We start from the raw sequence: 55,954 nt of genomic DNA, 5'->3' as shown, positions 1-55,954 counted from the left end.
CGAGCATCTTGGCGGCCTTCTCGATGTTGAATTCCCAGCTCGTGTTCTTGGACACGAACTTCTCGGGGCCGTTGAGGAAGTTCGCGGTGGTGCGGCCGGCCCGGCCGTAGATCGCCTTCTTGACGGACTCGCGATCGACCAGCAGGGACAGCGCCTTGCGTACCACGGGATCCGAGAACAGCGGATGCTTGGTCTTCATCGACGAACGCTCGCCGTCGACCTCGACGTTCGGGTCGGTGAAGTTGAGCGCGATGAACTCGGTGTCGCCGCCCACGGCGTAGACGGTCTTGCCCTTGCCGCCCTTCTCGAGGCGCAACAGCACGTCGTCCTCGACCTGGATGTTCCAGCCGAAATCGTATTCACCGGTCTGAATCACCGCACGCGCGGCCGAGACCGCGTCACCGCCGCCCTTCATCTCGAGCGTGTCGAAATAGGGGCGGTTGGGCATGTGATAGTCGGGATTGATCACGCCGCGGATGAGATCGCCCGGCTTGAACTCGACGAACTTGTAGGGACCGGTGCCTACGGGTGCGAGATTGGTCGGAGCCTCGCGCGATTTGGAGCCGATGAAATCGGCGAACAGATGTTTCGGCAGGATCTGGCCCGCGCCGGCGCCGACGAAAGCGTCGGCCCAGAACGGGGTCGGCTTCGGGAAGGTGATCTTGACCGTGAGATCGTCGATTTTCTCGACGACGATGTCGCGATAGACACCGACGGTGATCGCCGCGGTCGCGGGGTCCTTGGCATACTGCCAGGTAAATACGACGTCGTCGGCGGAGAACGGTTTGCCGTCGTGCCATTTCACGCCGGGCTTCAGCTTCCACGTCACCGACTTGCCGTCGGCGGCAAGCAGGCCGTTCTGGATCGAGGGAATTTCGCTGGCCAGAACCAGCTTCATGTTGCCGTCCGGGTCCCAGCAGCCGAGCGGTTCGTAGAACAGGCGCGAGCCGTCCTGGTCCTTGGTGCCGGTGGCGAAATGCGGATTGAGCAAGGTCGGGCCCTGCCACCACAACAGCTTCAGCGCACCGCCGCCGCCACGCTTGGTCGGCTTGTAGGTCGAGGCGCTCTCGGCCATGGCGACGCCACCGAGCGCGAGGATCTGGTTGGCCAGGGGTGCGGTGAGACCGACGGCCGCCATGTGCTTGATGAAGGCGCGGCGATCCATTCGCCCGTCCTTCACCTGGCCGATCATCGAACGCAGTTCTTTATCCAGCATGGTTGTCCCCGTCTGGTTTCCCATCGTGATGAAGACGGCCGCGAAAAGGCGGCCGCCCATTTGGCTGGCAGTAGATGGCACACCGAATGGGGGGCGCGTCAACTGGGACCGTGTGTATGCAAACGGTCTTCTGGCTGTCCGTTGGGCAAAATCGTGTTCCGCAGCCCATCCGTTCGGCAATCCACCATCAAAACATGCTGGATTGCTCGCTGCACTGCGGAAAATTTGTTCGCCGGATCAGACGAAGTATCGAGGCGAAATTCTACGCCACGGACATGGTGAGCGGCGGCTCGACGTGATCCGGCAGCGGACAGACATATGGCGTCTTGGCGGTCCGCTTCTTGAGGTCGGCCTTGGCCGCCTTGATCAGCTCCGGTTCCGTCAGTGCCTTGATGCCGAGACCGGCCATTGCCTTGGCCGCCTGCACCATGGCCTTGTGCGCGTGCGGGCTCTTGCCTTGCGCGACCACCTGCCAGGTATGGAAGGGCGTGCCGATTGCAACCGTCGGTGCGTGAACCTGAACGGTCGGCACCACCCAGCTGACATCGCCGACATCGGTCGAGCCGACAAGCGGATTGCGCTTGGCATCGAGCGGCACCAGGAAGTCGGCCAGCGGCCGATCGGTCGGCTCCATGCCGATCGCGTAGTAGACGGACGCGATGTCCTTGTCGGTCAGCGTCGCACGGATCTGGCCGGCAAAGCCCTTGTCGGCATCGTCGAAATGCGGCGGTCCGAGCTCTTCCATGACCCGGTGCAGAGCCTGCTCCAGCGGCGCGTTCGGCAGGATGTTGGAGACCGCGGAAATGATCTTCATCTCCACCTTGGTTTCCGTCATCAGCGCCGCGCCCTCTGCGATCTTGCTCACGCGCCCGACCAGCTCGTTCATGCCGGGCAGGTCACGGGCGCGGATCGAATAACGCACGCGCGCATGGGCCTGGACCACGTTGGGGGCGATGCCGCCGGTATCGAGCAGCGCATAATGCACGCGAGCATCGCTCGGCATGTGCTCGCGCATGTAGTTCACGCCGACATTCATCAATTCCACCGCATCGAGCGCGGAACGGCCGAGATGCGGCGAGGCCGCGGCATGCGAGGTGCGGCCGGTGAAGATGAAGTCCGCGCGCGTATTGGCGAGCGACGGCGTCACCGCGACCTCCCAGAAGCTGTGCGGATGCCAGGTGATGGCGATGTCGGCGTCCTCGAACGCGCCGGAGCGCACCATGAAGGCCTTTGCCGCGCCGCCTTCCTCAGCCGGGCAGCCGTAATAGCGCACGCGGCCGGGCACCTTGTTGTCGGCGAGCCAATCCTTCACTGCGGTCGCGGCGAGCAGCGCGGCGGAACCGAGCAGATTGTGACCGCAGCCATGGCCGTGTCCGCCGACTTCGATCGGACGATGCTCGGCGACACCCGCTTCCTGGCTGAGGCCAGGCAGCGCGTCATATTCCCCCATGAACGCGATGACCGGACCGCCCTCGCCCCACTCTCCCATCACCGCGGTCGGAATGCCCGCGACCTTCTCCGTGATGCGGAAACCCTGGTGACGCAGCTCGGCGAGATGCTCGGCGGCGGACCGCGCCTCGGTGTAGCACACTTCGGGCATGCCCCAGACCCTGTCGCTGAGGTCGATGAAACGCGTCTTGATCGTGTCGACGCCACGCCAGATGTCGCTGCGGTTATCCATGCTTCGATCCGTGATCCCTTGGTCAAACGAAGCGGCAATGGTTAGCAGCTTCACCGTGCGACGCCTAGCACCTCGCCGGACACCAGCCATGCGGTGCATGCCGGATTGAGGGGCGCCTGCTGCCCGTGTGTTGGGCGTTCCGATGCCTTTCGAAGATTTCACGCGGCGTTCTCACGAATAGTTGGGAACGAGGCTTTCAAGACGGGCTCCCCCGGCTTAAATTATCCGTGCTTCGCGCGTCGTTCCGCCAGCTCGGCGGAACGACGCTCTCAGCCAGGAGAACTCCATGTCCACGCTGACCGAATGGAGAGTGCCGCCGGCCAATCAGCCACGTGCGAGCGACTACGGTTTCGATCTCGACCGGGCGCTCGCATCGATCGTCGGCCTGCACGCCATTATCCCGCCGGACGCCTTCAGCGCCGAGACGCTGGGCACCGAACGCGCCGGCAACGGCGTCGTGATCGACGACGGGCTGGTGCTTACCATCGGCTATCTCATCACCGAGGCGGAATCGGTGTGGTTGCACCTCGCGGACGGGCGGGGGGTCGAAGGGCACGCGCTAGGCTTCGATTCCGTCACCGGCTTCGGTCTGGTGCAGGCGCTCGGCCATCTCGACGTCGAGCCCTTGCCGCTCGGCAACTCGGCAGACACCCGGATCGGCGATCGCGTCGTGGTCGGCGGCGCCGGCGGTCGCACGCGCTCGGTCGCGAGCCAGATCGTGGCCAAGCAGGAATTCGCCGGCTATTGGGAATATCTGCTCGACGAGGCCATCTTCACCTATCCCGCGCATCCGAATTGGGGCGGCACCGCGATGCTCAACGAGCGCGGCGAGTTGATCGGCATCGGCTCGCTCCAGCTGGAACGCGAGCGCGATGACAAGGCCGAGCACGTCAACATGATCGTGCCGATCGACCTCTTGAAGCCGATCCTGGAGGATCTGCGCAAGTTCGGCCGCGTCAACAAGCCGGCGCGGCCCTGGCTCGGGCTCTTCTCGACCGAGATCGACAACCGCGTGGTGGTGATCGGGATCTCCACCAACGGTCCGGCGGCCCGCGCCGAGCTCAAGACCGGCGACGTCATTCTCGCCGTCAACGGCGACAAGGTGACGAGCCAGACCGCCTTCTACAAGAAGATGTGGGCGCTCGGCGCCGCCGGCGTCGACGTGCCGCTCACAGTGCACCACGAAGGCGTCACTTTCGACGTCGCGGTGACCTCGACCGACCGCTTCAAGCTGTTGAAGGCGCCGAAGCTGCATTGAATCCACGAAGGAATTGGCAATGAGCGAGGCCGTGATCGACGACATCGTGGCCGTGCTCCCGCCGCTGCTCAATGCGCTGGAAGCGCTTGGATACTTCCAGCGGAATCTGCACCCGCCGGCCTTTGCCTCGGTGATGAACGCGATTGGCACACCGGACCGGGCGCTGCAGACGGCGCGCGCGACGCTTGGGGATTGGCCGGAGCAATTCGCCGGACTGCGCGAGCGGCTCGATCGCGCCTGCGACGAGGCACTCGCCGCCTTTGCCGGCATTCGCGAGGTCGAGCGCGGCAATGGCGATCTGGTCGCGGTGTTCCGCGCGCTGCGCCATCTGCCGCGTGCACAAGAGGCGCTCTATCCTCTTGCGGCGCAGTTTCCGCCGGTGAGCAGCTTCTTCCTCAACGCCGCCAATCGCGACAATGCAGACCTGTTGTCGCGACTCGAAGCCGGCGCGAGCGAAGATACCGGCATCCTCCACGATCACAACGAACCCGGCAGCCGCGGCGGCTTCTCGGTCTATGTGCCCGAATATTACACGCCCGATCGCGCCATGCCGCTGGTGATGGCACTGCATGGCGGCAGCGGTAACGGACGTGGCTTTCTGTGGAGCTGGCTGCGCGACGCCCGCAGCCTCGGCGCGATCCTGGTGGCGCCGACCGCGACCGGTCCGACCTGGGCGCTGATGGGCGATGATGCCGATACGCCCAACCTCATGCGCATCCTCGAGACCGTGCGCAGCCGCTGGACCGTTGATGCCTCCCGCATGCTGCTGACCGGCATGAGCGACGGCGGCACCTTCTGTTATGTGAGCGGGCTCGACGGCGCCTCGCCCTTCACCCATCTGGCGCCGGTGTCCGCAACCTTCCATCCGCTGATGGCGGAGATGGCCGACGCCACGCGCCTGCGGCAGTTGCCGATCTTCATCACCCACGGCAAGCTCGACTGGATGTTTCCCGTGCAGACCGCGCGTCAGACGCAGGCGGCGCTCGCGGCCGCCGGCGCGAACGTCACCTATCGCGAGATCGACGACCTCAGCCACACCTATCCGCGCGAGATCAACGCTGAGCTGTTGCAGTGGCTGAATGCGGGATGAACGACCTCTCCTAACATGCGCCGCATGGCCGCGGAACCATTCTCTCCGGGCCGACGTTATCGGCCGTCACCGGAGGTTAGCCATGCGGACTTTTTTCGGAATGATCTTGGGCGCGCTGCTTCTTGCCGGCAGCGTCTATGTCTATGACTCCATGCGGACATCGTCGGTCGCCAACGGTGAGGTCGCGACCAGCAATCGCACCATCGTGAACTGGGATGTCGCGAAGGCCGATTGGGAGGCGCTGCGCGATCGCGCGCACAAGGACTGGGTCCGAATCTCCCAGAAGTAACGCCGGCCTGCCTGAAATGAACGAGGCGCCGTCGCGGATCCGCGGCGGCGCCTTTGTGTTGGCTGCGATCAACGCTGCGCGTTCAGTTCATCTTGGCCTTGCGCGCATCGGCGATGACCTGCTCGAACTCGGTCATGCTGAGCACGCCGGGCACGCGGTACTTGCCGACGATGAAGGACGGCGTGCCGCGGAAGCCGAAGGCTTCGGCCTGCTCATTGTTGCGCTTGAGGAGCGCATCGATGTCGCTGCCACGGCCGGCAAGATCGCGTTTCAGGCGGTCCATATCGACGCCGGCCGCCGCCAGCAATTCGTTGATGCGCGGCTCGGTCAGGCGCGAGCTAACGCCCATCATGGCGTCGTGGGCCTGGTGGTACTTGTCCTGAAATTTCGCTGCGAGAGCCGACCGCGCCGCGGTGACCGAGACGGGCCCGAGGATCGGCCAATCCTTCATCACCAGCCGCACCTTGCCGTCATCCTGGACCACCTGGCGCAGCTCGGGCTCGAGCTTGCGGCAATACGGGCAATTGTAATCGGACCATTCGACGATCGTGATGTTGCCATTGGGATTGCCGGCGACGGGCGTGTCGGGATCGCGCAGCACCTTGGCTTCGGTCAGGACCTCGTCGTCTGCAGCCGCCAGTGCCGAGGTGATACGGCCAGCCGCGAGGACGCCCACCCCGATCAGCGTCAACGCCGCGCGCCGCGTGGGCACAAGGCCCTTATTCCCAAATCCAGCCATATCTCGTCCCGTTTCGGTCCCATCTTCCCGAATACGGTTCGGGACCGGGAATTGTTACAGATCATATAAGGTGTTGCGGCGGCGATGTCATCGCACCAGCAGCGTGACCGCCAAGGGGACCAGGAACGAGGTCACCAAGGCGTTCAGGCTCATGGCGATGCCGGAGAAGACGCCGGCGATCTCGTCGACCTGGAACGCGCGCGCGGTGCCGATGCCATGCGCGGCAAGGCCGGCGGCGAATCCGCGCGCGCGGTAATCGCTGACGCCGGTCCGGTTCATCAGCGGCGTCACGATGATGGCGCCCATGATGCCGGTGAGGATCACCGCAACCGCGGCCAGCGAAGGATCGGCATGCAGGGATTCGGCGATGCCCATGGCAACGCCGGCGGTGACCGATTTCGGCGCCAGCGACAGGACCACCTCGCGGGGAAGGCCGGCGAGCTCGGCCAGCAACACCACCGACACCACGGCCGTGATCGATCCCGCGAGGAGCGCCACCAGCATCGGCACGATCGAGGTGACCACGCGCTTGCGATTCTCGTAGAGCGGCACGGCGAGCGCGACCGTGGCAGGCCCCAGCAGGAAATGAACGAATTGCGCGCCGGCGAAATAGCTGGTGTAGGAGGTGCCGGTCAGCAGCAGGAACGCACCGATGATCCACATCGCATGCAGCACGGGATTGGCCAGCGGGTGGCGCCGCGTCGCCAGCGACACCGCATCGGTCGCCGCATAGACCAGCAGCGTCACGGTCAGCCACAGCAGCGGCGACTGCGAGAGGTAGACCCACAGCGAGAACGGATTGTCCTTCATCGCGCGTCCCGTTGCTTCAGCAGGCGGCTGACGAGGCGAAAGGTCAGCACCGTCGCGAGCAGCGTGACGACCACCGACAGCGCGAGCACTAGGATGATCGCGATGCCGTGGGACGCAAGCAGGTCGAGCTTCTGCACCACGCCGACGCCCGCCGGCACGAACAACAGCGACAGATGCGCCAATAGACCCTTGCTCGCCGTCTCGACGCCGTCGTCGCGCAGCGGTCCGCGCATGAGCAACGCGAAGCGATCGCGAGCGAGGAGCAGCATCAGAAGCAGCAGCAGGCCGAGCACAGGTCCCGGCAGCGGCAGGCCGAGGCCGCGCACGACGACTTCGCCGATCAATTGGCACAGCAGGATGAGACCGAGACTCGCAAGCATGACCTTCGCATCAAGGGATGCGTCGGCAAGCTTGTCAATCGCCGCTATGCGCCGGACGTGCGCGGCGCCAGCGAGGCTGCGTTGCGCGGCAGCATCGCCATCAACGTTCCGGTCATGGTCGCAATCAACGTGGACTTGCCCTCATGCTCGGCAAATGCCTTTGCCTCGCAGAAGGTCAGCGTTCGGCCGGGCTTGACGACCTCGGCCTTGAAAACGAAGCGCTCGCCCCGGGCTGGTGCAAGCAGCGTGGTCTTGAACTCGACGGTGAGGATGTCGGCTTCGCACGGCATCAGCGTGAAGGCGGCAACACCGCAGGCGTTGTCGAGCCCGGCCGTGACGATGCCGGCGTGAATGAAGCCGTTCTGCTGGGTGAATTCCGGCGAATGCAGCATCGCGAGCTCGGCCTCGCCCGGTCCGAAGCGGACGATCACGACGCCGAGCGTGCGCATCGCCGGCTGGCCATCGAACATGGCGACGGCCGCCGCGCGATAGCCCGGATTCCTCGGCTCGAACGCAGCCATGGCTCAGACCTCGGCCGGCTCGGCGAGATGCCTTACGGCGATCTCGCGGATGGCATCCGTGAACGGCGCCGATTTGCGCTGGCTGCGGTCCATGTGCACGCCGGTGATCTCGCACATTGCGGCGATCTCCCCGGTCTCGGCGTTCGTCATGTCATGCCGGAAGCGAATCGACTTGTCGCGGACCTCGAGCAGATGGCTGCGGATCTCGACGATATCGCCGGCGAGCAGCTCGCGCCTGTAGGTGATGTTCTGCTGCACGGCGGCCATGCCGCGGCCGGATGAGCGCAGATAGCTCGGCGTCAGCCCGAGGCGGGCGAACAGATTCCAGTTGGCCTCGTCGAATTTGCCGACGTACCACATGATGTTCATGTGGCCGACGTGGTCGCACTGCCACGGATAGACCGTGCCGCGATAGGTTGCCTCCTGCGCCATCGCCTCCACCCCCTTTGATCTTGATACGGTAGCGTATCAGGCGCGGGACGGGTTAGCAATACGGCACCGTATCAAGAATCGGAGAGCTCGCTTCATGAGCGACGGCAAGGGCGATGTCTGGGTCGAGGCGGGGTTTGCCGAGCTCGCCCGCTCAGGGGTCGAGGGTGTCAGGGTCGAGGTGCTCGCCAAGAATCTCGGCGTCACCAAGGGCGGCTTCTACCGCCGCTTCGCCGACCGCGCCGCGCTGCTCGATGCCATGCTGCAACGCTGGCGCGAGGGGCGCGCGGCGTCGATCGCGCAGCAGACCCGCCTGAACGGTCAAGGGCCCCGCGAACGGCTGAAGGCGGTGATCCAGCTCTATTCGGAGCGTCTCAATCCGGAAGCCATGGCGATCGAGCTCGCGATCCGGCAATGGGCCCGCTCGGACGAGAACGCCGCGGCGGCAGCGGCGGCCGTGGACGCCGTTCGGCTCAAGCACGTGGCTGAGCTCTATCGCGCAACCGGGCTCGAGGCCGAGGAAGCCGACGCGCAGGCCTTCCTGTTCTACTGCTTCATCTTCGGCCAGAGCCTGTTGTTCGTCGAGCGCGGCCCGCGCAAGCGGTCGCAATTGGCGGCGAAGTCGGCCGAGAAGCTGCTCGACTAGGCAAAAGGCCGGAGCATTGCCCCGGCCTTCGCGTCACTTCGAAGCTCAGGCAGCGCCCTTCAGCTTCTTGTTGCATTCGCTGTAATAGCCGCCGCCCTTCTCGATCCACTTCATGCCGCCGTTGCCGTTGGTGGTCTTGTTGGCATTGTACTGGTCGACGCAGGTATGCAGGCGGCCCTTGCCCGGGGTTTCCTTGGCGTATTTCGGATCGATCGCGTTCGGATAGACCGCGGGTCCGGCCGGCAGGGTCGGCGCGGCAGCGGGGGCCGCCTCCTTCTTTGCCTGCTTCGGCTCGGCGGGAGCGGCGGGCGCAGCCGCCGTCGGCGCAGCAGCCGGGGTCGCATCCGCGCCGCACTGGGCCTTGCGGAAGTCATTCCACTTCATGGTGCCGAGCGAGCCGTCCTTCTTGGCCGCCTGGTATTTCGCGCTGCACTCCTGCGTCGTCAGCGCCTGCGCCGGCGCCGACACCGCGAGCGCAGCAAATCCCGATAACGCTATCGCGCACAGCAATTTCGATTGGATGGTCATCCCTAGGTCTCCTCCTTGGTCTTCCCCCGAGGGAAAGTGAAACAAGAGTTGCTATCCTAGCGTGCCGGCCATCTGCGACAAGAAAGTGATGGCTGCTGCCGCCAAAATATAGTGACCGTCTTGTTCAGATTATTCATGTCGCGTTCAGCAACGCGAGCCGACGTTCCTCACACCCTCGTAATTCTCGCAAGATGAGTGCACCACCATGACCCTCGCCTCTCGCCTCGCCGCCGTCGCCCTCGCCTCCCTGCTCGCCACCGGCACCGCCTTCGCGCAGACCACCGCGCCGGCTGCCAAGACCGATACCGCTGCCACCGCCGACAAGAAGGCAACGAAGGAGCGTACGGCCGAGTCGATCGAGTGCTCCAAACAGGCGGATGCCAAGGGGCTGAAGGGCAAGGAGCGCAAGAAATTCCGTCGCGAGTGCAAGAAGGAAGCGAAGGCCGGCACCGCCGCGCCGGCCGCCCCTGCCGCCGACAAGAAGTAATCCCCTCGCGATCCTCGGCGCGTCAGTGAGAGGCGCACGCATTGCGGCATGACGAGCCTGCAATTGTGCGCCCGTCGCCGATTTGCGATAAGGTGGCGTGAAGCAGATCCCCGCCCCCCTGCCGTTCGAATGGCCGAGCCGCGCCAAGCTCTTGAGCACGGCGGAGACGCTCGTCATCGGCACCGCGGGAGGGCTGGTGTTTCTCCTCGCCGGGCTTCCCGGCGGACTGATCTCGGGCTCGATGATTGCGGTTGGGATCGCCGCAATCGCCGGCCGTCAATTGTCGCTGCCGCCGCTCCTGACCCAGACCGTGCTGGTGCTGCTCGGCATTTCGCTAGGCTCGGTCGTCTCGCGCCATCTGCTTCAGCAGGTCAGCGCCTATCCCCTCACCATAGGGCTGCTTGCGCTCGCGACCTTCTGCTCGACCTTCGGCTCCAGCTATTACCTCCAGCGCGTCCATGGCTGGGACCGCACCTCGGCCTTCCTGGCCGGCAGTCCCGGCGCGCTGTCGCAGATCACGATACTGGCGGTCGAGCGCGGCGCCGACCTGCCGGGCATCGCGGTGGTCCAGACAATGCGCGTCATCATCCTCACCGCGGCGCTACCGATGGTGCTCGCGTTCGCAGGCGTGGCCTCCTCCACCGCGGCCTCGCTGACGACGACGATCGCCTCGCCGCTAGACCTCGTGGAGCTGGTCGCGGCCTCGCTGGCCGTGGCGCTGGTCCTGCGGCTGATCAAGTTTCCGGCGAGCTGGATGTTCGGCGCCATGATCGCCTCCAGCGTGCTGCACGGCGCCGGCTGGGTCGAGGGCGGCCTGCCGGACTGGGTGCGCGGCGTGGCGCTGGTCGGGATCGGCGCGCTGATCGGCAGCCGCTTCGCGCGGATGCGGATCAAGACGTTCGCCGGCCACATCAACGCGGCACTGGGATCGTTTACCGTGGCCATCGCCGTCTCCGCCATTTTCGTCGGCATCGTGGCGCTCACCACGCAGGTCAAATTCTCCGACGTCGTCGTCGCCTTCGCGCCGGGTGCCATGGACGCCATGCTGGCGCTGGCGCTGACCTTGCATATCGACCCGATCTTCGTCGGGGCCCATCATTTGTCGCGTTTCGTGTTCGTGACGATCGCAACCCCGGGCATCGTGCATCTGTTCGGACGCACGCAGGACGATGTGGACGATTGAGCTTTAGCGCTTCGCGGTCGCCGCAAAGCCCCATGCGGCGATGGCGGCCATCACCAGCGAGATCAGCACGTTGTAGCCGGCGAGCGACAGGCCGAGGAAACGCCACTGCACCTCATCGCAACGCACGACCTTCACGGTGTCGAGCCTTGAAAACAGATCGCCGGCATTGCCGAGGTTGACGACGGGACCGCTGCAATCGGTCGGCCCCTTCCAGAATCCCCATTCGACACCGGAATGATAGGTGCCGAGACCGGCATTGGCGAGCGTCGCCAACGCGAGGATCGCAAGCCCCGCCAGCAGCAGCGGCCGCGGCGCGCCGCTTCGCGCCGCAATGGCCGTGAGCAGACCGAGCGGAATCGCGAGGTAATAGGCGTAGCGCTGCTCCAGGCAGAGCGGACAGGGCAGGATCTCAAGCACGAGCTGGAAGAACCAGGCGCCCGCGATGGTCGCGGCCGCGATAAGCGTGACGAGCAGCGAGGCCGTCAGCGCGGGGCTTGCGGCTCCCGGCCTGAATGCAGGTATTGCGGCACTCTGGGTGGTCACGGCGGCCTCTTTCGAATGGGTCGTGGTCCTAGCCTCTAGCCCCGGCCCAGGCAGCTGTCGAGAACGGCTGACATCACTTTGGCGCGGGTTGACCCCGCTTTGTCCATGGCTATAGTCCGCCGGCTTCGCGACGCTCCCCTCAAGGGCCGACCGAGGGCCCCTGTGGCGGAACTGGTAGACGCGCTCGACTCAAAATCGAGTTCCGCAAGGAGTGCTGGTTCGATTCCGGCCAGGGGCACCACGGACAAAATCATAATAATAACAATAACTTAAGCTCCTGGTTCGATTCCGGATTTCTCCGGAAAACTTTCGCGATGCATTGAAAATACAAGCAAAAGCCCACTGCAACCGTCCGCTTTGCTGGTATTTTTGCTGGTATCGCCAAGCCAAACGCGCCGCGGCGGATTTCGATATTCCCGACGAGGGAATTAAGCGCCGGCATGCCCCGTTCACCGCTTTACGCGTGACGTTCGGACGTCAATCTCAAATGACCAACCCCGCGTTGGCTGGCCATAGAGGAACGCGAACGCGTTCACGATTGCTTCGATGCTGATCAGGCTTTCTTCCCGGCTGGCTGCATCTAGAAAGCGAATTCCGTCCTCGGCGTATTCATTCGCCCTGGCCTGCGCGAGCGCTCGTGGCCCAGCCTTCGCTGAGTTCAACGTGCATAGTTCGGCCTGCCGCGAAGCGATGCGCTGGCGTGGCTCATCAAGTACTGGCCCGCCTTTCGATTTCCGTCCGGTGCTGGACAGCGGGGTTGTTGGCGTTTGCCCTCCGAAGGCAAAGGTCACACGTTCGAATCGTGTCGGGTGCGCCACGCGTCCACGTCACACCGAACTCGCAGCCTGGCTCCGGCGATGGAATAGGCTTGCATTGATCCACCTACTTTGGTGCTTGGATAGTTCGCGGCCTACCTTAGCGCGCCGTCGGCGCTTTTGGGCCTCCAACCTCGGCGAAGGCTGTAGTCTCCACCCGGCGGACGGAAGAGAATTCGCACTACTCGCCGTCGATGCACGCCTCTGGGCTTGCAACAAGAATGAGCTGAGTTTGATCGCGCCGACCGTCGGACCCATCGCGATCGGCGACAAGGACATGCCGCCTATGCAGGCAAACCGGAAAATATCAGACGCACTTGTAGCAGATGCAGCGCCGGCCTAGGTGCGGTGGTGGCCAGCCGCCTGCCCTCCATCGACATGGAGAATCTCGCCTGTTACAAACCCTGCCCCATCGAGGTATAGCACCGCATCGACAACATCCGATATGTCGCCCATCCGGCCCATGGGGTGGAGTGCGGCCAACACCTGATGCGCCTCTGGTGGATGCATCGGCGTTTTGATGATGCCGGGCGAGACGGCGTTGACGCGGACACCAGTGCTCGCATACTCGATCGCGAGCGCCCTGGTGGCCGCATTCAAGGCGCCTTTGGTGAGCGAGGCCAAGGCGGCCGGCACGCTGTTCATCGGCTGGGCGACGAGACTCGTCGTGATCGTGACGACATGGCCACGCCCTTGCTTGCCCATGATCTCGAGCGCACGTTGGGTCATGTGAAAGAACCCTTCAACGTTCGTCGAGACGTAGGCCCGATAATCGGCCTGCGTGTAAGCGATGAACGGTTTCGCCATGAACATGCCCGCGTTGTTGACCAGGGTGTCGACCCGGCCGAAACGCTCGAGCGCCGCGCTGAACGCCCGCTGCGCCGTTTGGGAATCGCCGACGTCGCCAGGCACGACCAGCACGTCGGCCTCAGCGCCCGACTTGATTGATCGCGAGGTCGCGACGACCGCGTAGTTTCGCTGCCGAAAGGCCTCTGCAATCCCCGCGCCGATCCCCTGGGATGCTCCTGTGACAATGGCGACTTTCCGTTCTGTGCCCATGACCATCTCCCTCAGGCCGCGCCGCTTGCCGCAAGCGGATCGTAGCTGCCTTGCCGAAACATCATGTGCAGTTGCCGTCGCCGTACGCCCATATTGCCGCCATCGAAGATCGGCAGTGCCAGCGCATCCTGGAGCAGACGAGCGAACGGCGCCTCGTGATCATAGCTGTCGACGCCCACCACCCGCATCAGATCGGTGATCACGCGAACCGCCGCTTCCGAACCAAAGATCTTGGCCTCGATGGCAAGCTCATCGGCCCCCGGCGACTGGGTATCGACCGCGTGACACGCCCGCCAGCTGAGATAGCGCGCGGCCTCGATCGTGGTCTTGGCATCTGCCAGCGCGTATCCGACGGCCTGATGCTCGATGATCGGGTGAACGCCGCCGCGCTTTTCGGTCTGGGCAAAATGCAGCGCAAACGCGAAGGCGGCGCGCATCAACGCCACGCCGAAGATGCCGACGAGCGCCGCCGTCCCCGTGAAGGCGGCGGCTGTCAGGGCGAGCCCCGCCCCTTCCTGGCCCAGCAGATTGCGGTGCGGCGCCGCGACATTCTGCAAGCCGAACTGCGGCACCAGATGCCCGCGATGACCGATCGTGTCGATGGCGCGCTCGAACACGAGGCCCTTGACCGGTCCCTCGACAGCAATGATCGAGATCGCTTCACTGGGGGGCGCCGCTGCATCCGTTCGGCACACGACGCATAGGATGTCGGCGCCCTCGCGATCCCAGCCCGTGGCCGAGGAGACCCATTTCTTGCGGCCGTTGATGACCCAATTGTCGCCCTCCCGTCTCGCGGTGGTGCGAACCCCTTCACCCGGCGGAGGCGAGCCGGAATTGGCGCTACCGCCGGGCTCGCTGGAGCAGAATCCGGCGAGCGGCGCGCCACTCGTCCTCAGAAACGGCACGAGTAGGCGCTGGCACTGGTCCGGCGTGCCGCCGAGCAGAATCGGGAGCAAGCCGAGCACGGTGCCGAGCATCGTCAGTGTCACGCTGGCGTTCACGCTGTAGAATTCCTCGGCCAGGATCGCCATGTCGATCAAGCCGGCATTCTCGCCACCTGCGGGCGACGGAATGCATTTGCGCAAATAGCCGGCGGCGACCATGGCTTCATAGGTGGGCCGGGTCGCGAGAAAGCGCTCTTCCGGTGTTGCCAGCAGCTCGGCGCGCCGGGCCTCGCTCAGCACCTCTCTGGCGAACTTGCGCGACGCGCGCTGAAGATCCCGCTGCCGTGTCGTAAGCGTGAAATCGATCGCCATGGCGATGTCCTCTGATCCCAGATGCCAGCCGTCGGGGAATGGCTATCCCGGGATCAGAATTTAGTCTTGGACGGCAGCGCCCGATTTCTTGGCGTGGACCGAACCGGGTCGGTCAGCGTGCGCTGCTCGCACGCCGAAACTCGCGCGGAGCCAATCCGTGGCTGCGCTTGAACAGACGGTTGAAATGCGAGATGTCGCGAAAGCCCGCGGCAAAAGCGATTTCAGCAATGGTCCGGTGAGCGCATTGGGGATCCAGCAGCCGGCGCGTGCAGGCGGCAATCCGCCGGTCATTGACGTGTTCGCCGACCGAGCTGTCCGTCATGGCAAAGAGACGATGGACGTAGCGCTCGGAGCAGCGGAACTTAGCAGCGAGGGCTGCCGCGCCGAGTTCGGGGTCCTCGCTATGCCGCGCGATATGGTCAATCATCATCGACAGCAGGACGGGGATGTGCACGCGCTCGGCGGACAGATCGCTCAGCACGTCGGGCGCGTGTGCGATCAGATCGACAACATGCGCACCGACGGTGGCCGAGGTCATTGAATGCCGATGGTCCGCCAGACAGACTTCGGCATAGCCGGCGAGCGTCTTCGACAGAGCCCGGCCCGTCTCCGTGCGAGACAGGTTGAGCCGCGGACGATCGAGCAGCCCGCTCGGCAGCAGCCGTCGGGGTACCGCAAAGCAGAAGAGCTTGAAATTGTGGCAGTTGGCGATCTCGAACGGCTCCGTCGTATCGGCGACGGCGAGATCGCCGGGCGCACAGGTCTGCTCGTGGTGGCGTTGCGTGGTGCGCCCCAGCCCTTCGATCTGTAGGTTGAAGAAACAAAGATCGTCGGTGCTCCCGGAAATATGTGAGGCAAGTCGACGTACCGTATGCCGCGTCGCCGTCACCAGGGAGACTTGGATTGGCGCAGCGTCAGCTCTGGAAATGGCGCCTTCAAACGGCTCGTCCGCAATCCTGCGCGGCTCAAGACGAACAAATGCCGCGGCAAGGTCGTCCGCCCAGCTTCCAAAGGGTTGGTCCGCGCGTCGCGGCTTGGTCGACCATTCCATGAGCACCCCATACAAATTGCAAGGGTCCCGGTCGGCATAGGATATCGCCAGCGCAATACGCGGTCAAATTCCGGCCAAAATGGCAAGTTCGCGTTCACACCGAAGCGGGGACAAAAAAGCTCCAAGTGCTTGGAGCGCTGGGCACCAGCACCACAATGGCTTTGGTCGCACCGACAGTGCCAGCCACAAACGTCGCGATCCTCGCCACCACCAAGGAGTACGACACCCGGGATGCGCCTCATGGGACGGGACAAGGTGCTGCGGCGACCGTCCCCGGACAGGGCGAAGATCGTCGCGGCGGAGGGAGGAGAAGCCGGAGTTGGCGCCTAGACCCGTTGTGCAACACGTCGAGAAAGCCGAGCAACGCCGGCGGTCTTGTCAACAGCAGATCGATCCTGAGATCAGCGAGGTGGCGGTGAAGCTTCGTCTTGCCAACGTCATGCGGAAGATGCAGGCTGCCTCGATCAGCGGACTCATTCGCATTTTGGGAGACGCTAGCGATCTCCCTGGGCAAGGCCCGAGCGGAGCCGTGATAACTGCGGTTGCACAATAGCGAGCTGACGTTCAAAGGACCGGATTGGCCGACCTCCTCAGGTCCTGGCGCCAGCCCAACTATCGACAGCTGGGCTTGCTTCGCTCACCAACGCGATACACTCTTGAAGCTCAAGCCGCTCCCGTCAACAGTGCAAATCGTAAAAAATCGAAGCTTGGCGCGCAAAATCGTACGATTGGTGGCGGGGAGCGCTACCGCCCTTCCCCACTCCAAACAAACCTACGTTGCGTTATCCGATCTTACGAATGGCAGTTCGTGAGCGCAGGGACGAGCGCAGCTCTACGCTCATAGAGAAACATCGAAAGACCTAGGGTTGCCGATCGGGCGCAAGCGGTCTCGTCGAAACAGCCGGTGTCGCGCGATTCATTAGATCGCTGCCATAGCAAACGGCCGGATACAGCGGATAAGCAGTGCGGCGGAGAGAGTGGGAGTCAAACCCACGATTTTCGATCATTCCGCTCGAACAGCTGAGACTAACCTCGCGGTCGATCCCTCCGGAGGTTCGGTCAGAGTCGGGTTCGATTCCGATCGGCGCGATTGTAGAGTCCGGAACTGCATGGGCGCGCCCGCTACGGGAAGCCTGCTATTATTTTTGTCGGCGAATACCGCGCGTCATCCTGCTGGTATTTGTGCTGGTATCGGCAGCAATCGACGATAAAAGTGACTTCAAATTCAAATTGTTATGGTACTAAGCGATTGTCGGCCAGGGGCACCATTCGGAAAGGTGAAGCAACGCGCGGCTTCGTCGCGCCTGCCGTCGCATTCGATGCGCGGCGCAATTTGGGAGGCCGCCGTCCTCACGCCAGTCTTGTTTTCCCCCCCGGCTTCGGAGCTCAGGCCAAAGGCGGCGCTGCCCGCCGTGTCATCGACGCTACATATGGGACCGCTAGCGTCCGCCGCATCGGGGACGCCAGCTCGCGATCGAACGGTCCCACCTTCAGTCGTTGGGCTGCAAGGTTGCTGGATGGTGTGCTCGAGACGGGGCAACGAACGTTGTCCCTGGCAATCAGCATCCAGTAAGGATCAAGTACCGTGAAGAAATACAGGATCGGCCTAGCGGCCATTGCGTTCGCGGCTGCCGGCATGAATGGTGCCCAGGCTGCAACCATTAATAACGTCGCCAGCGGGAGCGTGGCTGTCGTGGGAGCTGCCTGCTGCAGCACAGGCCAAGTGTTTCCCAACATCATTCTCGATGCCGCAAACAATCGTTCGAATTATCTCGTTTTCGACGTCGGCCCTCTCGCTACCCTGCTTGGCGGCAAAGACGCAAAATCCGTCACGTTGACGCTCAATCAGCCCGGCTTTTACGGCAGCACCGATGCGACAGAGACTTTCTCGCTGTGGGATTTCACTGGGAATGTCAATGCGTTGAAGAATTACAGCTTCGCCAACCCGCCTTCGGCGGCAGACGCGGCATCGATCCGAGACGACCTGCGCAGCGGGATCAGCTACGGAAGCACGGTCATTGCAAAGCCCGTCGGCGCTCTTTCGATCCTGACGATCATGCTGAACGATGACGCAGTTGCCGCGATCAACAGCGCGCTCCACTCTGCGAACCATCTGTTCGCCATCGGCGGCTTTTCGAGCACGTTGACCGGCTCGCAGCTGCTGTTTCAGTCCTCGGGCGGCGGTGCAAGCCTGGATGTCAGCCCTGTGCCGGGCCCCGTTGTCGGCGCGGGTCTTCCTGGCCTGATCGCCGCATGTGCGGGATTGCTCGCCTGGAGGCGACGCCGCTCGGCTGCAAACGCATAGGGGCTTTGAACTATCCACGATCCCGACCTCGTTTCTCCTTCGTGCCGAAATTGCCGGCATGAATGTCGTGACCGGGATGCCCCAAGAGCGGGCACCAGGCCGGAAAGGCCGGTGCCCGTCAGCCGTGCAGTCACCTCAATCCAGCAGCGCGGGCAACTCTGCGGGTGAGGCGGCGATATGCAATCACAGATTGTGTGGTGTTCAATTTCCGCTCGCAGGCAACCGCAAGTGGCGGCATTCGGTTGCATGCTGTACGCGCTGCGTCTAATGGTTTAAATTTCACCCACCCCATTGAAATTAAGTCATTATTCGAAGTTTTTTGTTCCCCGAAGCAACCTCTTGACAAGGGGTGAATTAAAATAAATAATTCAATCTGTTTTTAATGCGATTCAATTGTTTCCGGACAGGAGTATAGTCCATGAAATCCAAAATGTTTTCGGCGGCTGCTTTCGCACTTGGACTTTGCCTCGTCTCAGCGGCACCTGCGGGCGCCATCACGTTGACTCCGGGCACTGCGGTTCTTAGCGGCGGCGCCAGTCTCATCGGCGGTGGAGCGAAGATCAAGTTCGACGCCAACACGGCAGGCGAGAGCGCGACCTGGACTTTTGCATCCGTTCCGGGGCAGACGTACGTGATCTCTGTGACCGGCCATAGCGACAGTTCCGCGTCTTTCTTCCAGTTCTTCATTGACGCCGATGGCCCTGGAGCCGGTACCGGCTTCGTCCAGATTGGTGGTGACCATAATTTCGGCAGCGGGTTCAGCACGTTCATTCTGCCGTCCTACGTTGACCTCGGATCGACCGATTATTTTCGAATCGTCAACGGCACCACGGGCGGCGGTCAGACTGGCAATAGCGCGGGTCAGATCGAGGTTGCCGACGTGACAATCCAGGCGGTCCCGGGACCGATTGTCGGAGCAGGATTGCCCGGCCTGATCATGGCTATTGGCGGCCTGCTCGCCTGGCGCCGCCGACGAATAGCTTGATGTAGGTGCTCAAGCCGATCGATTAAGACCGCCCACGGGCGGTCTTTTCGTTTTGCCTTGCAGATCGCTCTCTTTGGAGGCCGTGCCGCTCGCAGCGGATGGCTGGTGCGCGCGCCCGATCGGGCCGCTTCATCACCGCAAACCTTGACGCACTGACCCCGGGCGTCAGGGCGACACGCTTTTGCCGTACGCGGAACGCACCGGTCGTGTGCGCGTCAGTCAACCGCTCACGGACCAAACTCGCTCTACGATTGCTGGCGCGCCGATGCACTCATTCGACTTCGCTGCACCAATCCCTATATCCTGTGGCAACCGATCCGATGCAGCGGACAGCTGATGGCCAGGACACGCACGACGGACGCCGACGACCTTCCCCGCTATTTCGTCTGGGTCCGGGGCCTCGAAGGCCCGGAGCCGCAGAAATGGATGGCGATGGATTTCGGTATCGGCGACTGGAAGCGGCCGCTCGTGCTGGCCTATCTGGAGCTGCCGCCGGACGAACGTCGCCTGACGTTGTCGGCGCTGGCCCGGCGCTATCCGGCGCCGCGGGTCGATCCTTAGAGCGTTTTCGAGCGAAGTGGACACCGGTTCGCGTGAAGAAAACGCGTCAAAACAAGAATCTAGAGCTTCGGTTCTGATTCAATCAGAACCGAAGCTCTAGGCCGCGTCAGCGCACCGCTCAGCCGAGGCGGGACGATCCCGCTTGCTACCTCAACGGGATCGAGTGCAGAATACACCCGCCTTTCATGACGCAACGATTGTTACGCTTCGGGAAGTCCAGCCCGGTTTGAGCCTGACGCTTTCCCGGTTAAATTGCCGGAGGGGCCCATGACGCATCATGATGTCGGCCGCAACGCCGTGTCTCCCGAGCGGGAACGGGCGCCCAGTGCTGCGGATGCAAGCGAGAGCGCGGGCACCGCCCCATCAAAACGCAAGCTGGTGCTGTTTGCGGACGGGACAGGCAATGCCTTCACCACCCAGGAATCCAGCGTCTGGCGCCTCTATGAGGCGCTCGACCACACCCAGCCCGATCAGATCGCGCACTACATCAAAGGCGTCGGCACCGCCGGCTGGGCGCCGCTCGCCGCGCTCGACGGTGCCACCGGCATCGGCGTGCCCTCCAACGTCCGCAAGCTCTATCGCTTCCTGTGCTGGAACTGGCGACCCGGCGACGAGATCTACATCTTCGGCTTCAGCCGCGGCGCCTTCACCGCGCGCACCTTGGCGGCACTCATCGCGAGCCAGGGGCTGGTGCCGGCGGAGATCGGGGGCGAGCCGGTTTCGCACGCCGAGATGGGACGCAACGCCATGGCGGCGTGGCGGGCCTACCGTAAGAAGTCGATCGGCTATCGCAGCCTTCCAACGATCTGGATTGCGCGCTGGATGCGCGACCTGCTGCTCCTGATCTATCATTTCGTCTGCAGGCACCGCTCCTATGGCACGGTCCGCAAGGCCATGGCCGGCCGCAGGAACGTCAACATCGAGTTTCTCGGGCTGTTCGACACTGTCGAGGCGTTCGGCGTACCGATCGAGGAACTGCGCGCGGCGATCGACTGGTCGATCTGGCCAATCTCATTCCGTAACCACGAACTCTCGCACGCGGTGAAGCGTGCCTGTCATGCGCTCGCTCTGGACGACGAGCGCACCAGCTTCCACCCCTTGCGCATCGACCAGAGAAAACTGAAGGAGACGCACCAGATCGTGGACGAGGTGTGGTTCGCCGGCGTGCACTCCGACATCGGCGGCGGCTATCCGGAATCCACCCTCTCTTTCGTCCCGCTGGTCTGGATGATCGAGCAGCTCGGCGACCAGCTCCGCTTCCAGGACGGATCAATCGAGCATTTCCAGGCCTATCAGTCGGCGATCGCCCCCCGCCATGATTCACGCAGTGGCGCGGCGGTGCTGTACCGATACGATCCTCGCCCGATCCTCGGGGGCGCGGAGAATGGCGGCCCGCCTGTGGTGCACTTCGCGGTGGTCGAGCGGATGCTGTTCGGCTGCGACGACTACGCGCCGATCATGCTTCCTGCAAACGCACGCGTGCTGATGCCGGACGGAAGCATCCAGGAGCTCACCGACGGCGGCACGCACAAGGCGATGCAGGAGGCGTATCTCAGGAAGGCAAAGGGCCTGGCGAGCAAGGAGGAGGCCTGTGCCTTCACCACCATGGCAGCGCCCAACGCCGAGATGGTCAATCTCGCGCACGGCGCGGTGTGGTGGCGGCGCATCGCCTATTTCGCGCTCCTCGCCATGGCGGGCGTGATCGTCGCCTGGCCGTGGATCGCGCGCAAGATCGTCGAACTGTCGGTGGACAGCGGCCTGCGCGATACTCTCGTGCTGCGGGTCATCACCCATATCGACTGGGGCGTCGGCGCCTTGGTCGGGTCCATCGCCAACGCGCTCAGGAACGTGTTGCCGTCCTATGCAGGACCATGGCTCGACATCGCGCTTTACTATCCCTTCCTGACCTCGCTCGTGGTGCTGCTGACCTGGGGCGTCTGGCATGTGAACTCCCGGCTGCGCGACGGCATCCAGGAGCGCGCGCGGCTCGCCTGGTATCGGCCGGATCGCAAGGCAAGCGTGAAGAACCTCAGCAGACTGAACTTCTTGTTCAAGTTCGGCGGCTTCATGCAGAGAAATGCCGGCTGGATCCACTTTCCGTTCGCCAAGCTCGTGTTTCCGGTCGTCTCCATCATCGCGATCTATGGCTTGGGTCTTCTGATCGGCTCGAACAGCTTCTTCACCTGGCGCGTCGCGACGGGACAGGTTTGCGAGAGCCCGGAAACAAAAGCGGAAAGAGAAAAGGGCGAGGGGGCAACGGTGCCGGCGAACATCGCGCCGGCCGCGCCGGTAGGCGAGGACGCAGTGCAGGCGACCGGGCTGTTCAAGGTCGACCAGTTCTGCTGGGCGAGCAGGCTCGCGGTCGAGAAGGGCCGCAAATATCGCGTCTGGATCGATATGAAAGAACCCTGGTTCGACCGCACGATCATGACCGGCGTCAACGGATTCCAGACCTACGAAACCCATCACTACGTCGCCTTGCCGCTTCGGCGGCTGCTCGGGGCGAACTGGTTTCAGCCAATGGTGCGCGTCGGCGAGAAGGGCTTGAACGACCAACCGCTGCAAGCCGTGAATGCGATGTCCGCCGACGAGCTGCCCCGCCGGATGAATCCGACCCTCCCGGCGGAAAAGGACAACGACAAGTCGACGAACAGATATCCCGTGCATGTCGAAGATGCGACGGAGCTGCCGGATCCCTCCGACACGGAGAAGCTGCAGAAGCTCAAGAGCGACGTGGCCGGGATGAGCACCTTCGACGCGCTTCCGAACAGCGATACGGCTCGCAAGGTCTGGAAGGCGCAGAAGCTGGCAGACCAGATGGTTGCCGAATTCGTGGCGCCGGACTCCGGTGAGCTGTTCTTCTACGTCAACGACGCCGTGCAGATCTTTCCGCGCTTCCTGCGATGGATAGTCCCGGCAAGATACGCCGCCTATTTCGGACCGGACGACCAATATTACAAGAACAACAGCGGCACGGCGCGGATCACGGTGCAACGGCTCCCGGCCCCCGACAAGCCGGTGTCCTCGCCCGCGAGCAAATAGCATGGCCGCGTGATCCGCTGCGCTCCGAGAGACTTGCCGCCCCCATGATTATGGGTGTCGCGACATCCGCACTGCGGTTAAACTTGCCCTTGCGCCGCGGGGGACACGCGGGTGCGGGACCATGATGATGACCGAACAGGGCGAGACGGGTGAAACCATCACCATCCTCCTCGTCGAGGACGACGCGCCGACCTGCTGGCGGCTGCAGGACGCGCTGGTCAAGGCCGGCTACGAGGTGCGCAGCGCCGGCACGCTCGGCGAGGCCCGTTCCACCCTTGCCGACGGCGCGCCCCGTGTGCTGCTGACCGATCTGCGGCTACCCGACGGCCACGGCGTCGAGCTGATTCGCGAGATGAGGCGGCGCTTCCCTGACACCGAGATCATGGTGATCTCGGCGCTCGGGGACGAGGAAAGCGTGATCTCCGCGATCACGGTCGGCGCCACCGGTTATCTGCTCAAGGACGCCTTCCCCACCGACATTGCCACCACCGTGCGCGATCTGGTCGCCGGTCATTCGCCGATCTCGGCCTCGATCGCGCGCTTCATCGTGCGCAGAACACAAGGTGCCGCGCAGAATTCGGCGGAGCCGTCCCCCGGACCCGCACTCAACACGGCCCGGCTGACACCGCGCGAGATCGACATCCTCTGGGGCATCGCAAAGGGCTTCAGCTATGCCGAGATCGCCAGCCATCTCGGCCTCTCCAAGCAGACCGTGCCCGGCCATATCAAGAACATCTATCGCAAGCTCGAGGTGCACACGCGCAGCGAAGCGGTGTTCGAGGCGGTGCAGCAGGGCCTGATCAAGCTGTGAGCGAGATCGCGGCCAAAGCACCGACGAAGGTACCTGCGAAGGCGGCGGCCAAACCCGCGCGTCGACGGCTGCTGGCTTCGCGCCTCGTGCCCTATCTCCTGCTCCAGGCCCTGATCGTGGTCGTCACCATTCTTGGGCTTCGACTGCTGCAGCCGAGCGACCCTGATGATTTCGCGTTGAGCGATTTTTCGGCGCGGGAAGACGGCCTGACCCGCCCCGTGACGCTGCCGCATTTCACGTCATCGCGCTCCTCCCTGGCCGCCCCGCCGTTCTATGCCGTCGCCTTCACGTTCCGGAGCGCCGATGCGGCATCGGGCTGGTCGGTGTCCCTGCCACGATTCAGCAACGCAGTGGAGGTCGCCGTCAACGGCGTCGTCGTGCTCGACTCCCGGCGCGACGCCAACGCCAACCGGCCCGACCGCAACACGCCCGAGATCGCAGCCATCCCAGCTTCGCTATTGCGCGATGGCACCAACGATATCACGGTGCGGCTGTTCGTGTGGGGGCCGCTCAAGGGCTTTCTCGACACCGTCTATGTCGGGCCGGACGTCGCATTGCGTCCGGCCTATGAGACGCGCACGCTGCTGTTCGTCACCCTGCCGGTGGTGTTCTCCGCCTGGCAATCGATCCTGGCCGTCATCCTCGCGATCATGTGGCTGATGCGGCGTCACGAACCGGTCTATGGCGTGCTGGCCGCCGCGATGCTGCTCGGCGTGGTGCAGGCGTTCGCGCCGCCGCCGGTGCCGCCGGCCACGGTATCCCGGCTCGCCGCGGTGCTGCTGGCCTCCGCGCCGATCGAGAGTGCGCTGATCGTGGTGTTCGGCGTGCTGTTCTTCGGCTGGCGCTGGCCACGCTACGGCACGCTGCTGTTCGTGCCCGGTGTCGTAGTGTTCGTGGTCGGGCTGATCGGGGGGCCGCCGCTGCCGCGCATCCTCTTCCTGGTGCTCGGCATTCCCACCGTCGGGCTCTGCCTGTTCCTGATGGCCTGCGTCACGGCGACCGCCGTGGTGCGGCGGCAGGACGCGGCGAGCTTCACGATCGGCTGCGCAGTGACTATCGTGCTGACCTGCTGGGTGCAGGACATGCTCACCGTGCTCGAGATCACGACCAATGATCGCATCTTCGTCTCGCGCCTGTCCTATTCGGCCATGCTGGTCGCGATCGGCGCCGGGCTGACCTGGCGCTTCGCCCGCGCGCTGAACCAGGTCGACAGTTTTGCCGGCCAGCTCGTGACGAGGGTGCGGGAGGCCGAGGAGCGGCTGAAGGCGAGCTTTGCCCGCGAGGAGGAGCGCGCGCGCGCCGCCGCGCTCGCTAATGAGCGCACGCGCCTGATGCGTGACCTGCATGACGGCCTCGGCGGCCAGCTCGTCAGCATCGTCGCGCTCTCGGAACGTGGCCATGAGGGCGCGACCATCACGGATGCCGCCCGTGCCGCGCTGAAGGATCTGCGTCTCGTCATCGATTCCATGGACGACATCGGCGGCGACCTGATGCTCGCCCTCGGCTCCTGGCGCGAGCGCGCGACGGCGCAATTGCGGCCGCACGACATCACGCTCGACTGGCGCGTGGCGACGCCGCAAGGCGTGCCGCTGCATCCCGAGCTCAGGCCATGGCACGTCATCCAGATCGTGCGCATCCTCGACGAAGCCGTGACCAATGCGGTCAAGCACGCGCAGCCCCGCCGCATCGCGGTCACCATCGATACGTTCGACGCAGGCCAGGGGCCGTATGGCGTGATCAGCGTGACCGATGACGGGAACGGCTTTGCGCTGAACGGCAATGGCGAGGCCGGACGCAACGGTCAGACCGCGCGCGGCCTGCGCAACATGAGAAGCCGCGCGGCACGCTGCGGCGCGGTGCTCGATCTGAGTTCCGATGCAAGCGGCACGCGGGTGCGGCTGCAATTGCCGCAGCGTTTTCCCGACAGCGACATGGCCGTGGGCTGAAAGGCCCCCTCCCCGAACGTGTGGGGCGCACGGAGAGAGGGGACGGGCCGGGAAATCCGCCTGCGGCGGACGGGGGTGTTCGTCCGCAAGCCCTTGGCCCGAAGCGATGCAATCAATTCAGTCCAATGGGAATATCAGCGCACGCCGACGCGATTGACCGGGCCGCCACGATTCATCGGCGTTCCCGCGCGCACGCCGACACCGGGCGCGCCGACGCCGGGCGTTGCGACCGCCGCCGCGGCGACCGGCGCTCCCACGACCACCGCTCCCGTCGGCCGCACCACGCAGCCCTTGGGCACGCCGACGGTCTTGCAATAGACCACTGCCTGCGCCGGGCTCGTGCCCAGCGACACCATCGCCGCGCTCACCAGCGCCATGACCGTCAGCCCTGTGCCCAGCGCTCCAGCTCTCTTCGACATCCTTGCTCTCCTGCTTCCCGTTCGGCGTCCCGATGCAATCACCGGGTCTCGCAGCCGAGGTGCAGCCTGAATGACAAAAGACGACGCACGAATACATGCCATGAAGATGGGGGTACCGCGGCCGGCAGAGCTCGCCGGTGCCATGAACATGGCATGGACCCGCGCCTGGCCTTTGCGGGATGGTCCGGCCCGATTGATCCCGGTCGGGACCAACAAGGATTCCAAAGAGGTGCTTCATGAAGATTTCGGTTCTTGCCGCGCTGCTGCTCGCCGCCCCCGCCCCGCCCGCTGCGGCGCAATCCGGTCCGTCGCCCCAGGAGCAAATGGCCTGCCGCGGCGACGCCAGCAAATTCTGCGCCGAACACATCGGCAAGCCGCCGCAGATGAACGCCTGCCTGCGTGAGAACAAGTCGAAGCTCTCGGACTCCTGCCGCAAGGTCATTGAATCGCGCGGCGGCTGATGCGTCCTCCTTCTCCGTTGGAAGAAGCCAGAGAGGGCGGCGCACTGCCGCCCTCTCGATAGAATTGCGAAGCCGAACTTCGGCATTTGGGGAGGCCGGAGCGCCCGCCTGGCCCTTCGAGACGGCGATGATGCGCCTCCTCGGGATGAGGCCCATCGGCATCGGCACCCGTTGAAACCGCAGCCGCGCACTCGATCCTCATCCTGAGGGCCCGCCAACAGCGGGCGTCTCGAAGGATGGCCGCAGGCAACAGCCTTGTCGCTACTCCTGCATCATCTCGCCGCTGCCGCCGAACTCGGCCGGAAAATCCTTCAGCTTGGGCAGGCCGTCGCGCATCGGCAGCACCGTCTCGGCATAGTTGACGTGAACCCCGGGCGCGAAGGCGAGCGTCGGGATGGTGGCGGAGAAGACGTCGACCAGGCCGAGCGGCGGGGGGTTGGTCATGAGATGACCGCCGCACTTCTTGCAATATTTGCGCTGGCTGAGCGGCGTCTTGGCGAATGTCTCGATATTCTCGGCGCCTTCGGTGACGCGCACGGCTTCAGGCTTCCACAAGCTGAAGGCGTTGACCGGGCCGCCCGACCACGACCGGCAGGACCGGCAATGGCAATAACCCATCGCCTCCGGTGCACCCGTGACCTCGATCGTCACCGCGCCGCAGAAGCAGTTTCCGACATGTTTCATTTGATCGACTCCGTTGGATGAACAAGGGGGATTCCCTGCCCGCTCCCTCCCGACGACAAATCGGGAAAGACGGGATGCGGAGAGAGAAATTGGGGCGACAAGAGAAGATCGCTCCCCGGGGGGACGTTGAGGGGACGGACGCGTGAGATGCTCGCGTACCTCACCCGGCGCGGCCACGCGTCCTCCGTTCGGCGGACGCGCGCGGTGCCGCGTCGAGGTTAGGATGACCGGCGCCAGGGAATAAGCATCGACACCCGTTGTTTGTATTGCCGGTATTCGTCACCGAAGAGCTCGATGAGGTCGTGCTCCTCCAACGCGATGCCGACGAAGATGTAGAGCGTGGTGACGGCCGCAAACAGCAGATGGCCCGCGGTCATGGTCGGCGCCGCCCAGAACGCAATGATGAAGCCGAGATAAATCGGATGGCGGACGAAATTATAGAGCAGCGGCGTCTTGAAGCGCGGCGGCGGCGACTCCTTCCCGATCAGATGGTTGGTCACCTGATGCAATCCGAACAATTCGAAATGATTGATCAGGTAGGTGCTGGCGAACACCAGGACCCAGCCTGCAAAGGACAGCGTGACCAGAGTCACGGCGAGATCCGGATTCTCGACGTTCCATATGACTGCAGGCAACGGACGCCACTGCCAGAACAGGAGGAGCAGTGACAGGCTCGCGAACAGCACGTAGGTCGAACGCTCGACCGGCTTGGGGACGAACTGCGTCCACCATGCCTTGAACTGCTTGCGCGCCATCACGCTGTGCTGAACGGCGAACAGCGTCATCAGGAGTAGATTGATGATGACCGCCTCGAGGGTCGGCGCGTCGGTTCCGGTGTCGATGGTCTTCGGCACCATCAATCCCATGACGAAGCCGATGGCGTAGAGAACGGTGACGAAAAACACGAGATAGGCCGTAATTCCGTACAGAAAGGCGATGAGCTTGAATATGCGTGAGCCCGCAACCTCCGGGCCTATGGAATGAACCTGGTGATCAAGTTGGGTCATGAAACGCTCCGTTGTGCCGAGACATCGACACTGTTTGGTCTTTGCACCATGCCGGAACGGACGTCCCCAGACTTTCGCGGACCGTTGATTTTCGCCTGAGACGACTTTGATTTTCTCTTGAGACGACAGAAACGTGCGATTTCGCTTTGAAAACAACGTGCTCGACGGCAACCTGCGGGAACTCACCTGCGGCGGGGCGGCCGTGCCGTTGCAGCCGCAAGTGTTCGATCTCTTGCTCTATCTCATCGCGCAACGGGCGCGTGTGGTCAGCAAGGGTGACCTGATCAGCCAGATCTGGAGCGATCGGATCATCTCGGATTCGGCGCTGAACAGCCGGATCAACGCCGCGCGCAAGGCGCTCGGCGACGACGGCGCGACACAGCGGCTGATCAAGACCATTCCACGCAAGGGCTTTCGCTTCGTCGGCGACGTCCGGGAGGAAGCGGCAGCGTCGACCGTGCCGGCCGAGGCCAGGCCGGCTGTTCCGCGCGTGGCCGACCGCCCGGCGGTCGCGGTGCTCGCCTTCGAGAACATGAGCGGCGATCCCGCACAGGACTATTTCGGCGACGGCATCAGCGAGGACATCCTCACCGCGCTGTCGAAGCAGCGCTGGTTCATGGTGATCGCCCGCAACTCGTCCTTCACCTACAAGGGACGCGCGGTCCACATCAGGCAGATCGCGGAGGAGCTAGGTGTCCGTTACGTCGTCGAAGGCAGCGTGCGCAAGGCGGGCAACCGGTTGCGCATCACCGCGCAGCTCAACGATGCCAATTCGGGCAGCCATCTGTGGGCCGAGCGCTATGACCGCGAGCTGTTCGACGTCTTCGCCGTCCAGGACGAGATCACCAACGCGATCGCGGCAGCGATCGAACCGCAGATCCATGCAGCGGAGAGTTTTCGCGCCCATAGCAAGGCGCCCGCGAGCCTGGACGCATGGGATCTCCTGATGCGGGCGCTGTCGCATTATTGGCGGGGGACGAGGGGCGATCACGAGACCGCACGGACGCTGCTCCAACGCGCGATCGCGATTGACCCGAACTACGGCCAGGCGCTGTCGCTGCTCGCGGCAAACCACATGCTCGGCGTGCATCTCGGCTGGGCCGAGCTCGCCACGGTGGCGCCGATGGCGGAGGCCGCCGCGTTGGCCGCGGTGCGCTGCGACCATGAGGACGCCTGGGCGCATGTCGCCCTCGGCAGCGTCTATTTTTCGACACGCAGGCTTGCGGACGCGGGGTCCGAGTTCGAGCAGGCGCTCGCGCTCAATCCGAACTTCTCGCTGGCCCAGGGCTATTGCGCGCTGGCGCTGTCCTATGCCGGCCGGCCGAAGGATTCATTCGAGGCCGCCCAAAGGGCGATCCGGCTGTCACCGCGCGACCCGTCGCTGGCGATCTATCAGGGTATCGCCGGTTATGCGCGTTTCACCGAACGCCAATATGACGAGGCCATCACGCTCGCGCGCGAGGCGATCCGCCATCGCGGCGATCTCACCGGCGCCTACCGCGTGCTCGCGGTCTCGGCCGGCATGACAGGCGACGACATGCTCGCGAAGATGGCGCTGGGCGAGCTGCGCCGCACCCAGCCGGGCATCTCGCTGCACTGGATCGCGACGCAGCTGCCATGGGCCAACGAGGCCGATTGCGAGCACTATCTCGAGGGATTCCGGCGCGCAGGATTGCGGTGAAGCGTGGCTTTCTTCTACCCCTCCCCGGGAGCGGGAGGGTAAGAGCTAGGTCCGCTTGCGGCGCAGGTGGACAATGACGTCGAGCCGGGCGATTTCGTGGCCGGGAAGCGCCTCGGGGATCTTGGTGAAGGCGAGGCCTTCGGCAACGTCGACCAGCACATCCTCGCCTTCGAGGTAGAAGTGCGGATGTACTGAGGTGTCGGTGTCGAAGAACGACTTGATGCCGTCGGCGGCGATCCGGCGCAGCAGTCCGGCCTCGGTGAACTGGTTCAGCGTGTTGTAGACGGTCGCGAGCGACAGATAGGCGTTCGCCGCCATCGCCTCGTCATAGAGGCTCTCGGCGGTGACATGACGATGACCGTTCAGGAACAGCAACTGGCCCAGCGCGAGGCGCTGACGCGTCGGGCGCAGGCCGGCGTTGCCGAGCAATTGCAGGCAGTGCTGTACGGCTGCATCCGGCGGGAGCTCGAGGGCGGCGAGATCAGGACCGCTATCGTCGACTGCAGGGATATTCGAGGCCTGGATGTCCATCTATGGTCTCACGCGTCGGCTCAAGTACGCGGGACGCGCAGCGCCAAGTCCCGCCAGTTGCTATTCGATCGCAAAAGCAGCGGCTTGGCTTTGATCCGGATCAAATTTGCGGGCCGCCTCTGACCTATCGCAAGGCGGCTCGGTTCGTTCCCGGCCAAAATTGAGCGATTTCGATGGGGCTCACATGTCCAAGCCGATTCCCGACAAGGCAGAGATCGCGCTCGAATATCCCGACAAGTTCTATGTCGGCACCTTCGAGCATTCGTCCCGCTTCGAGGCGAAGCTCGACGGCAACGGCGTTGCGCTGGTGCTGCAACATCCCGGCGCGGCCGACGAACGCAAATCGGTGCACCTGCATATCAATTTCGGCCTGCTCGCCGGTATCCTGCGTGAACTCGCCGGCAGTGTCACGGCGTTTCCCAAGGATGACATCGCGCATCGCGAGCAGCTCGCCGACGCACTCGACGAATTGCGACAGGCGCTCGGGCCGAAATGACGCCCTGGCGCTTTTGGTCGCAGGCGCAGACTTGGGCAGCGCCCCCGCAGGCTGCTGGCACGACCAAGGCCGCGTGATCGCCCGGAGCGGGCCGATCCGCCGTGCGCGAAGCTATGCAGAAAACAGGACGGGCTGTACATTTTTTGTGCTGCCACTGTCGAGACTTTCATCTTGCGGCGCCGAACGAGACTATGTGAGCCTCACCCCCGGATGGGGACTGGGATGGGCCGGCCGTCGCTTTGCGCGCGAGGACGTCGCGAAGCGTTTGCGGCCGGTCGCGCTTGAGAAAGATTCGACATGCCAAAACGAGTGTTGCTTGGTCTCCTCCTGGCTTGCGGCCTCACGGCCCCGGCGCTGGCGCAAGAGCCGAAGACGGGGGGCGTGATCAATGCCGTGATCCAGCCCGAGCCGCCCGGCCTGATGCTGGCGCAGGTCCAGAACGGCCCGACCCAGATGGTCTCAGGCAACATCTTCGAAGGGCTGCTGCGCTATAGCCCCAAGCTCGAGCCGCTGCCGGAGCTTGCCGAAAGCTGGAGCGTCAGCGACGACGCCAAGACCTACACCTTCAAGCTGAAGAAGGGCGTCACCTGGCATGACGGCAAGCCCTTCACCGCCGCCGACGTCCTGTTCTCGATGGAGATGCTGAAGCAGACGCATGCCCGTGCCCGCACCAATTTGGCGCAGGTCGACAAAATCGAGACGCCTGACGACTATACGGTGGTGTTCACGCTGAAGCAGCCGTTCGGCCCGTTCCTCGGCATCTTCGAGGTCGGCTCGATGCCGATCGTGCCGAAGCATCTCTATGAAGGCACCGACTGGAAGACGAACCCCTACAACAACGCGCCGGTGGGTACCGGTCCCTTCATGTTCAAGGAATGGCAGAAGGGCTCGTTCATTCGCCTGGTCAAGAACCCGAACTACCATGAGAAGGGCAAACCCTATCTCGACGAGATCTATTGGCAGATCATTCCCGACGCCGCGGCGCGCTCGGTGGCGTACGAGACCGGCAAGGTCGACGTGCTGCCCGGCGGCTCGGTCGAGAATTTCGACGTGCCGCGCCTGTCGAAGCTGAAGGACACCTGCGTCACCGGCGCGGGCTGGGAGTTCTTCTCGCCGCTGGCCTGGCTGTGGCTGAACAACCGACAGGGTCCGCTCGCCGACAAGCGGGTGCGGCAGGCGATCATGTATGCGATCGACCGCGATTTCGCCAAGGACGTGATCTGGAACGGGCTCGGCAAGGTCGCAACCGGCCCGTCCGCCTCGACCATCAAATATTACACCGACGACGTGAAGAAATATCCGTACGATCCGGCCAGGGCCAAGGCGCTCCTGAAGGAAGCCGGCTACAAGGGCGAGAAGATCCGCCTGTTGCCGCTCGCTTATGGCGAGACCTGGCAGCGCTGGGGTGAAGCGGTGAAGCAGAACCTCCAGGACGTCGGCATGACCATCGAGACCATCGCCACCGACGTTGCCGGCGGCAACCAGAAGATCGGCGACTGGGATTACGACATCGCCTTCACCTATCTCTACCAGTATGGCGATCCCGCGCTCGGGGTCGGCCGCAACTACATCTCCAGCAACATCGCCAAGGGCCAGGTCTTCAACAACGTCGAGGGCTATTCCAACCCGGAGATCGACAAGCTGTTTGCCGACGGCGCGATTGCCACGCCGGATTCCAAGCGCAAGGAGATCTACGAGAAGGCGCAGAAGATCCTGGTCGAAGACGTGCCGGTGGCCTGGATGCTCGAGCTGCAATTCCCGACCATCACGCGCTGCAAGGTCAAGAACCTGATTACCACGGGGATCGGGGTCAATGACGGCTTCAAGGACGCATGGCTCGACAAGTGAGGGCGTGCCTTCCTTCACCTCTCCCCGCTTGCGGGGAGAGGTCGAATGTCCGCATGGCGCACATTCGGGTGAGGGGAAGTCTCCACGAGTCCAACTGCTGATACCCTCGCGGAGAGTCCCCCTCACCCCAACCCGTGGTCGCAGGTCACGCTACAAGATATGACTCTTTAAGATGCTCTCTTTCGTCGCTCAGCGTATCGTGAAGGGCGTGATCGTCCTGCTCGCGATCGTCGTCCTCAATTTCTTCCTGATCCGGCTTGCGCCCGGCGACCCCGCGATCGTGATGGCGGGGGAAGCCGGCGCCAGCGACCAGGTCTTCGTCAAGCAGCTCCGGGAGAAGTTCGGCCTCGACAAGCCGCTGCCCGAACAGCTCTTCATCTACGTCAAGGGCATCGTGACGCTCGACCTCGGCTTCTCCTTCCGCCAGCAAGCTCCGGTCGCAAAACTGATCAGCGAGCGGCTGCCGGCGACGCTGCTGTTGACCTTGATCGCCTTCGCGATCTCGCTCGCGCTCGGCATCCTGTTTGGCACCTTCGCCGCGCGTTTTGCCGGGACTTTTCTCGATACCGCGATCACCGTGTTCGCGCTGATCTTCTACGCCATGCCGATCTTCTGGGTGGCGCTGATGGGCATCCTACTGTTCTCCGTCACCATGGATTGGCTGCCGAGCTTCGGCTACGAGACGGTCGGCGCCAATCTCACGGGCTTCGCCCATACGGTCGACGTCGCAAAGCACCTGATCATGCCGGCTATGACGCTCGGCCTGTTCTTCATGGCGACCTACACCCGCATGACGCGCGCCTCGATGCTGGAGGTGAAGCGGCTCGACTTCGTCAAGACCGCGCGCGCCAAGGGCCTTTCCGACGCCGTGATCCAGCGCCGCCACGTGCTGCGCAACGCGCTGCTGCCGGTGGTGACGCTGGCCGGCGTGCATTCCGGCACGCTGATCGGCGGCGCCGTCATCACCGAGACAGTGTTCGCCTGGCCCGGCATCGGGCGACTGATGTACGACGCGCTGCTGCAGCGCGACTACAACCTGCTGCTCGGCGTGTTCGTCATCTGCTCCGCCATGGTGCTGATCTTCAATCTCATCACCGACCTCGTCTATCGACTGGTCGACCCACGCATCGAATTCGCCTCATGAAACAGTTCTGGAAATCGATGCTGAAGAGCCCGAGCGGCGTCATCGGGCTCATCATCCTGCTGCTCGCGATCTCGGTCGCCGTGTTCGGGCCGATGCTGTTCCCGAACTCGCCCTGGCGCATGGTGCAGCGGCCGTTCCTGCCGCCCTTCACGCTGTCGACCGTGCCGCTCGGCACCGACGCGCTCGGCCGCGACGTGTTTGCCGGCATGATCTTCGGCGCCCGCGTCTCGCTGCTGGTCGGCCTCGTCTCGACCCTGGTCGCACTGGTCGTCGGCGTGCCGATCGGCGCCATGGCCGGCTATTTCGGCGGCAAGGTCGACGACGCCCTGATGCGCTTCACCGAGTTCTTCCAGACCATTCCGAGCTTCGCGCTCGCCATCGTGCTGGTCGCGATCCTGCAGCCCTCGATCTACTCGATCGTGGCCTCGATCGCGGTGGTGAGCTGGCCGCCGGTCGCCCGCCTCGTGCGCGGCGAGGTGCTGTCGCTGCGCACGCGCGAATACGTCCAGGCGGCCGTGGTGACCGGCCAGAGCAACAGCTGGATCATCCTGCGCGAGATTCTGCCCAACGCATTGTCGCCGGTGATCGTGCTGGCCTCGCTGATGGTAGCGACCGCGATCCTCCTGGAATCCTCGCTGTCCTTCCTCGGCCTCGGCGATCCCAATCTGATCTCCTGGGGCTACATGGTCGGCGCCGGCCGCACCGTGATCCGCCAGGCCTGGTGGATCACCGTGTTTCCCGGCGTCGCCATCCTGATCTCGGTGCTCGGGCTGAATCTGATCGGCGAAGGCCTCAACGACGCGCTCAATCCGCGCCTGTCGCGGGAGGGACGCTGATGATGACCGCCCCGCCCGCCGTCTCCATCAAGAACTTGCGAATCGCGCTGCCCCAGGGGGCCGAGCGTCCGTTCGCGGTCGACGGCGTCTCGCTGGACTTGCGCCCTGGCAAGATCGTCTGCGTCGTCGGCGAATCCGGCTCCGGCAAGTCGATGTGCGCGCATGCGCTGATGGGCCTGCTGCCGGACACCGTCTCGATCGCCTCCGGCGAGATCCAGTTCGAAGGCCGCGACCTGCTCAAGCTCGACGACGACGGCTGGCGCGATCTGCGCGGCCGCAGGCTGGCGATGATCTTTCAGGAGCCGATGACTGCGCTCAATCCGTTGATGCGGATCGGCGACCAGATGGCGGAGATGTTCGAGGCGCACAGCCTGCTGACGCCGAAGGAGCGGCGCGCCAGGGCGCTGGCGCTGGCAAAGGAGGTCGGCCTCCCCGACCCTGCGCGCATCGTACGCGCCTATCCGCACCAGCTCTCCGGCGGCCAGCGCCAGCGCGCCATGATCGCGATGGCGCTGGCGCTGGAGCCCGCAGTGCTGGTGGCGGACGAGCCGACCACCGCGCTCGACGTCACCACGCAGGCGCAGATCCTCAAGCTGATCCGCAACCTCCAGCGCAATCGCAACATGGCGGTGATGTTCATCACCCATGATTTCGGCGTGGTCGCCGACATCGCCGACCAGGTCGTCGTGCTCAGGCATGGCAAGGTCGTGGAGGAAGGCCCGGCCGCAACCGTGTTCAACGAGCCGCAGCACGACTACACCAAGGCGCTGCTCGCCGCCGTCCCCTCGATGGATCCGCCGGCACGCCAGCCCCTCGACAATCAGGCCAGGGCGGTCGAGGTGATCGGGCTGGACAAGACTTACGTGACCTCGGGCGGCTGGTTCCGCGAGGATCGCCGCGTCGACGCCGCGCGCGCGGTCAATTTCAACATCCTCAAGGGAGAGACACTCGGGCTGGTCGGCGAATCCGGCTCCGGAAAATCCTCGGTGGCGCGGCTCGTGATGCGGCTGATCGAGGCCGACCGCGGCACGGTGCGGATCGGCGAGACCGATCTCACCTCACTCTCCGGCAAGACGCTGCGCGCCGAGCGCCATCGCATCCAGATGATCTTCCAGGATCCGTTTGCCTCGCTCAATCCGCGGCGCAAGATCGGCCACATCATCGCCGACGGCCCGATCGCAGCCGGCCTCGATCCGAAAGTCGCGTTCGACCGCGCCCGCGATCTGCTGAAGATGGTCGGCCTGGATGCCGGCGCGCTCGAACGCTATCCGCACGAATTCTCCGGCGGCCAGCGCCAGCGTATCGGCATTGCGCGTGCGCTCGCGCTCGAGCCCGAGATCATCGTCGCGGACGAGGCCGTCTCCGCACTCGACGTCTCCGTGCAGGCGCAGGTCTTGAGGCTGCTCGAAGACCTCAAGGCGCGCCTCGGGCTGTCGATGCTGTTCATCACCCACGACTTGCGCGTCGCCGCCCAGATCTGCGACCGCATCGCGGTGATGCAGCGCGGCGCCATCGTCGAGCTGAAGCCGACCGCACAGCTCTTCGCCGCGCCGGAGCATGCCTACACGCGCGAGCTGCTGGCGGCGGTGCCGGGGCGCAAGGAGCGCGCGCCGGCGGCGTGACGCATGGCTGGGATCGGTTCCCCGAAGTTCGGGATAGTTCCAAAAACTTGCGTGCCGGCCGAACTGAAACATATTTGATCCGACAGCATTTGCCTTTCGAGACTGTCCTTGCTGACGACAGCAAGCCGTGAGCCGACACTCGCATTCGCCCGCTGGGCCGTGAGAGCCCTGCAACGAATGTGAGGTGGTGAGAGGTTTCTCAACCCAGCGCATCAAAGGCACTGGGTGAGGGTCTCGAGATGCTCACGCTGTTTTTATTCTTTCGTGATCGGCCGCCGCTTCAAAGCCGAAGGCGGCACCATAGATTCCGATGGAATGATCGACGTCATCTGATGACGGATTGTCAACTGATATTCGGAGCCACCATGGGCGAAGTTATTCGATTTGTCTCGAGGTCCGAGCGCGAGCGGGTGCGTCTCATTCAGGAGGCGCGCGCCATCTACGACAGCATCTTCCCTCCTGCTGATCCGGCCAACGACGGACAGGATAGGACAACGATCGACCGTGGATTAGGCCGCGACGGAGGCAACCTGTCGTGATCAAGATCATTGCCGTACTCTGCAGCCTCGCCTCTCCGACCAATTGCCACGAACAGATCGTCACCACGTCGGACTTCGCGCAGGTCTCGGTGCAGTCCTGCCTGATGGGCGCGCCGCAGCTCGCCGAATGGATGAACCAGCATCCCGCCGAACGCCTGGCGGCATGGCGTTGCGTGATCGGTCAACAGGCCGGCCGGGGCATCTGAGGCCGAAGACCGCCTGATCGTGCCCTATCTCGTGGTGTTGCTCCAGGTGGGCACCGAGTTGGTCACGCCCACCGAGGGCCAGTTGTATGATCCGATCGACGGCGCCGTGACCGTCCCGACCGTCTGTCCGGAGGAGCCGTAGGGGGCCCTCGGCTGTGCTGCGGGCGCTCCGGCGCCGCTATAGGTCGGGGCCACCACGCCCGTGCTGTAGTATCGGCTCGACCGCGCCTTCTTCGCTTCAGCCGCAAAGGGCGCGGCAAGCAGTCCAGTCGTGATGAGCGCGGCAATCGCGAGTTTGATGCTTGTCATGGCTGATCCCTCGGTCGCTGGGGTCCCCTGTGCCATGTGTTCATTGATCTGACGATGTCCATAGGCACAAGTTCATAACTGCGTGCGCAGGCGAATGTGCCGAAGCGATGCCGTTCGTCACCTCAGCTTCGGACGGCAGGCATGACGGCCATACCGATCCTTCACGGTCGCGACCGAATGCATCAATTCCTTGAAAGCGGTGATCGCCTTGTCCTCACCGAGCGGGCCGCCGTGATTTGCCTCCAGATGCTCGATCACCGCCAGCAGCGCATCGGCGACCTGCCCGATCTGCTTGCCGTAGCTGCCGACGTCCGACAACACGTCCTTCTCGACATCAGGCGCCGAGGACTGCCCGACCGTGATGTTGACGAGGCCGAACTGGCCGCCGGTCGGGCTGAAGAACGATGGATAGATCGACTGGACGACATCTCCTGACAGGGGCAGCTTGAACACGGGCATGCGTTTTCCCTCGCTGATCTCGACCGGCGAGGAAACACTATCACGATCATGCGTGCCTTCGGATGGACCCGAATCAGCGCTAGTGCATTGCCTTCATCGACTTCGCGCATTGAGGCGACATGACCGGCCCCGAACTGAAGCAACTCCGCGCCGACCTTTCCGATGCCCTCGAGCGGAAGCTCACACTGGCCGACATGGCAAAGCTCTGCGGATTGCCGGAGAAGGGCGGCAGCGACACCATCCGGCGCTGGGAGGTGAGCGGCCCGCCCCCCTCGGCGACCAAGGTGCTGCGCGTGCTCGCGATGGCGAGCGAGCGCTATCCGATCCTGGAGAAGTTCGACATCTTCGATCGCCACGACGTGCGCGAGGAAGACCGCCCCGCCAAGCGCGCGGCGTTCCGCCAGCAGATGCGGGACGAGGCGCGCCGGCGTCTTGGTTAACGAAGAACGCACAGAACTTACCGCGGAGCTGCGGCGTTAAGCCATCCTTCAGCATTTCTTAAGCCGGCATTAAGCACGAAAACCAATTGCCGCCCAATAAGTTAGGTTGGGTCTCGCTGTGCCACGGATGTGACAGCATTTTCGTCAAAAGCGAGCTATCTGCAAAACCAACGACGGCGCGAAAGAGCGCGCCAGCCGGGGACCTTACGTGTTGGAGTTCAAGACGATGAAGAAGATTCTTTTTGCGACCGTGGCGCTGCTCGCGATGGGCGCGGCTGCACCGGCGGGCGGCGCCGATCTCGGCAACCGCAACTATTACAAGACGCCTGCGCCGGCCTATGCCGCGCCGATCTACAACTGGACCGGTTTCTATGTCGGCGGCCATGTCGGCGGCGCATTCTCCAGCGACAACAATTTCAGCGGCCTCTCCACCGGCAATAACGGCAACGGCCGTTTCCTCGGCGGCGTGCAGGTCGGTGCGGACTGGCAGCTCAACCCGAACTTCGTGGTCGGCGTCGAGGGCCAGTATTCCTGGCTCTCCGGCAGCGTCGGTGCGGTGTTTCCGGGCGGCGTCGCCTATACCAACGATCAGCGCGGCCTCGGCTCGATCACCGGCCGCGTCGGCTACACCTGGGGCCCCGGTCTGGTCTATGTGAAGGGCGGCTACGCCTATTCGGACAACAACGAGAAGGTGACGGTCGGCGGCGTACCGACCGGCTTCATCATCGATGGCGATCACCGCAACGGCTACACCGTCGGCGCCGGCCTCGAATATATGTTCGCCCCCAATTGGTCGGCCAAGGCCGAGTACCAGTACTACAATTTCGGCGATGCGCACTTCACCGCGGGCCCGCTGGCCGGCACCGGCAACTTCACCACCGACGACCACACCATCAAGGCGGGCGTCAACTACCGCTTCAACTGGGCAAGCCCGGCCGTCGCGCGCTACTGATCGGTTACCGCAACTTTACCATGACAGAGGGCCGGCGACTTCGCCGGCCCTTCTTTTTTCGCCCCGCGGAACGCGCAAGCGTTTGCTGAGATTGCGAATTTTTAACCGGCCGTGCCGATACTGCCGGCCACAAAGAGAAGCAAGAACGTTGGGGGAATTTCAATGGCGATCCGTCTCAGCCTTGGCGGCCGACTGCGGCCTCGTTTCAAAATGCCGACATGGGGCGTGCGCGGCAGCCTGTTCGCAGCCTTTGCGGTGATCGCGGGCATGGGCCTCGTGATCGCGGCCGGCGCGGGCCTGGCGCTGCAGAATCTCGGCGGACGCATGACCGAACTCAGCGGGCGGGACATTCCGCGCCTCGCCGCCAGCCTCCAATTGTCAGCACTGAGTGCGAGCCTGGCGGCACAGGGACCGGCCCTGCTCGCGGCGCAAAGCGAGGACGCCCTGACCGAGCGCACCAAGAAGCTCAGGGAATTGCAGGAGCAGACCCAGCAGAAGCTCACCGAGATCATTCAGCTCGGCGGCGACAAGTCCGTCGTCTCCGGCCTCAGCGACACCATGAAGAGCATCAACGAGGCGGCCCAGAGCCTGGCCAAGGCCGCCCGCGAACGGCTCGATATCGCCGCTCTTCACGAGAAGCAGTATGATGCGTTGCGCAACGCGCAGAGCGCCTTCGTCGGCGCCGCAAGTCCGGCGATGCTCGACGCACAGACCCGGGTCAACGCCATTCTCGGCTCGGCCGATTTGTCCACCGCAGATGCCAGCGACGCCGCACAGACCGTCGGGCAGCTCGGCAACGTCGTCGCCAGCGGCAACCTCGCCGCCGCCGACATGAGCGCGGCGCTGTCGGCGAGCACGAGCGACAAGCTCGACGACATCCAGAAGGAATTCAAGACGGCACAGGGCCGCCTGCGGTCGAACCTCGACCTGCTGCCGGACAATCAGGGCAACAAGATGCTGCGCGAGACGGCGGAGAAGCTGCTTGCGCTGGGCGTCGGCAAGACCGGCGTATTCAATCTGCGTGAGAAGGAGCTCGACGCCGTCGACTACGGCCAGACCATCCTGGACGAGACCCGCAAGCTCAATGTCGGCCTCGGCATCAGCGTGCAGCAGCTCGTCGACGGCGTGCAGAAGGAGACCAACGCCTCGACCTCCCAGGCACAGCAGGAGACCTCGCTCGCGACGACCGTGATGCTGGCCCTCGGAGGCTTGATGCTGGTCGGCTCGGCGCTGTTCGTCTGGCTCTATGTCGGCCGCAACATCCTGCGCCGCATCCGCGAGCTTCAGCGCGCCATGCAGCTGCTGTCGGCCGGCGACCTCGACACCGAGATCGTCCGCTCCCGGCAGAACGACGAGATCGGCGTGATGAAGGAAACGCTGACCGTGTTCCGCGACAGCATGATCGAGGCCCGGGCACTCGCCGCCGAGCAGGACAAGGACCGTGTCGCCAAGGCCGAGCGGGCCGCGCGCATGGAAGCGAAGATCGCCGAATTCGAGAACACGGTGCGCGCCGCGCTCGACAATCTGGCGCAGTCGGCCAATTCGATGCAGTCGACCGCGCAGAGCATGTCGACCACCGCCGACCAGTCCAACGCGCTGGTCAACGCGGTCGCCTCCGCCGCCGAGGAGACCTCGGTCAACGTGCAGACCGTGTCGTCGGGCACCGAGCAGCTGTCGTCCTCGATCGAGGAGATCAGCAAGCAGGTCGTCACCTCGGCCGCAATCGCCAAGAAGGCCGTCGACGAAGCCGGCGCTACCGACACCACCGTACAGAGCCCCGCCGACAGCGGGAGCCGCATCAGCGTCGTGGTCGATCTGATCCAGACCATCGCCTCGCAGACCAACCTGCTCGCGCTCAACGCCACCATCGAGGCGGCGCGCGCGGGCGAAGCCGGCCGCGGCTTCGCGGTGGTTGCCTCCGAGGTGAAGAGCCTCGCGAGCCAGACCGCCAAGGCGACGGAGGAAATCCGCACCCAGATCGCCAGCATGCAGGACATCACGACGTCGGCGGTCGGCGCCATCCAGGGCATCGGCCGGATCATCGGCGAGATCAACGACGTCACCACCACGATCGCGGCCGCGGTCGAGGAACAGGGCGCCGCCACCCGCGAGATCGCCCGCAACATCCAGCATGCGGCCGGTGGCACCAGCGAAGTCTCCAGCAACATCGTCGGCGTCTCCACCGCCTCTGCCGAAGCCGGCGCGGCGGCAAGCGAGGTGCTGGGCGCCTCCGACGCGCTGCGGCGCGAAGCCGACATGCTGCGCGGGGAGATTGACGCGTTCCTCAACAACATGCGGGCTGCGTAAGCACGCTCTCCCGTAGCCCGGATTGCGCTGCGCTCCATCCGGGCTACGGAAAACTGCCCGGAATGACCGCTATGCGGGCCGGCCCGGCGTTCTTTTTCGGCTGGCGCCCCGCGCGCGCTGGGTTTAAGCCGGTAACATGAGCTCAAAAACCGACACCGTGCCGTCCTCGGCCCAGTCCTCGGCCGAGGCCCTGCGCTACCCCTGGGAACAGCATCCCGGCCACGACGAGATCGTCGAGATCAGGCCTGGCGTGCTGTGGGCGCGGCTGAAGCTGCCGTTCCGCCTCAACCATGTGAACATCTATCTGCTCGCCGACGGCGACGGCTATGCGATGGTGGACACCGGCTTCGGCAACGAGGAGACCATCGAGGCCTGGACCAGGCTGTTCGACGGACCACTGAAGGGCATCAACATCACGCGCCTGATCGTGACCCACTCCCACCCCGACCATGTCGGGCTTGCGGGCTGGATCGTCGAGCGCTTCAACTGCCCGCTGGTGATGTCGCAGGTCGAATATCTGCAATCGGTCTATCACCAGAACCGTGGCACTGAGGAGCGGAAGGAGGCACAACGGCTGTTCTTCCGCCGCCACGGCATGGACGAATCGCTGACCGAGAAACTGCTCGGCCGCGGCCAGGACTATCTCAAACGCGTCTCGGTGCTGCCGCCCTCCTACCGCCGCATCTGCCATGGCGACGAGGTCGTGATCGGCGCGCGCCGCTTCAAGGTGCTCACCGGCGGCGGACACGCGCTCGACCAGGTGATGCTGTATTGCGCCGACGACAAGCTGTTCCTCTCGGCCGACCAGGTGCTGAGCAAGATCTCGCCGAATGTCAGCGTGTGGGCGGTCGAGCCCGACCAGAATTCGCTCGGCGAATATCTGGCCTCGCTCGCCAGCCTTACCACGACGCTGCCTTATGACCTGCTGGTGCTGCCGGGCCACGGCGTGCCGTTCTACGGTCTCAAGACCCGCATCAAGCAGCTCGCCGACCACCATGAGGAGCGCTGCCGCCTGATCGCGGAAGCCTGCCGCGAGGTGCCGCAGACCTCGCGCGCATTGGTCCCCGTCGTGTTCAACAAGCACGTGCTCGACGAACACCAGATGGGCTTTGCCGCCGGCGAACTGGTCGCCCACGTCAACTACATGATCGTCGAAGGCCGGCTGACCGCGGAGACGAAGGACGGCGTGCTGCAGTTCAGGACGACGTGAGTCTTTCTTCACCTCTCCCGCAAGCGGGGCGAGGGAGCAGACCTCACTTCATATTCGCGATCGCGTGCAGCGCGGCGATGTAGCCGAACGGGCCGAGGCCGCAGATCACCCCGGTCGCCACGAACGAGATCTTGGAGTGGCGGTGATATTCGTCGCGGGCGTGGATGTTGGAGATGTGGACTTCCAGCACCGGCCCTTCGAACGTCTTGATCGCATCCATGATCGCGACCGAGGTGAAGGAAAAGCCGGCCGGATTGATGATGATGGCGTCGGCATCCTGCCGCGCCGACTGAATGAGATCGACGAGAACGCCTTCGTGGTTGGACTGATGGAAGGCGAGTTTGAGGCCGAGCTTGGCCGCCACGTCCTCGCAGCCCGCATTGACCTCCGCGAGCGTCGTCGTGCCGTAGATGTGCGGCTCTCGGATGCCGAGCATGTTGAGATTGGGACCGTTGAGGATCATGACACGTTTCATCGGGCGTCCTTTCGCATGAGCGGGCGGGCGCCGATCAGCGCCCCGTGGACGCGACCGGCTCAGCCATCATGGACGCAGCCGGCCCATGGACAAAATGCCCAAGCCGGCGGCAACGGTCCCGTGCTTTCCCGGAAGACCCGGTCCGCGCCGGCAGGCCAGTGTTAGGCGTTTGATCCACATCAACTATCGCCGACGAGACGACGCTATCAAGATCCCCGCGCGCCCCGCCACAAATGTGTGCTGGCGCATAGACATTGGAGCTGGAAAAGCTCTAAAACCGAGTGGCCGCCGTGGCCGGGTTCCGTTGCAGGTTTTGCCGATGGATTACAACCAGTTCTTCGATTCCGCCCTCGATCGTCTCCATGCCGAACGACGCTACCGCGTGTTCGCCGACCTCGAGCGCACGGCCGGCCGATTCCCGCACGCGGTCTGGCACTCGCCCAAGGGCAAGCGCGACGTCGTGATCTGGTGCTCCAACGATTATCTCGGCATGGGCCAGCATCCGAAGGTGGTCGGCGCCATGGTCGAGACCGCAACCCGCGTCGGCACCGGTGCCGGCGGCACCCGCAACATCGCCGGCACGCATCATCCTCTGGTACAGCTCGAGGCCGAGCTCGCCGATCTCCATGGCAAGGAAGCCGCCTTGCTGTTCACCTCGGGCTATGTCTCGAACCAGACCGGCATCCCGACCATCGCAAAGCTCATTCCGAACTGTCTGATCCTGTCGGACGAGCTCAACCACAATTCGATGATCGAGGGCATCCGCCAGTCGGGCTGCGAGCGGGTCGTGTTCCGCCACAACGACCTGGCGCATCTCGAGGAGCTGCTGAAGGCAGCCGACCCGAACCGGCCGAAGCTGATCGTCTGCGAGAGCCTCTATTCCATGGACGGCGACGTCGCCCCGCTCGCCAAGATCTGCGATCTCGCCGAGAAGTACGGCGCGATGACCTATGTCGATGAGGTCCACGCCGTCGGCATGTACGGCCCGCGCGGCGGCGGCATCGCCGAGCGTGACGGTGTCATGCACCGCATCGACGTGCTGGAAGGCACGCTGGCGAAAGCGTTCGGCTGCCTCGGCGGCTACATCGCCGCCAACGGCCAGATCATCGATGCCGTGCGCTCCTATGCGCCGGGCTTCATCTTCACCACCGCGCTGCCGCCGGCGATCTGCTCGGCCGCGACCGCTGCGATCAAGCATCTGAAGCCCTCGAGCTGGGAGCGCGAGCGCCACCAGGACCGCGCGGCCCGCGTCAAGGCGATCCTCAACGCCGCCGGCCTGCCCGTGATGTCGAGCGACACCCACATCGTACCGCTATTCGTCGGCGATCCCGAGAAGTGCAAGCAGGCGTCCGATCTGCTGCTCGAAGAGCACGGCATCTATATCCAGCCGATCAACTATCCGACGGTCGCCAAGGGCAGCGAGCGGCTGCGCATCACGCCCTCGCCCTATCACGACGACGGCCTGATCGATCAGCTCGCCGAAGCCCTGCTGCAGGTGTGGGACCGTCTCGGCCTGCCGCTGCGCGCGAAGTCGCTGGCGGCGGAATAGGTCTGTCTTACCTTCCCCCAGAGGGCGAGGTTGAGAGCCGGCAGCCCGCCCTACGGCTTCACGATAACCGCAGTTCCCGGCCCTTCCTGGCATTTCGCAGTCGCCTCGCCCGCTCCAACGCGCTAGGTTTGCAGGGAAAATGAGCTTGGGCGCCGCCGGCGCCCTTTCAAGAAGCGCGTTTCCCATGCTGCACGATTGGGGCGTGATCGCCGCCGCCTTCGGCTATATCGGCTTCCTGTTCCTGGTGGCGAGTCACGGCGACCGCCGCTCGCCGGCCGGGCGCGGCCGGGCCTCCGGGCTGATCTATCCGCTGTCGCTGGCGATCTACTGCACCTCGTGGACCTTCTTCGGCTCGGTCGGCTTCGCCACCCGCACCTCGACCGACTTCCTCGCCATCTATGTCGGCCCGATCCTGATGATCGGGTTAGGGGCCGGCGTCTTGCGCCGCGTGATCCAGCTGGCGAAAGCCCACAACATCACCTCGATCGCCGACTTCATCGGCGCCCGCTACGGCAAGAGCCAGGCGGTGGCGGCGACCGTTGCGCTGATCGCGATCATCGGCTCGGTACCCTACATCGCGCTCCAGCTCAAGGCGGTCGCCTCCTCGCTGGAGACGATCCTGAGCGAGGACCAGGCCTTCTCCCACATCCCGATCCTCGGCGACATGGCGCTGATGGTGACGCTGGCGATGGCGGCCTTCGCCGTGCTGTTCGGCACGCGGCAGACCGACGCCACCGAGCACCAGCACGGCCTAATGCTGGCTGTCGCGACCGAATCCATCGTCAAGCTGGTCGCCTTCCTCGCCGCCGGCATCTTCGTCACCTTCTGGATGTTCTCGCCGCATGAACTGATCGAACGCGCGATGAAGACGCCGGAGGCGGTGCGCACGATCAACTATTCGCCGTCGATCGGCAATTTCCTCACCATGACGCTGCTGTCGCTCTGCGCGATCATGCTGCTGCCGCGCCAGTTCCACGTCAGCGTGGTCGAGAACTCCAGCGATGCCGAGGTCGGCCGCGCGCGCTGGCTGTTCCCGCTCTACCTCGTCGCCATCAACCTATTCGTGATCCCGATCGCGCTCGCTGGCCTCGTCAGCTTCCCGTTCGGCGCGGCCGACCCTGACATGTACGTGCTGGCGCTGCCGATGGAGGGCGGTGCGGGACTGCTCAGCGTCGCCATCTTCGTCGGCGGCCTGTCGGCGGCGACCGCGATGGTGATCGTCGAATGCGTCGCGCTCTCCATCATGGTCTCCAACGACCTCGTGGTGCCCCTGGTGCTGCAACGCCGGCCGGAGGGACGCACCGGCGGCGCCGATTTCAGCGACTTCCTGCTGCGCTCGCGGCGGCTCGCGATCTTCGCCATCATGGTGATGGCCTACTTCTACTACCGCGCGCTCGGCAACACCCAGCTCGCGGCGATCGGCCTGCTCTCTTTTGCCGCCATCGCTCAGCTTGCACCGAGCTTCTTCGGCGGGCTGTTGTGGCGGCGCGCGACCGCGCGCGGCGCGATCGGCGGCATGCTGGTCGGCTTCGCGGTATGGCTCTACACGCTGTTCATACCCAGCTTCATGGATTCCTCGACATCGGGCATCCTGCTGCTCCAGCACGGCCCGTTCGGCATCGAGGCGCTGCGGCCGCAGGCGCTGTTCGGCGCCGACCTGCCGCCCTTGATGCACGGCGTGATCTGGTCGCTGTCGCTCAACATCCTGACCTATGTGCTGCTGTCGCTGGCGCGAAGGCCCTCGTCTATCGAGCTGCTGCAGGCGGATCTGTTCGTGCCCAATACGCTCGCGCCGATCTCGCCGAGCTTCCGCCGCTGGCGCACCACCGTCACCGTGCAGGACATTCAGACCACGGTGGCGCAATATCTTGGACCGGACCGCGCGCGGCATTCCTTCGAGGCGTTCTCCGCGCGGCGCAACGTGCGCCTGGACCCCGGAGTCCCCGCCGATTTCGAGCTGTTGCAGCACGCCGAGCACCTGATCGCCTCCTCGATCGGCGCGGCCTCCTCGCGCCTCGTGATGTCGCTGCTGCTGCGCAAGCGCACGGTCTCGGCCAGGGCCGCACTCAAGCTGCTCGACGATTCGCACGCAGCGCTGCATTTCAACCGCGAGATCCTCCAGACCGCGCTCAACCACGTGCGCCAGGGCATCGCTGTGTTCGATGCCGATCTGCAGCTGATCTGTTCCAATCGGCAGTTCGGCGATCTCCTCAATGTTCCCCCGCATATCGTCCAGTTCGGCACGCCCTTGCGCGAGATCCTGGAGTTCATCGGCGTGAGCGATTCCGACGATCCGGTCGAGCGCGAGGCCGTGCTGGAACGGCGCCTCGCCGCCTACCCCACCGACAGCGAGCCGTATCTCGAACGCCTGCCGGAACGCCACATGGTGATCGAAGTGCTCACCAACCGCATGCCCGGCGGCGGCTTCGTCATCACCTTCACCGATGTCACGCCCACATTCGAAGCAGCGGAAGCGCTGGAGCGTGCCAACGCCTCGCTGGAGAAGCGCGTGCGCGACCGCACCGAGGAGTTGACGCGGCTGAATTCCGAGCTGGCCCTGGCCAAGAGCGCGGCGGAAGATGCCAGCATCTCCAAGACCCGCTTCCTCGCCGCCGCCAGCCACGACATTCTCCAGCCGCTGAACGCGGCGCGGCTCTACGTCACGAGCCTGGTCGAACGCCAGCACAATGGCGAGGAGACGCGGCTGGTCGAGAACATCGACGAATCGCTGCAGGCGATCGAAGAGATCCTCGGGGCGCTGCTGGACATCTCGCGGCTGGACGCCGGCGCGATGACGACCTCGATCTCGAGCTTCAAGATGGCCGATCTGATGCGCTCGCTGGAGATCGAGTTCGCGCCGATCGCCCGCGCCAAGGGCCTCGAGCTCGCCTTCGTGCCCTGCTCGCTGCCGGTCGAGTCGGATCGGCTCCTGCTGCGGCGCCTGCTGCAGAACCTGATCTCGAACGCGATCAAATATACCCCGCGCGGCCGCGTGCTGGTCGGCTGTCGCCGCCGCGGTGCCTCGCTCAAGATCTGCGTCTACGACACCGGCGTCGGCATCCCGCCGGTCAAGCGCGGCGAGATCTTCAAGGAATTCCACCGCCTTGAGCAGGGTGCACGGATCGCGCGCGGGCTGGGGCTCGGGCTTTCGATCGTCGAGCGCCTGGCACGCGTGCTCAAGCACTGCATCGCCATCGACGGCAACAGGAGCGGCGGCTCGATGTTCTCCGTGACGGTGCCGACGGCGAAGGCGATCACCCACACCGCCGCCGTGACCTCCGCGACGCCGCTGGCCCGCACGCCGATCTCGGGCGCGCTGATCGTCTGCATCGAAAATGATGCGGCGATCCTCGACGGCATGCGCACGCTGCTGAAGGCCTGGGATGCCGAGGTGATCGCGGTCGCCGACCCCGAAGGCGCGATCGCCGCGATCGAAACCGCCGGAAGACGCGTCACCGGCCTCCTGGTCGACTATCCCCTCGATCGCGGCAACGGCATCGCCGCCATCCGCGAGATCCGCCGCCGCTTCGGCGACGGCATCCCCGCGATCCTGATCACGGCCGACCGCAGCCCCGCCGTGCAGATCGCCGCGCGGGACGAGAAGATCGCCGTGCTCAACAAACCGGTGAAGCCGGCCTCGCTGCGCGCCCTGCTCGGTCAGTGGCGCACGCAGCAGATGGTGGCGGCGGAGTGAGACGCAGGGGTCAGTAGTCGGTCGATACGCTGAGCGTTTGCCACCTCTCAAGCTCTTCGAGGCGGAGCCTGTCGGTCGCGGCGATGGCGTCAACGGCGTCGCTTCCGAGCGCAATGCGCAGAGGCGGGCGCTCCATGTCGGCAAGCTTGAGCACCACGGCCGCGGCTTTGGCTGGATCGCCGGGCTGGCGGCCGTCGTAATCGCGCTGCATCCTGACGGCAGCGCCGACGACCCCATCGTACTCGGGCCGACCTTCACCGGTCCCATGTGCGGCTTGGGCAAAACCGGTGCGAAAGCCGCCGGGCTCGACGATCGTGACGTTCACGCCGATCAGCGCCATCTCGCGCGCCAGCGATTCCGAAAAGCCTTCGATTCCCCATTTCGCGGCCGAATAGGCCGCGCGGGCCGGAGCGCCGATCCGCCCGCCGACAGACGAGACCTGCACGATATGGCCACGGCGCTGGCGACGCAGCACCGGGATCGCCGCCTTGGTGACGATGATAGTGCCGATCAGATTGGCCTCGATCTGCTGGCGGAACGAATCCAGGCTGGTATCCTCGACCGATCTGAGATCGCCGTAACCGGCGTTGTTCACCACCACGTCGACGCTGCCAAATGCCTGCACGGCGAGGCCGACCGCCGCTTGCGCTGCCGCCTCGTCGGTCACATCGAGCGATGCAAGGCGAAGCCTTTCGCCAAAGCGCTCCAGCAGCGGTTCGAGCGGATTTGGGTTCCGGGCCGAAGCCAGCACGCGATCTCCCGCCGCGAGCGCGGCTTCCACGATGGCCCGGCCAAGCCCGCGCGAGCTGCCGCTGATGAACCATGTCTTCGACACCACGATCTCCGGGTCGGCCTAAGGCGCCAGCCGCGTGAAGACGTAATCGCGTCCTTTGGCGCGCGCTTCGTGGCACGCGAAGCAGGTGCGATGCTGAGCCTCGTCGACCGGCTTGCCATCGATGAAGCGGCCAAAACCCCAGCCGCCGGTCGCTACATACTTTTTGGAATCCTTGACCATCACCTGGACCGTGGTGGCGGCGCCGGGAATTGTCGCGGATGCAAATTCCGGCGACTGTTTCCGCTTCCAGGCGCGTTTGACCAGGATGGTGCCGTCGGGGAACGGAAGCTGGCCAGCCTGATACGCACCGATTGCGGTCTGGTTGCCGACAACGGCGCGAAGCTCGTCGAGCGGTGCGGCTTCTTCGGCCGGTGCGATCAGCTCCCACTGCCTGTAGCCCGGCGGAATCGTGACGCCGAAGATCGGCGAGGCAGCAGCCGTATTTTGGGCCGCGGTTTGCGCAGGCCCCTCGGCAAGAGCGATCGAGACAAGATAGGGCACGCAAGTCAGCAGAACGACCAGAAGAAGCACGGCCAGCGTGATCGCGGTGACGTAGGATCGCTGTTTCTTTTCAGGTTCGATGGATAGCATGACGTTTCTTTAAGCTAAGATCACGGTTGATCCCCGGTCCAGCCGCGCCGGACCGGGGCATCGCATGACTGATCAGGCGCCATCGGCGTCGATGACGGCCTTGGCAAAGGCTTGCGGCGCTTCCTGCGGCAGATTGTGGCCGATGCCGCCGGTGATCAGGCGGAACTCGTATCGGCCTGAAAACTTCTTGGCATAGGCGCTGGGCTCGGGATGCGGCGCGCCGTTGGCATCGCCCTCCATCGTGATGGTCGGCACGTCGATGACGGGCGCCGCGGCCAGCTTCTTTTCGAGCTGCTCGTATTTGGCTTCGCCCTGGGCCAGCCCAAGCCGCCAGCGGTAGTTGTGGATCGTGATCGCGACATGATCCTTGTTGTCGAGCGCCGCCGCGCTGCGCGCGAAGGTGGCGTCGTCGAACTTCCACTGCGGCGAGGCGAGCTTCCAGATCAGCTTGGCGAAATCGTGCGTGTACTTCTCGTATCCGGCACGGCCGCGCTCCGTCGCGAAATAGAACTGGTACCACCATTGCAGCTCGGCCGATGGCGGCAGCGGCGCGTTGCCGGCAGCCTGGTTGGAGATCAGATAGCCGCTGACCGACACCAGCGCGCGGCAGCGCTCCGGCCACAGCGCGGCGATGATGTCGGCGGTGCGCGCGCCCCAGTCGAAGCCGGCGACGACCGCTTTTTTAATGTCGAGCTCGTCCATCAGCGCGATGATGTCGGTGGCCATTGCGGCAGGCTCGCCATTGCGCGGCGTCTCACTGGCGAGGAACTGCGTCGAGCCATAACCGCGCAGATAAGGGATGATGACGCGATAGCCGGCCTTTGCCAGGATCGGCGCGACGTCGACGAAGGCGTGAATGTCGTACGGCCAGCCGTGCAGCAGGATCGCCACGGGACCGTTCGACGGTCCCGCCTCGGCATAGCCGACGTTGAGGACGCCGGCATCGATCTGCTTGATCGTGCCGAAAGATGCATTTGCTGCGGAGGAGTGCCGCGCTTCCGTCTCGGCTCGGGCGAGGTCAATCACGCCGAGACCGGCGGCGACGGTTCCCGCCGCGATGCCAAAGAAGTGACGGCGCTGCTGGTCGATGATCTGCTTCATGATGTTGCTGCCTTGTGGTGATTGTTGATGTGCCTCAGATCAGCGCGACGGTGACGTCGACGTTGCCGCGGATCGCCTTGGAATACGGACAGGTCTGATGCGCATCGTCGATGATGCCGCGCGCGATCTCGCGATCGAGGCCCGGCAGGCTGACGTTGAGACGCGCCCGGAGCGAATAGGCGCCCTCGTCGAGCACGAGATCGATCTCCGCATCAACAGCGCATTTCCTGGGAAGCTCGATCTTCCGCTTGCGCGCCGCGATCTCCATCGCGCCTTCGAAGCAGGCCGACCAGCCGGCGGCGAACAGTTGCTCGGGATTGGTGCCGATTCCGGTGCCGCCCGGCGGCGACAGCTTGACGTCGAGGCGACCGTCAGAGCTGCGCGCGATGCCGTCGTGGCCCCCGCCGCTGGTGTGAGTTCTGGCCGTGTAGAGTATCTTTGCCGCCTGCGTCATCATGGTCTCCTCGCCGTCACGCCACTGACTAGCAGCGGCTGCGGCAGGGCGCCCGTTTGGACTTGTGAGAAGTTGTGAGGTGTCGCCTTACGCACCTCACAAGGCCTGCACCCGCGGCCTGATGCCAATGCACGGACGGCCTTGCCGGATCACGCTCATCTGGCTATCCGGGCCTCTCGAAGGGACCAAGATTTCGCCATGACCGAGCCGGCCGGCACCACGACGGGAACTCTATCGTTCGGGCCATTCTCCGTGAGCCCGCATGAAAGGCTCGTGATGCGCGACGGCGTTGCCTTGCCGCTCGGCGCGAAAGCATTCGACACGCTGATGGCGCTGATGTCACGGCCGAACGAGGTCGTCAGCAAATGGGACCTGATGTCGCTAGTCTGGCCCGGCACCACGGTCGAAGAGACCAATCTGCGCTTTCACGTCGCGGCGCTTCGCAAGGCGCTCGGCGACGGCAAGGATGGCGCGCGCTACATCACGACGCTCTCCGGCCGCGGCTATTGCTTCGTGGCGCCGATTTCGCAAATCGCGGCCCCGAATTCGAAAGCCGACGTTGCGGCAGCGCAGCGCCACGCGCCGCGGCCGGAATTGCCGCCCGTGAAACTGCCGAACCGGTTGCAGCGGATGGTCGGGCGCGCCGATGCGATGGCCGCCGTCTCCGACAGGCTCATCGCCTCGCGCTTTGTCACGATTGCCGGTCCCGGCGGCGTCGGCAAGACCGCAGTCGCCGTGGCGATCGCCCACGACCTGCTCGAGACATTCTCCGACGCCGCGCACTTCGTGGACCTTGCCGCGCTGAGCGATCCCGATCTCGTGATCACCTCGATCCTGCTGATGCTCGGCTTGCCGGCGCAGACCGATGATCCCCTGCCCGCGCTGCTCGCACATCTCCAGGACAAGCGGATGCTGCTGATCCTCGACAATTGCGAGCACGTCATTGCGGCCGCCGCGCCGCTGGCGGCGGAGATCTTCCAGGCGGCGCCGCACGTCCATATCCTCGCGACCAGCCGCGAAGCCCTGCGCGTCGAGGGCGAGCAGGTCTATCGCCTGGCTCCGCTCGGCGTTCCGCCCGACGGCTCCGGCGTGACCGTCGCCGCAGCACAGACCTATCCCGCGCTTCAGCTGTTCCTCGAACGTGCCACGGCAGGCGGCGCGCAGATCGCGCTCGATGACGCCAATGCTACGATCATCGCCAGGATCTGCCGCAAGCTCGACGGCATGGCGCTGGCGATCGAGCTTGCCGCCGGCCGGGTCGAAGCCTACGGCCTGGAGCAAACGGCCGCGCTGCTCGACGAGCGCCTCAATCTGCTTTGGCAAGGCCAGCGAACGGCGCCACCGCGGCAGAAGACGTTGCAGGCCACGCTCGACTGGAGCTACGGCCTGTTGTCGGATCTCGAGCGCCTCGTGCTGCGCAGGCTTGCGGTCTTCGCCGGGCACTTCACCATCGACGCCGCGCTCGAGGTCGTGCCGGGCGAGCGCGTCGCCCGCGCCCGCCTGTTCGACGCCGTCGACAGTCTCGTTGCCAAGTCGATGGTCGCGCCGCGGCCCATCGGCGCCATGATGCGCTACCGTCTGCTCGACACGACGCGTGCCTATCTGCTCGAGATCGAACCGGACGACGCGGCTCTCGCTGCCCGCCACGCGACCTACTACCGGCGATGGCTGGAGCAGGCCGGCACGACATGGGCGACGGTGCCGAGCGCGGACGAGCGGGCTGCTCACTTCTCCGCGCTTCACAATGTGCGCGCCGCGCTCGACTGGAGCTTCGGCCCGGGCGGTGATCTCGGCATCGGCGTTGCGCTCGCCGCCGCCGCGGCGCCGATCTTCCTGGCGATGTCCTTGCTGATCGAATGCCGGCGCTGGTCGGAACGGGCGCTACTGGCGATTGCCCCCTCCTCGCGCGGCAGCGCCGAGGAAATGCACATCCAGGCCGCCCTCGGACTGACCTTGATGTTCACCCGCGGCGGCAGCGAAGCGGCGCGTAGCGCCTTGAGCAGGAGCCTTGCGATCGCAGAAGCGCGCAGCGACGAAGTCAACCAGCTCCAGCTGCTCGGCCGGATGCATATCTTTCACGAGCGGATGGGAGAGTTCGACGCCGCGCTCGGCTATGCGCAGAGGAGCCTCGCGGTCGCGCGATCGCTGGGCGCCCCCGCCTCGATCGCCCTCGCCCAATCCCTCCTCGGTGTCTCGCTGCATCTGGCAGGTGAGCATCACGACGCGCTGAAGAGGCTGGAGGTCGCCTGGCAAGGTCCGGGCACGGAGCTTGTCAGCACCGTCCATGGCTTCGATCATCGCAACCGGGCCGGCATCACGCTGGCCCGCGAACTCTGGTTGCAAGGCCGGCCCGCGGAAGCGCTGCAGCTGGCGCAGCTGACGGTCGCCGAGGCCGCCCAGATGGATCACCCGATCACGCTCTGCATTGCGCTGATCTGGGCGGTCTCAATCGACCTCTGGAGCGGAGACCTCGACGGCGCGGACGAGAGCATCGACCGTTTCATCGCGCATGCCAATTCGCGCTCGATGGGGCCCTATCTCGCCGTCGGCCGCGGCGTCAAAGGCGAGCTGGCGATCCGCCGTGGCGATGCCGCCGGTGGTGTCGACACGATCAGGGCCTGCCTGCGCGAGCTTCACGATGCCGGCTACGAGCTGCTCACCACGACGTTCAACATAGCGCTGGTCCAGGGCTTGCTGGCGCTTGGGCAGATCGAGCAGAGCGCCGAGCTGATCGAGGACACCATTCGCCTCGTCGAGCAAAGTGGCGATCACCTCTACATGCCCGAGCTGCTGCGCATGAAGGGCCGAGTTCTGTTGTCGCGGCCGAAGCCCGATACCGAGCAGGCAGAAGCCTACCTCATGCAGTCGCTGGATTTGAGCCGTCGCAAACGCGCAAAAGCATGGGAACTGCGGGCGGCGATCGATCTTGCGCGGCTACTCGTCGAACGCGGCCGGCGCGAGGAAGCGAAACAATTGGTTCAATCGGCGCTTGATGGCTTTGCAGAAGGCTCCGAGACGGCGGATATCAGAGCGGCCAATCGTCTGCTCCCGACGCTGTAGCCAATTGCGCCGCATCAAGTTCCGAGATCCTTCGAAGCCTCCGCGACGCTCCGGCGCCTCGGGATGACGGGACTGCTTGTGCGGACTATCCCGCCGGCGTGCCCTGCTTCCACTGGCCGCCGGCGATCCTGGCGGCGGCGATCACCGCCTGGGTGCGGCTTTCAACGCCGAGCTTTTGCAGGATCGCCGAGACATGCGCCTTGATGGTGGCCTCGGATACTCCGAGCTCGTAGGCGATCTGCTTGTTGAGGAGACCCTCCGACAGCATCATCAGGACCCGGACCTGCTGCGGCGTCAGCGTCACCAGCCGGTCGCGCAGACGCGTCATGTCGGGATCCGCCTCCGCCGACAGATCGGTATCGGCGGGAACCCAGACGTCGCCTTCCATCACCTTGAGGATGGCATCGCGCAGCGTCTCGACGCCGAAACGCTTCGGGATGAAGCCGGAGGCGCCGAAATCGAGCGAGCGGCGGATCGTCGCGCTGTCGTCGGACGCCGAGACGATCACGACCGGAATCGCCGGATATTGCGCACGCAGATAGATCAGGCCGGAAAAGCCGGAAATGCCGGGCATCGAGAGGTCGAGCAGGATCAGGTCGACATCTGAGGTCTGTTCCAGGAGCTTGGTCAAATCCTCGAACGATCCGGCCTCGTCGATTCTGGCTGAGGTCAGCACGCCGGCTACCGCCTGTCGCAGCGCGTCGCGGAAAAGAGGATGGTCATCGGCGATGACGAGATGGGTGGAGGGAGCGTTCATCGTTCTCTTGCTGTCGTTCGCGGGCCGGCGGACAGATCCCGGGTGGGTCAATTCTTCCCCGAGCAGCCGTGGCATGCAAGTACACATTATCCCTTTGCTGCAAAGGGGTTAATCCGGAAGTCCTGGGATCGCACACCGCCACCGGATACCGGACGTCAGCTGCGCGTCAGTGCGCAAGGCCGAAAGTCGTATTGGGGCGGGTTTCACGCCGATGTTACCTTGCCGGCAAGACCTGGGTTGATCCGGCACGTCCGGACATCTGGGGCGCGAGGAAACGCATTTTGGGGAGCGACTTAACATGTCGACAATGGCTGTATCTCAAGCAGGCGCGGGAGGGATGACGAAGGACGAACGGTTCGTCATTCTCGCTTCTTCGCTCGGTACCGTCTTCGAATGGTACGATTTTTACCTCTACGGTTCACTGGCCGGCATCATCGGCGCGCAGTTCTTCTCGGCCTATCCGCCGGCAACCCGCGACATCTTCGCGCTGCTCGCGTTCGCAGCCGGCTTCCTGGTGCGTCCGTTCGGCGCGATCGTGTTCGGCCGCATCGGCGACATCGTCGGCCGCAAATACACCTTCCTCGTCACCATCCTGATCATGGGTCTGTCGACCTTCATCGTCGGCCTACTGCCGAACGCGGCAACCATCGGCATCG

Annotated in this window: 53 protein-coding genes and 1 tRNA gene (2 of these 54 cut by a window edge); 30 read left to right on the top strand and 24 right to left on the bottom strand. The window is 64.6% G+C overall.

Annotated elements, in window-relative coordinates; genetic code table 11:
• Both X268_RS01605 and X268_RS01600 read right to left on the bottom strand, forming a co-directional pair.
• A protein-coding gene (locus tag X268_RS01605) for a peptide ABC transporter substrate-binding protein (protein WP_128923308.1) crosses the window boundary here: on the bottom strand, positions 1 to 1,216 show its 5' portion. 578 nt of this gene lie to the left of the window's left edge; the window shows 1,216 of its 1,794 coding nt (coding positions 1–1,216); the start codon lies at positions 1,214 to 1,216; its stop codon lies beyond the left edge, outside the window.
• A gap of 262 nt (positions 1,217 to 1,478) precedes the next feature.
• Positions 1,479 to 2,897 carry a M20 family metallopeptidase gene (locus X268_RS01600; protein WP_164937472.1) on the bottom strand — a complete coding sequence of 473 codons (1,419 nt, stop codon included), beginning with the start codon at positions 2,895 to 2,897 and terminating at the stop codon, positions 1,479 to 1,481.
• A gap of 286 nt (positions 2,898 to 3,183) precedes the next feature.
• Here X268_RS01600 and X268_RS01595 point away from each other — a divergent pair, with 286 nt between their 5' ends.
• The 3 genes from X268_RS01595 (at position 3,184) to X268_RS01585 (ending at position 5,534) form a co-directional block, all read left to right on the top strand.
• Positions 3,184 to 4,155 carry a S1C family serine protease gene (locus tag X268_RS01595; protein ID WP_128923307.1) on the top strand — a complete coding sequence of 324 codons (972 nt, stop codon included), beginning with the start codon at positions 3,184 to 3,186 and terminating at the stop codon, positions 4,153 to 4,155.
• Positions 4,156 to 4,174: 19 nt separating this feature from the next.
• Positions 4,175 to 5,245 carry an alpha/beta hydrolase gene (locus X268_RS01590; protein WP_128923306.1) on the top strand — a complete coding sequence of 357 codons (1,071 nt, stop codon included), beginning with the start codon at positions 4,175 to 4,177 and terminating at the stop codon, positions 5,243 to 5,245.
• An 82-nt stretch (positions 5,246 to 5,327) separates the two neighbouring features.
• Entirely contained in the window at positions 5,328 to 5,534 is a 207-nt protein-coding gene (locus tag X268_RS01585) for a hypothetical protein (protein ID WP_128923305.1), read from the top strand.
• A gap of 82 nt (positions 5,535 to 5,616) precedes the next feature.
• Here the strand turns inward: X268_RS01585 and X268_RS01580 are convergent, their stop codons facing one another.
• From X268_RS01580 to X268_RS01560, 5 genes are all read right to left on the bottom strand, one after another.
• Positions 5,617 to 6,273: a DsbA family protein gene (locus tag X268_RS01580; protein ID WP_128923304.1), complete on the bottom strand. Its 657-nt coding sequence runs from the start codon at positions 6,271 to 6,273 to the stop codon at positions 5,617 to 5,619.
• 87 nt (positions 6,274 to 6,360) lie between these two features.
• The gene (locus X268_RS01575; RefSeq protein WP_128923303.1) at positions 6,361 to 7,083 is read right to left on the bottom strand and encodes an LrgB family protein; all 723 of its coding nucleotides are present in this window, start codon (positions 7,081 to 7,083) and stop codon (positions 6,361 to 6,363) included.
• Positions 7,080 to 7,463 carry a CidA/LrgA family protein gene (locus X268_RS01570; protein ID WP_128923302.1) on the bottom strand — a complete coding sequence of 128 codons (384 nt, stop codon included), beginning with the start codon at positions 7,461 to 7,463 and terminating at the stop codon, positions 7,080 to 7,082. Before X268_RS01570 ends, X268_RS01575 begins: the two co-directional genes overlap by 4 nt.
• 44 nt (positions 7,464 to 7,507) lie before the next feature.
• Positions 7,508 to 7,984, bottom strand: coding sequence for a PaaI family thioesterase (locus tag X268_RS01565; RefSeq protein ID WP_128923301.1), 477 nt, complete (start codon positions 7,982 to 7,984; stop codon positions 7,508 to 7,510).
• Positions 7,985 to 7,987: 3 nt separating this feature from the next.
• The gene (locus tag X268_RS01560) at positions 7,988 to 8,416 is read right to left on the bottom strand and encodes an acyl-CoA thioesterase (protein WP_128923300.1); all 429 of its coding nucleotides are present in this window, start codon (positions 8,414 to 8,416) and stop codon (positions 7,988 to 7,990) included.
• 94 nt (positions 8,417 to 8,510) lie between these two features.
• Between X268_RS01560 and X268_RS01555 the strand changes: the two genes are divergently transcribed.
• Positions 8,511 to 9,059: a TetR/AcrR family transcriptional regulator gene (locus tag X268_RS01555; protein ID WP_128923299.1), complete on the top strand. Its 549-nt coding sequence runs from the start codon at positions 8,511 to 8,513 to the stop codon at positions 9,057 to 9,059.
• 45 nt (positions 9,060 to 9,104) lie between these two features.
• Here the strand turns inward: X268_RS01555 and X268_RS01550 are convergent, their stop codons facing one another.
• Positions 9,105 to 9,587, bottom strand: coding sequence for a hypothetical protein (locus X268_RS01550; RefSeq protein ID WP_128923298.1), 483 nt, complete (start codon positions 9,585 to 9,587; stop codon positions 9,105 to 9,107).
• 205 nt (positions 9,588 to 9,792) lie between these two features.
• Between X268_RS01550 and X268_RS01545 the strand changes: the two genes are divergently transcribed.
• Positions 9,793 to 10,074, top strand: a complete 282-nt coding sequence (locus tag X268_RS01545; RefSeq protein ID WP_128923297.1) for a PsiF family protein — start codon at positions 9,793 to 9,795, stop codon at positions 10,072 to 10,074.
• A gap of 97 nt (positions 10,075 to 10,171) precedes the next feature.
• Positions 10,172 to 11,257, top strand: coding sequence for an AbrB family transcriptional regulator (locus tag X268_RS01540; RefSeq protein ID WP_128923296.1), 1,086 nt, complete (start codon positions 10,172 to 10,174; stop codon positions 11,255 to 11,257).
• A gap of 3 nt (positions 11,258 to 11,260) precedes the next feature.
• Here X268_RS01540 and X268_RS01535 read toward each other — a convergent pair whose 3' ends face one another.
• Positions 11,261 to 11,800, bottom strand: coding sequence for a disulfide bond formation protein B (locus X268_RS01535; RefSeq protein WP_128923295.1), 540 nt, complete (start codon positions 11,798 to 11,800; stop codon positions 11,261 to 11,263).
• A 156-nt stretch (positions 11,801 to 11,956) separates the two neighbouring features.
• Between X268_RS01535 and X268_RS01530 the strand changes: the two genes are divergently transcribed.
• Positions 11,957 to 12,041: transfer RNA gene (locus tag X268_RS01530), tRNA-Leu, on the top strand.
• Positions 12,042 to 12,954: 913 nt separating this feature from the next.
• Here the strand turns inward: X268_RS01530 and X268_RS01525 are convergent.
• From X268_RS01525 to X268_RS01515, 3 genes are all read right to left on the bottom strand, one after another.
• Positions 12,955 to 13,674: an SDR family NAD(P)-dependent oxidoreductase gene (locus tag X268_RS01525; RefSeq protein WP_128923294.1), complete on the bottom strand. Its 720-nt coding sequence runs from the start codon at positions 13,672 to 13,674 to the stop codon at positions 12,955 to 12,957.
• Positions 13,675 to 13,685: 11 nt separating this feature from the next.
• A complete protein-coding gene (locus X268_RS01520) occupies positions 13,686 to 14,930 on the bottom strand; it encodes an acyl-CoA dehydrogenase family protein (protein WP_128923293.1) in 1,245 nt (414 codons plus the stop codon).
• A 112-nt stretch (positions 14,931 to 15,042) separates the two neighbouring features.
• Complete coding sequence (locus X268_RS01515; protein ID WP_128923292.1) at positions 15,043 to 15,981, bottom strand: helix-turn-helix domain-containing protein; 939 nt, start codon at positions 15,979 to 15,981, stop codon at positions 15,043 to 15,045.
• A gap of 1,585 nt (positions 15,982 to 17,566) precedes the next feature.
• On the opposite strand from X268_RS01515, the gene X268_RS01510 reads away from it, so the two are divergent.
• From X268_RS01510 to X268_RS01485, 6 genes are all read left to right on the top strand, one after another.
• Complete coding sequence (locus X268_RS01510; protein WP_128923291.1) at positions 17,567 to 18,286, top strand: hypothetical protein; 720 nt, start codon at positions 17,567 to 17,569, stop codon at positions 18,284 to 18,286.
• Positions 18,287 to 18,704: 418 nt separating this feature from the next.
• Complete coding sequence (locus tag X268_RS01505; protein WP_128923290.1) at positions 18,705 to 19,271, top strand: hypothetical protein; 567 nt, start codon at positions 18,705 to 18,707, stop codon at positions 19,269 to 19,271.
• A 336-nt stretch (positions 19,272 to 19,607) separates the two neighbouring features.
• Positions 19,608 to 19,832 (top strand): hypothetical protein, encoded by a 225-nt coding sequence (locus tag X268_RS01500; RefSeq protein WP_128923289.1) that lies wholly within the window; start codon positions 19,608 to 19,610, stop codon positions 19,830 to 19,832.
• Positions 19,833 to 20,099: 267 nt separating this feature from the next.
• Positions 20,100 to 22,874, top strand: a complete 2,775-nt coding sequence (locus tag X268_RS01495) for a T6SS phospholipase effector Tle1-like catalytic domain-containing protein (protein WP_128923288.1) — start codon at positions 20,100 to 20,102, stop codon at positions 22,872 to 22,874.
• A 127-nt stretch (positions 22,875 to 23,001) separates the two neighbouring features.
• On the top strand, positions 23,002 to 23,685 hold the full coding sequence (locus X268_RS01490) for a response regulator transcription factor (protein WP_164938084.1): 684 nt from the start codon (positions 23,002 to 23,004) through the stop codon (positions 23,683 to 23,685).
• On the top strand, positions 23,682 to 25,631 hold the full coding sequence (locus X268_RS01485; protein ID WP_128923286.1) for a sensor histidine kinase: 1,950 nt from the start codon (positions 23,682 to 23,684) through the stop codon (positions 25,629 to 25,631). Before X268_RS01490 ends, X268_RS01485 begins: the two co-directional genes overlap by 4 nt.
• Before the next feature lie 134 nt (positions 25,632 to 25,765).
• Here X268_RS01485 and X268_RS01480 read toward each other — a convergent pair whose 3' ends face one another.
• Positions 25,766 to 26,050, bottom strand: a complete 285-nt coding sequence (locus X268_RS01480; protein WP_128923285.1) for a hypothetical protein — start codon at positions 26,048 to 26,050, stop codon at positions 25,766 to 25,768.
• 236 nt (positions 26,051 to 26,286) lie between these two features.
• On the opposite strand from X268_RS01480, the gene X268_RS01475 reads away from it, so the two are divergent.
• Complete coding sequence (locus tag X268_RS01475; RefSeq protein ID WP_128923284.1) at positions 26,287 to 26,511, top strand: cysteine rich repeat-containing protein; 225 nt, start codon at positions 26,287 to 26,289, stop codon at positions 26,509 to 26,511.
• Between the two features lie 261 nt (positions 26,512 to 26,772).
• Here the strand turns inward: X268_RS01475 and X268_RS01470 are convergent, their stop codons facing one another.
• Together X268_RS01470 and mddA are read right to left on the bottom strand one after the other, a co-directional pair.
• Positions 26,773 to 27,195, bottom strand: coding sequence for a GFA family protein (locus X268_RS01470; protein ID WP_128923283.1), 423 nt, complete (start codon positions 27,193 to 27,195; stop codon positions 26,773 to 26,775).
• Positions 27,196 to 27,413: 218 nt separating this feature from the next.
• Positions 27,414 to 28,202 carry a methanethiol S-methyltransferase gene (mddA, locus tag X268_RS01465; protein WP_164937471.1) on the bottom strand — a complete coding sequence of 263 codons (789 nt, stop codon included), beginning with the start codon at positions 28,200 to 28,202 and terminating at the stop codon, positions 27,414 to 27,416.
• A 133-nt stretch (positions 28,203 to 28,335) separates the two neighbouring features.
• Between mddA and X268_RS01460 the strand changes: the two genes are divergently transcribed.
• Positions 28,336 to 29,883, top strand: coding sequence for a winged helix-turn-helix domain-containing tetratricopeptide repeat protein (locus X268_RS01460; RefSeq protein WP_128923282.1), 1,548 nt, complete (start codon positions 28,336 to 28,338; stop codon positions 29,881 to 29,883).
• A gap of 45 nt (positions 29,884 to 29,928) precedes the next feature.
• Here the strand turns inward: X268_RS01460 and irr are convergent, their stop codons facing one another.
• The gene (gene irr / locus X268_RS01455) at positions 29,929 to 30,414 is read right to left on the bottom strand and encodes a Fur family transcriptional regulator Irr (RefSeq protein WP_128923281.1); all 486 of its coding nucleotides are present in this window, start codon (positions 30,412 to 30,414) and stop codon (positions 29,929 to 29,931) included.
• A gap of 184 nt (positions 30,415 to 30,598) precedes the next feature.
• Here irr and X268_RS01450 point away from each other — a divergent pair, with 184 nt between their 5' ends.
• The 7 genes from X268_RS01450 (at position 30,599) to X268_RS01425 (ending at position 37,105) form a co-directional block, all read left to right on the top strand.
• Positions 30,599 to 30,910: a hypothetical protein gene (locus X268_RS01450; RefSeq protein ID WP_128923280.1), complete on the top strand. Its 312-nt coding sequence runs from the start codon at positions 30,599 to 30,601 to the stop codon at positions 30,908 to 30,910.
• 297 nt (positions 30,911 to 31,207) lie between these two features.
• Positions 31,208 to 32,758 carry an ABC transporter substrate-binding protein gene (locus tag X268_RS01445; protein WP_128923279.1) on the top strand — a complete coding sequence of 517 codons (1,551 nt, stop codon included), beginning with the start codon at positions 31,208 to 31,210 and terminating at the stop codon, positions 32,756 to 32,758.
• Between the two features lie 172 nt (positions 32,759 to 32,930).
• On the top strand, positions 32,931 to 33,902 hold the full coding sequence (locus X268_RS01440; protein ID WP_128923278.1) for an ABC transporter permease: 972 nt from the start codon (positions 32,931 to 32,933) through the stop codon (positions 33,900 to 33,902).
• On the top strand, positions 33,899 to 34,738 hold the full coding sequence (locus X268_RS01435; RefSeq protein WP_128923277.1) for an ABC transporter permease: 840 nt from the start codon (positions 33,899 to 33,901) through the stop codon (positions 34,736 to 34,738). Before X268_RS01440 ends, X268_RS01435 begins: the two co-directional genes overlap by 4 nt.
• A 2-nt stretch (positions 34,739 to 34,740) precedes the next feature.
• Complete coding sequence (locus X268_RS01430; protein ID WP_164938083.1) at positions 34,741 to 36,360, top strand: ABC transporter ATP-binding protein; 1,620 nt, start codon at positions 34,741 to 34,743, stop codon at positions 36,358 to 36,360.
• A 365-nt stretch (positions 36,361 to 36,725) separates the two neighbouring features.
• Positions 36,726 to 36,899, top strand: coding sequence for a hypothetical protein (locus X268_RS39145; RefSeq protein ID WP_164937470.1), 174 nt, complete (start codon positions 36,726 to 36,728; stop codon positions 36,897 to 36,899).
• On the top strand, positions 36,896 to 37,105 hold the full coding sequence (locus X268_RS01425; protein WP_018643417.1) for a hypothetical protein: 210 nt from the start codon (positions 36,896 to 36,898) through the stop codon (positions 37,103 to 37,105). The genes X268_RS39145 and X268_RS01425 overlap by 4 nt, the downstream gene beginning before the upstream one ends.
• 24 nt (positions 37,106 to 37,129) lie before the next feature.
• On the opposite strand, the gene X268_RS01420 is transcribed toward X268_RS01425, so the two are convergent.
• Both X268_RS01420 and X268_RS01415 read right to left on the bottom strand, forming a co-directional pair.
• A complete protein-coding gene (locus X268_RS01420; RefSeq protein ID WP_128923275.1) occupies positions 37,130 to 37,414 on the bottom strand; it encodes a hypothetical protein in 285 nt (94 codons plus the stop codon).
• Between the two features lie 117 nt (positions 37,415 to 37,531).
• Positions 37,532 to 37,873, bottom strand: coding sequence for a hypothetical protein (locus tag X268_RS01415; RefSeq protein ID WP_128923274.1), 342 nt, complete (start codon positions 37,871 to 37,873; stop codon positions 37,532 to 37,534).
• Positions 37,874 to 37,992: 119 nt separating this feature from the next.
• On the opposite strand from X268_RS01415, the gene X268_RS01410 reads away from it, so the two are divergent.
• The 4 genes from X268_RS01410 (at position 37,993) to X268_RS01395 (ending at position 42,782) form a co-directional block, all read left to right on the top strand.
• Positions 37,993 to 38,313 carry a hypothetical protein gene (locus X268_RS01410; RefSeq protein WP_128923273.1) on the top strand — a complete coding sequence of 107 codons (321 nt, stop codon included), beginning with the start codon at positions 37,993 to 37,995 and terminating at the stop codon, positions 38,311 to 38,313.
• A 226-nt stretch (positions 38,314 to 38,539) separates the two neighbouring features.
• On the top strand, positions 38,540 to 39,265 hold the full coding sequence (locus X268_RS01405; protein ID WP_128923272.1) for an outer membrane protein: 726 nt from the start codon (positions 38,540 to 38,542) through the stop codon (positions 39,263 to 39,265).
• Positions 39,266 to 39,427: 162 nt separating this feature from the next.
• Positions 39,428 to 41,572 carry a methyl-accepting chemotaxis protein gene (locus X268_RS01400; protein ID WP_128923271.1) on the top strand — a complete coding sequence of 715 codons (2,145 nt, stop codon included), beginning with the start codon at positions 39,428 to 39,430 and terminating at the stop codon, positions 41,570 to 41,572.
• A gap of 136 nt (positions 41,573 to 41,708) precedes the next feature.
• Complete coding sequence (locus X268_RS01395) at positions 41,709 to 42,782, top strand: MBL fold metallo-hydrolase (RefSeq protein ID WP_128923270.1); 1,074 nt, start codon at positions 41,709 to 41,711, stop codon at positions 42,780 to 42,782.
• Positions 42,783 to 42,825: 43 nt separating this feature from the next.
• Here the strand turns inward: X268_RS01395 and aroQ are convergent, their stop codons facing one another.
• Positions 42,826 to 43,257, bottom strand: a complete 432-nt coding sequence (gene aroQ / locus X268_RS01390; protein ID WP_128923269.1) for a type II 3-dehydroquinate dehydratase — start codon at positions 43,255 to 43,257, stop codon at positions 42,826 to 42,828.
• A gap of 319 nt (positions 43,258 to 43,576) precedes the next feature.
• Between aroQ and hemA the strand changes: the two genes are divergently transcribed.
• Both hemA and X268_RS01380 read left to right on the top strand, forming a co-directional pair.
• A complete protein-coding gene (gene hemA, locus X268_RS01385) occupies positions 43,577 to 44,806 on the top strand; it encodes a 5-aminolevulinate synthase (RefSeq protein ID WP_128923268.1) in 1,230 nt (409 codons plus the stop codon).
• A 184-nt stretch (positions 44,807 to 44,990) separates the two neighbouring features.
• Positions 44,991 to 48,500, top strand: a complete 3,510-nt coding sequence (locus tag X268_RS01380) for a PAS domain-containing hybrid sensor histidine kinase/response regulator (RefSeq protein ID WP_128923267.1) — start codon at positions 44,991 to 44,993, stop codon at positions 48,498 to 48,500.
• A 10-nt stretch (positions 48,501 to 48,510) separates the two neighbouring features.
• Here X268_RS01380 and X268_RS01375 read toward each other — a convergent pair whose 3' ends face one another.
• From X268_RS01375 to X268_RS01360, 4 genes are all read right to left on the bottom strand, one after another.
• A complete protein-coding gene (locus X268_RS01375; RefSeq protein WP_128923266.1) occupies positions 48,511 to 49,335 on the bottom strand; it encodes an SDR family NAD(P)-dependent oxidoreductase in 825 nt (274 codons plus the stop codon).
• A gap of 18 nt (positions 49,336 to 49,353) precedes the next feature.
• Positions 49,354 to 49,926, bottom strand: coding sequence for a cytochrome P460 family protein (locus tag X268_RS01370; protein WP_128923265.1), 573 nt, complete (start codon positions 49,924 to 49,926; stop codon positions 49,354 to 49,356).
• Positions 49,927 to 49,998: 72 nt separating this feature from the next.
• The gene (locus X268_RS01365; RefSeq protein WP_128923264.1) at positions 49,999 to 51,027 is read right to left on the bottom strand and encodes an alpha/beta fold hydrolase; all 1,029 of its coding nucleotides are present in this window, start codon (positions 51,025 to 51,027) and stop codon (positions 49,999 to 50,001) included.
• Positions 51,028 to 51,061: 34 nt separating this feature from the next.
• Positions 51,062 to 51,481 (bottom strand): organic hydroperoxide resistance protein, encoded by a 420-nt coding sequence (locus X268_RS01360; protein WP_128923263.1) that lies wholly within the window; start codon positions 51,479 to 51,481, stop codon positions 51,062 to 51,064.
• 198 nt (positions 51,482 to 51,679) lie between these two features.
• Between X268_RS01360 and X268_RS01355 the strand changes: the two genes are divergently transcribed.
• On the top strand, positions 51,680 to 54,541 hold the full coding sequence (locus tag X268_RS01355; protein WP_128923262.1) for an ATP-binding protein: 2,862 nt from the start codon (positions 51,680 to 51,682) through the stop codon (positions 54,539 to 54,541).
• Positions 54,542 to 54,626: 85 nt separating this feature from the next.
• On the opposite strand, the gene X268_RS01350 is transcribed toward X268_RS01355, so the two are convergent.
• Positions 54,627 to 55,298 (bottom strand): response regulator, encoded by a 672-nt coding sequence (locus X268_RS01350; RefSeq protein ID WP_128923261.1) that lies wholly within the window; start codon positions 55,296 to 55,298, stop codon positions 54,627 to 54,629.
• Positions 55,299 to 55,635: 337 nt separating this feature from the next.
• Here X268_RS01350 and X268_RS01345 point away from each other — a divergent pair, with 337 nt between their 5' ends.
• Positions 55,636 to 55,954 carry the 5' end (the start) of an MFS transporter gene (locus tag X268_RS01345; protein WP_208764414.1) on the top strand. The gene runs 1,307 nt beyond the window's last position, so 319 of the gene's 1,626 nt are visible here — the first part of the coding sequence; its start codon is at positions 55,636 to 55,638; the stop codon falls past the right edge of the window.

Source organism: Bradyrhizobium guangxiense (assembly GCF_004114915.1).
In the GTDB taxonomy this organism is placed as follows: domain Bacteria; phylum Pseudomonadota; class Alphaproteobacteria; order Rhizobiales; family Xanthobacteraceae; genus Bradyrhizobium; species Bradyrhizobium guangxiense.
The sequence above is the reverse complement of the archived record's forward strand: the minus strand, read 5'-3'. Positions and strand labels throughout refer to the sequence as shown.

What these genes read in the sequence shown, in the direction of transcription:
- X268_RS01600 (WP_164937472.1), bottom strand. Translation starts at nt 2,897, where the DNA reads ATGGATAACCGCAGCGACATCTGGCGTGGCGTCGACACGATCAAGACG.
- X268_RS01595 (WP_128923307.1), top strand. Translation starts at nt 3,184, where the DNA reads ATGTCCACGCTGACCGAATGGAGAGTGCCGCCGGCCAATCAGCCACGT.
- X268_RS01590 (WP_128923306.1), top strand. Translation starts at nt 4,175, where the DNA reads ATGAGCGAGGCCGTGATCGACGACATCGTGGCCGTGCTCCCGCCGCTG.
- X268_RS01585 (WP_128923305.1), top strand. Translation starts at nt 5,328, where the DNA reads ATGCGGACTTTTTTCGGAATGATCTTGGGCGCGCTGCTTCTTGCCGGC.
- X268_RS01580 (WP_128923304.1), bottom strand. Translation starts at nt 6,273, where the DNA reads ATGGCTGGATTTGGGAATAAGGGCCTTGTGCCCACGCGGCGCGCGGCG.
- X268_RS01575 (WP_128923303.1), bottom strand. Translation starts at nt 7,083, where the DNA reads ATGAAGGACAATCCGTTCTCGCTGTGGGTCTACCTCTCGCAGTCGCCG.
- X268_RS01570 (WP_128923302.1), bottom strand. Translation starts at nt 7,463, where the DNA reads ATGCTTGCGAGTCTCGGTCTCATCCTGCTGTGCCAATTGATCGGCGAA.
- X268_RS01565 (WP_128923301.1), bottom strand. Translation starts at nt 7,984, where the DNA reads ATGGCTGCGTTCGAGCCGAGGAATCCGGGCTATCGCGCGGCGGCCGTC.
- X268_RS01560 (WP_128923300.1), bottom strand. Translation starts at nt 8,416, where the DNA reads ATGGCGCAGGAGGCAACCTATCGCGGCACGGTCTATCCGTGGCAGTGC.
- X268_RS01555 (WP_128923299.1), top strand. Translation starts at nt 8,511, where the DNA reads ATGAGCGACGGCAAGGGCGATGTCTGGGTCGAGGCGGGGTTTGCCGAG.
- X268_RS01550 (WP_128923298.1), bottom strand. Translation starts at nt 9,587, where the DNA reads ATGACCATCCAATCGAAATTGCTGTGCGCGATAGCGTTATCGGGATTT.
- X268_RS01545 (WP_128923297.1), top strand. Translation starts at nt 9,793, where the DNA reads ATGACCCTCGCCTCTCGCCTCGCCGCCGTCGCCCTCGCCTCCCTGCTC.
- X268_RS01525 (WP_128923294.1), bottom strand. Translation starts at nt 13,674, where the DNA reads ATGGGCACAGAACGGAAAGTCGCCATTGTCACAGGAGCATCCCAGGGG.
- X268_RS01520 (WP_128923293.1), bottom strand. Translation starts at nt 14,930, where the DNA reads ATGGCGATCGATTTCACGCTTACGACACGGCAGCGGGATCTTCAGCGC.
- X268_RS01515 (WP_128923292.1), bottom strand. Translation starts at nt 15,981, where the DNA reads ATGGAATGGTCGACCAAGCCGCGACGCGCGGACCAACCCTTTGGAAGC.
- X268_RS01505 (WP_128923290.1), top strand. Translation starts at nt 18,705, where the DNA reads ATGAAATCCAAAATGTTTTCGGCGGCTGCTTTCGCACTTGGACTTTGC.
- X268_RS01500 (WP_128923289.1), top strand. Translation starts at nt 19,608, where the DNA reads ATGGCCAGGACACGCACGACGGACGCCGACGACCTTCCCCGCTATTTC.
- X268_RS01495 (WP_128923288.1), top strand. Translation starts at nt 20,100, where the DNA reads ATGACGCATCATGATGTCGGCCGCAACGCCGTGTCTCCCGAGCGGGAA.
- X268_RS01490 (WP_164938084.1), top strand. Translation starts at nt 23,002, where the DNA reads ATGACCGAACAGGGCGAGACGGGTGAAACCATCACCATCCTCCTCGTC.
- X268_RS01480 (WP_128923285.1), bottom strand. Translation starts at nt 26,050, where the DNA reads ATGTCGAAGAGAGCTGGAGCGCTGGGCACAGGGCTGACGGTCATGGCG.
- X268_RS01475 (WP_128923284.1), top strand. Translation starts at nt 26,287, where the DNA reads ATGAAGATTTCGGTTCTTGCCGCGCTGCTGCTCGCCGCCCCCGCCCCG.
- X268_RS01470 (WP_128923283.1), bottom strand. Translation starts at nt 27,195, where the DNA reads ATGAAACATGTCGGAAACTGCTTCTGCGGCGCGGTGACGATCGAGGTC.
- mddA (WP_164937471.1), bottom strand. Translation starts at nt 28,202, where the DNA reads ATGACCCAACTTGATCACCAGGTTCATTCCATAGGCCCGGAGGTTGCG.
- irr (WP_128923281.1), bottom strand. Translation starts at nt 30,414, where the DNA reads ATGGACATCCAGGCCTCGAATATCCCTGCAGTCGACGATAGCGGTCCT.
- X268_RS01450 (WP_128923280.1), top strand. Translation starts at nt 30,599, where the DNA reads ATGTCCAAGCCGATTCCCGACAAGGCAGAGATCGCGCTCGAATATCCC.
- X268_RS01445 (WP_128923279.1), top strand. Translation starts at nt 31,208, where the DNA reads ATGCCAAAACGAGTGTTGCTTGGTCTCCTCCTGGCTTGCGGCCTCACG.
- X268_RS01440 (WP_128923278.1), top strand. Translation starts at nt 32,931, where the DNA reads ATGCTCTCTTTCGTCGCTCAGCGTATCGTGAAGGGCGTGATCGTCCTG.
- X268_RS01435 (WP_128923277.1), top strand. Translation starts at nt 33,899, where the DNA reads ATGAAACAGTTCTGGAAATCGATGCTGAAGAGCCCGAGCGGCGTCATC.
- X268_RS01430 (WP_164938083.1), top strand. Translation starts at nt 34,741, where the DNA reads ATGACCGCCCCGCCCGCCGTCTCCATCAAGAACTTGCGAATCGCGCTG.
- X268_RS39145 (WP_164937470.1), top strand. Translation starts at nt 36,726, where the DNA reads ATGGGCGAAGTTATTCGATTTGTCTCGAGGTCCGAGCGCGAGCGGGTG.
- X268_RS01420 (WP_128923275.1), bottom strand. Translation starts at nt 37,414, where the DNA reads ATGACAAGCATCAAACTCGCGATTGCCGCGCTCATCACGACTGGACTG.
- X268_RS01415 (WP_128923274.1), bottom strand. Translation starts at nt 37,873, where the DNA reads ATGCCCGTGTTCAAGCTGCCCCTGTCAGGAGATGTCGTCCAGTCGATC.
- X268_RS01410 (WP_128923273.1), top strand. Translation starts at nt 37,993, where the DNA reads ATGACCGGCCCCGAACTGAAGCAACTCCGCGCCGACCTTTCCGATGCC.
- X268_RS01405 (WP_128923272.1), top strand. Translation starts at nt 38,540, where the DNA reads ATGAAGAAGATTCTTTTTGCGACCGTGGCGCTGCTCGCGATGGGCGCG.
- X268_RS01400 (WP_128923271.1), top strand. Translation starts at nt 39,428, where the DNA reads ATGGCGATCCGTCTCAGCCTTGGCGGCCGACTGCGGCCTCGTTTCAAA.
- X268_RS01395 (WP_128923270.1), top strand. Translation starts at nt 41,709, where the DNA reads ATGAGCTCAAAAACCGACACCGTGCCGTCCTCGGCCCAGTCCTCGGCC.
- aroQ (WP_128923269.1), bottom strand. Translation starts at nt 43,257, where the DNA reads ATGAAACGTGTCATGATCCTCAACGGTCCCAATCTCAACATGCTCGGC.
- hemA (WP_128923268.1), top strand. Translation starts at nt 43,577, where the DNA reads ATGGATTACAACCAGTTCTTCGATTCCGCCCTCGATCGTCTCCATGCC.
- X268_RS01380 (WP_128923267.1), top strand. Translation starts at nt 44,991, where the DNA reads ATGCTGCACGATTGGGGCGTGATCGCCGCCGCCTTCGGCTATATCGGC.
- X268_RS01370 (WP_128923265.1), bottom strand. Translation starts at nt 49,926, where the DNA reads ATGCTATCCATCGAACCTGAAAAGAAACAGCGATCCTACGTCACCGCG.
- X268_RS01365 (WP_128923264.1), bottom strand. Translation starts at nt 51,027, where the DNA reads ATGAAGCAGATCATCGACCAGCAGCGCCGTCACTTCTTTGGCATCGCG.
- X268_RS01360 (WP_128923263.1), bottom strand. Translation starts at nt 51,481, where the DNA reads ATGACGCAGGCGGCAAAGATACTCTACACGGCCAGAACTCACACCAGC.
- X268_RS01355 (WP_128923262.1), top strand. Translation starts at nt 51,680, where the DNA reads ATGACCGAGCCGGCCGGCACCACGACGGGAACTCTATCGTTCGGGCCA.
- X268_RS01350 (WP_128923261.1), bottom strand. Translation starts at nt 55,298, where the DNA reads ATGAACGCTCCCTCCACCCATCTCGTCATCGCCGATGACCATCCTCTT.